Source organism: Bifidobacterium sp. UTCIF-1, assembly GCF_006408915.1.
GTDB classification, from domain to species: Bacteria; Actinomycetota; Actinomycetes; order Actinomycetales; family Bifidobacteriaceae; genus Bifidobacterium; species Bifidobacterium reuteri.
Genome location: NZ_JFAG01000005.1, coordinates 1 through 57,671 on the forward strand (window position 1 = coordinate 1; position 57,671 = coordinate 57,671).

At 55.5% G+C, this 57,671-nt stretch carries 49 protein-coding genes and 2 pseudogenes (1 of these 51 running past the window's edge); 38 read left to right on the plus strand and 13 right to left on the minus strand.

Features of this window, described 5'->3' with window-relative positions; translation table 11 throughout:
* Positions 1 to 218: pseudogene (locus BW09_RS10835) on the plus strand (hypothetical protein); the annotation flags it as partial.
* A 170-nt stretch (positions 219 to 388) separates the two neighbouring features.
* Here the strand turns inward: BW09_RS10835 and BW09_RS03270 are convergent.
* Positions 389 to 1,837, minus strand: a complete 1,449-nt coding sequence (locus tag BW09_RS03270; protein WP_140462580.1) for an ATP-binding protein — start codon at positions 1,835 to 1,837, stop codon at positions 389 to 391.
* 1,028 nt (positions 1,838 to 2,865) lie between these two features.
* On the opposite strand from BW09_RS03270, the gene BW09_RS03275 reads away from it, so the two are divergent.
* The 20 genes and pseudogenes from BW09_RS03275 (at position 2,866) to rfbA (ending at position 23,834) form a co-directional block, all read left to right on the plus strand.
* Positions 2,866 to 4,011 (plus strand): glycosyltransferase family 4 protein, encoded by a 1,146-nt coding sequence (locus BW09_RS03275; RefSeq protein ID WP_140462581.1) that lies wholly within the window; start codon positions 2,866 to 2,868, stop codon positions 4,009 to 4,011.
* Positions 4,008 to 5,306 (plus strand): glycosyltransferase, encoded by a 1,299-nt coding sequence (locus tag BW09_RS03280; RefSeq protein ID WP_140462582.1) that lies wholly within the window; start codon positions 4,008 to 4,010, stop codon positions 5,304 to 5,306. Before BW09_RS03275 ends, BW09_RS03280 begins: the two co-directional genes overlap by 4 nt.
* 28 nt (positions 5,307 to 5,334) lie before the next feature.
* Positions 5,335 to 6,390 carry an NAD-dependent epimerase/dehydratase family protein gene (locus BW09_RS03285; protein ID WP_219846515.1) on the plus strand — a complete coding sequence of 352 codons (1,056 nt, stop codon included), beginning with the start codon at positions 5,335 to 5,337 and terminating at the stop codon, positions 6,388 to 6,390.
* 92 nt (positions 6,391 to 6,482) lie between these two features.
* Complete coding sequence (locus BW09_RS03290) at positions 6,483 to 7,715, plus strand: nucleotide sugar dehydrogenase (RefSeq protein WP_140462643.1); 1,233 nt, start codon at positions 6,483 to 6,485, stop codon at positions 7,713 to 7,715.
* A gap of 52 nt (positions 7,716 to 7,767) precedes the next feature.
* Positions 7,768 to 8,832, plus strand: coding sequence for a glycosyltransferase (locus BW09_RS03295; RefSeq protein WP_140462584.1), 1,065 nt, complete (start codon positions 7,768 to 7,770; stop codon positions 8,830 to 8,832).
* A gap of 23 nt (positions 8,833 to 8,855) precedes the next feature.
* Positions 8,856 to 9,686 (plus strand): NAD(P)-dependent oxidoreductase, encoded by an 831-nt coding sequence (locus BW09_RS03300; RefSeq protein WP_140462585.1) that lies wholly within the window; start codon positions 8,856 to 8,858, stop codon positions 9,684 to 9,686.
* Positions 9,687 to 9,718: 32 nt separating this feature from the next.
* Complete coding sequence (locus BW09_RS03305; protein ID WP_258184968.1) at positions 9,719 to 10,243, plus strand: serine acetyltransferase; 525 nt, start codon at positions 9,719 to 9,721, stop codon at positions 10,241 to 10,243.
* Positions 10,244 to 10,477: 234 nt separating this feature from the next.
* Positions 10,478 to 11,815: a hypothetical protein gene (locus BW09_RS03310; protein ID WP_140462586.1), complete on the plus strand. Its 1,338-nt coding sequence runs from the start codon at positions 10,478 to 10,480 to the stop codon at positions 11,813 to 11,815.
* A 4-nt stretch (positions 11,816 to 11,819) separates the two neighbouring features.
* Positions 11,820 to 12,752 (plus strand): hypothetical protein, encoded by a 933-nt coding sequence (locus BW09_RS03315; RefSeq protein ID WP_140462587.1) that lies wholly within the window; start codon positions 11,820 to 11,822, stop codon positions 12,750 to 12,752.
* A gap of 15 nt (positions 12,753 to 12,767) precedes the next feature.
* Positions 12,768 to 14,213 (plus strand): oligosaccharide flippase family protein, encoded by a 1,446-nt coding sequence (locus tag BW09_RS03320; RefSeq protein WP_140464732.1) that lies wholly within the window; start codon positions 12,768 to 12,770, stop codon positions 14,211 to 14,213.
* A 19-nt stretch (positions 14,214 to 14,232) separates the two neighbouring features.
* Complete coding sequence (locus BW09_RS03325; protein WP_140462589.1) at positions 14,233 to 14,742, plus strand: acyltransferase; 510 nt, start codon at positions 14,233 to 14,235, stop codon at positions 14,740 to 14,742.
* Between the two features lie 90 nt (positions 14,743 to 14,832).
* A complete protein-coding gene (locus BW09_RS03330) occupies positions 14,833 to 15,990 on the plus strand; it encodes an NAD-dependent epimerase/dehydratase family protein (RefSeq protein WP_140462590.1) in 1,158 nt (385 codons plus the stop codon).
* Between the two features lie 281 nt (positions 15,991 to 16,271).
* Positions 16,272 to 17,303, plus strand: a complete 1,032-nt coding sequence (locus BW09_RS03335; protein WP_140462591.1) for a capsular polysaccharide synthesis protein — start codon at positions 16,272 to 16,274, stop codon at positions 17,301 to 17,303.
* A gap of 325 nt (positions 17,304 to 17,628) precedes the next feature.
* Complete coding sequence (locus tag BW09_RS03340) at positions 17,629 to 18,225, plus strand: DapH/DapD/GlmU-related protein (protein WP_181161737.1); 597 nt, start codon at positions 17,629 to 17,631, stop codon at positions 18,223 to 18,225.
* Between the two features lie 239 nt (positions 18,226 to 18,464).
* Complete coding sequence (locus tag BW09_RS03345) at positions 18,465 to 19,556, plus strand: AbiH family protein (protein ID WP_140462593.1); 1,092 nt, start codon at positions 18,465 to 18,467, stop codon at positions 19,554 to 19,556.
* A gap of 378 nt (positions 19,557 to 19,934) precedes the next feature.
* Positions 19,935 to 20,957 carry a dTDP-glucose 4,6-dehydratase gene (gene rfbB, locus BW09_RS03350; RefSeq protein ID WP_140462594.1) on the plus strand — a complete coding sequence of 341 codons (1,023 nt, stop codon included), beginning with the start codon at positions 19,935 to 19,937 and terminating at the stop codon, positions 20,955 to 20,957.
* Between the two features lie 94 nt (positions 20,958 to 21,051).
* Positions 21,052 to 21,210 (plus strand): hypothetical protein, encoded by a 159-nt coding sequence (locus BW09_RS10840; RefSeq protein ID WP_181161736.1) that lies wholly within the window; start codon positions 21,052 to 21,054, stop codon positions 21,208 to 21,210.
* A gap of 258 nt (positions 21,211 to 21,468) precedes the next feature.
* Positions 21,469 to 21,762: a GNAT family N-acetyltransferase gene (locus tag BW09_RS03355; RefSeq protein WP_375137549.1), complete on the plus strand. Its 294-nt coding sequence runs from the start codon at positions 21,469 to 21,471 to the stop codon at positions 21,760 to 21,762.
* A 29-nt stretch (positions 21,763 to 21,791) separates the two neighbouring features.
* Positions 21,792 to 22,877 (plus strand): annotated as a pseudogene (locus tag BW09_RS03360) (dTDP-4-dehydrorhamnose 3,5-epimerase family protein); the annotation flags it as partial.
* A 57-nt stretch (positions 22,878 to 22,934) separates the two neighbouring features.
* Positions 22,935 to 23,834 (plus strand): glucose-1-phosphate thymidylyltransferase RfbA, encoded by a 900-nt coding sequence (gene rfbA / locus BW09_RS03365; RefSeq protein ID WP_140462597.1) that lies wholly within the window; start codon positions 22,935 to 22,937, stop codon positions 23,832 to 23,834.
* A gap of 229 nt (positions 23,835 to 24,063) precedes the next feature.
* On the opposite strand, the gene BW09_RS03370 is transcribed toward rfbA, so the two are convergent.
* The 5 genes from BW09_RS03370 to BW09_RS03390 all read right to left on the minus strand — a co-directional run bounded on the left by BW09_RS03370 (position 24,064) and on the right by BW09_RS03390 (position 28,586).
* Positions 24,064 to 24,465 carry a nucleotidyltransferase substrate binding protein gene (locus BW09_RS03370; protein WP_140462598.1) on the minus strand — a complete coding sequence of 134 codons (402 nt, stop codon included), beginning with the start codon at positions 24,463 to 24,465 and terminating at the stop codon, positions 24,064 to 24,066.
* A complete protein-coding gene (locus BW09_RS03375; protein WP_140462645.1) occupies positions 24,452 to 24,739 on the minus strand; it encodes a nucleotidyltransferase family protein in 288 nt (95 codons plus the stop codon). The genes BW09_RS03370 and BW09_RS03375 overlap by 14 nt, the downstream gene beginning before the upstream one ends.
* Before the next feature lie 129 nt (positions 24,740 to 24,868).
* The gene (locus BW09_RS03380) at positions 24,869 to 26,290 is read right to left on the minus strand and encodes an ATP-binding protein (RefSeq protein ID WP_140462599.1); all 1,422 of its coding nucleotides are present in this window, start codon (positions 26,288 to 26,290) and stop codon (positions 24,869 to 24,871) included.
* A gap of 347 nt (positions 26,291 to 26,637) precedes the next feature.
* Positions 26,638 to 27,081, minus strand: a complete 444-nt coding sequence (locus BW09_RS03385; protein ID WP_044090494.1) for a hypothetical protein — start codon at positions 27,079 to 27,081, stop codon at positions 26,638 to 26,640.
* 242 nt (positions 27,082 to 27,323) lie between these two features.
* A complete protein-coding gene (locus BW09_RS03390) occupies positions 27,324 to 28,586 on the minus strand; it encodes a hypothetical protein (protein WP_140462600.1) in 1,263 nt (420 codons plus the stop codon).
* 430 nt (positions 28,587 to 29,016) lie between these two features.
* Here BW09_RS03390 and BW09_RS03395 point away from each other — a divergent pair, with 430 nt between their 5' ends.
* Entirely contained in the window at positions 29,017 to 30,555 is a 1,539-nt protein-coding gene (locus BW09_RS03395; RefSeq protein WP_308810351.1) for a polysaccharide biosynthesis tyrosine autokinase, read from the plus strand.
* Positions 30,556 to 30,801: 246 nt separating this feature from the next.
* Here BW09_RS03395 and BW09_RS03400 read toward each other — a convergent pair whose 3' ends face one another.
* The 4 genes from BW09_RS03400 to BW09_RS03415 form a co-directional block, all read right to left on the minus strand.
* A complete protein-coding gene (locus BW09_RS03400; RefSeq protein WP_140462601.1) occupies positions 30,802 to 31,341 on the minus strand; it encodes a low molecular weight phosphatase family protein in 540 nt (179 codons plus the stop codon).
* Positions 31,342 to 31,468: 127 nt separating this feature from the next.
* On the minus strand, positions 31,469 to 31,954 hold the full coding sequence (locus BW09_RS03405) for a hypothetical protein (protein ID WP_140462602.1): 486 nt from the start codon (positions 31,952 to 31,954) through the stop codon (positions 31,469 to 31,471).
* A 270-nt stretch (positions 31,955 to 32,224) separates the two neighbouring features.
* A complete protein-coding gene (locus BW09_RS03410) occupies positions 32,225 to 32,455 on the minus strand; it encodes a helix-turn-helix transcriptional regulator (protein WP_140462647.1) in 231 nt (76 codons plus the stop codon).
* Positions 32,445 to 32,873 carry a hypothetical protein gene (locus BW09_RS03415; RefSeq protein WP_140462603.1) on the minus strand — a complete coding sequence of 143 codons (429 nt, stop codon included), beginning with the start codon at positions 32,871 to 32,873 and terminating at the stop codon, positions 32,445 to 32,447. The genes BW09_RS03410 and BW09_RS03415 overlap by 11 nt, the downstream gene beginning before the upstream one ends.
* Before the next feature lie 434 nt (positions 32,874 to 33,307).
* On the opposite strand from BW09_RS03415, the gene BW09_RS03420 reads away from it, so the two are divergent.
* Positions 33,308 to 34,330: an LCP family protein gene (locus BW09_RS03420; RefSeq protein WP_258184972.1), complete on the plus strand. Its 1,023-nt coding sequence runs from the start codon at positions 33,308 to 33,310 to the stop codon at positions 34,328 to 34,330.
* Between the two features lie 239 nt (positions 34,331 to 34,569).
* On the opposite strand, the gene BW09_RS03425 is transcribed toward BW09_RS03420, so the two are convergent.
* Together BW09_RS03425 and trxA are read right to left on the minus strand one after the other, a co-directional pair.
* Complete coding sequence (locus BW09_RS03425) at positions 34,570 to 35,592, minus strand: G5 domain-containing protein (protein WP_140464734.1); 1,023 nt, start codon at positions 35,590 to 35,592, stop codon at positions 34,570 to 34,572.
* A 438-nt stretch (positions 35,593 to 36,030) separates the two neighbouring features.
* Positions 36,031 to 36,402 carry a thioredoxin gene (gene trxA / locus BW09_RS03430; protein WP_140462605.1) on the minus strand — a complete coding sequence of 124 codons (372 nt, stop codon included), beginning with the start codon at positions 36,400 to 36,402 and terminating at the stop codon, positions 36,031 to 36,033.
* Between the two features lie 142 nt (positions 36,403 to 36,544).
* Here trxA and BW09_RS03435 point away from each other — a divergent pair, with 142 nt between their 5' ends.
* The 11 genes from BW09_RS03435 to BW09_RS03485 all read left to right on the plus strand — a co-directional run bounded on the left by BW09_RS03435 (position 36,545) and on the right by BW09_RS03485 (position 51,885).
* Positions 36,545 to 37,177, plus strand: a complete 633-nt coding sequence (locus BW09_RS03435) for an NUDIX hydrolase family protein (RefSeq protein WP_044090504.1) — start codon at positions 36,545 to 36,547, stop codon at positions 37,175 to 37,177.
* 226 nt (positions 37,178 to 37,403) lie between these two features.
* Positions 37,404 to 38,252, plus strand: a complete 849-nt coding sequence (locus BW09_RS03440) for an alpha/beta fold hydrolase (protein ID WP_044090484.1) — start codon at positions 37,404 to 37,406, stop codon at positions 38,250 to 38,252.
* An 8-nt stretch (positions 38,253 to 38,260) separates the two neighbouring features.
* Entirely contained in the window at positions 38,261 to 39,514 is a 1,254-nt protein-coding gene (gene nudC, locus BW09_RS03445) for an NAD(+) diphosphatase (protein WP_044090482.1), read from the plus strand.
* Between the two features lie 147 nt (positions 39,515 to 39,661).
* Positions 39,662 to 40,081 (plus strand): glycine cleavage system protein GcvH, encoded by a 420-nt coding sequence (gene gcvH, locus BW09_RS03450; protein WP_140462606.1) that lies wholly within the window; start codon positions 39,662 to 39,664, stop codon positions 40,079 to 40,081.
* A gap of 267 nt (positions 40,082 to 40,348) precedes the next feature.
* Positions 40,349 to 41,530 carry an App1 family protein gene (locus BW09_RS03455; RefSeq protein WP_375137550.1) on the plus strand — a complete coding sequence of 394 codons (1,182 nt, stop codon included), beginning with the start codon at positions 40,349 to 40,351 and terminating at the stop codon, positions 41,528 to 41,530.
* Between the two features lie 91 nt (positions 41,531 to 41,621).
* Positions 41,622 to 44,216 (plus strand): S9 family peptidase, encoded by a 2,595-nt coding sequence (locus BW09_RS03460; RefSeq protein WP_140462608.1) that lies wholly within the window; start codon positions 41,622 to 41,624, stop codon positions 44,214 to 44,216.
* A gap of 125 nt (positions 44,217 to 44,341) precedes the next feature.
* Positions 44,342 to 45,373 (plus strand): 3-isopropylmalate dehydrogenase, encoded by a 1,032-nt coding sequence (locus BW09_RS03465; RefSeq protein WP_044090477.1) that lies wholly within the window; start codon positions 44,342 to 44,344, stop codon positions 45,371 to 45,373.
* A 187-nt stretch (positions 45,374 to 45,560) separates the two neighbouring features.
* Positions 45,561 to 46,856 (plus strand): biotin/lipoate A/B protein ligase family protein, encoded by a 1,296-nt coding sequence (locus tag BW09_RS03470; RefSeq protein ID WP_375137551.1) that lies wholly within the window; start codon positions 45,561 to 45,563, stop codon positions 46,854 to 46,856.
* Between the two features lie 69 nt (positions 46,857 to 46,925).
* Entirely contained in the window at positions 46,926 to 47,645 is a 720-nt protein-coding gene (locus BW09_RS03475; protein ID WP_044090476.1) for a Crp/Fnr family transcriptional regulator, read from the plus strand.
* A gap of 320 nt (positions 47,646 to 47,965) precedes the next feature.
* Complete coding sequence (locus BW09_RS03480) at positions 47,966 to 50,284, plus strand: transglycosylase domain-containing protein (RefSeq protein ID WP_140462609.1); 2,319 nt, start codon at positions 47,966 to 47,968, stop codon at positions 50,282 to 50,284.
* Positions 50,285 to 50,532: 248 nt separating this feature from the next.
* Positions 50,533 to 51,885, plus strand: a complete 1,353-nt coding sequence (locus tag BW09_RS03485; protein ID WP_181161734.1) for an NADH:flavin oxidoreductase/NADH oxidase — start codon at positions 50,533 to 50,535, stop codon at positions 51,883 to 51,885.
* 121 nt (positions 51,886 to 52,006) lie between these two features.
* On the opposite strand, the gene BW09_RS03490 is transcribed toward BW09_RS03485, so the two are convergent.
* Positions 52,007 to 53,158 carry a quinone-dependent dihydroorotate dehydrogenase gene (locus tag BW09_RS03490; RefSeq protein ID WP_140462610.1) on the minus strand — a complete coding sequence of 384 codons (1,152 nt, stop codon included), beginning with the start codon at positions 53,156 to 53,158 and terminating at the stop codon, positions 52,007 to 52,009.
* Positions 53,159 to 53,423: 265 nt separating this feature from the next.
* On the opposite strand from BW09_RS03490, the gene BW09_RS03495 reads away from it, so the two are divergent.
* The 4 genes from BW09_RS03495 to BW09_RS03510 form a co-directional block, all read left to right on the plus strand.
* A complete protein-coding gene (locus BW09_RS03495) occupies positions 53,424 to 54,227 on the plus strand; it encodes a DeoR/GlpR family DNA-binding transcription regulator (protein ID WP_044090093.1) in 804 nt (267 codons plus the stop codon).
* 2 nt (positions 54,228 to 54,229) lie between these two features.
* The gene (gene galT, locus BW09_RS03500) at positions 54,230 to 55,480 is read left to right on the plus strand and encodes a galactose-1-phosphate uridylyltransferase (RefSeq protein ID WP_140464736.1); all 1,251 of its coding nucleotides are present in this window, start codon (positions 54,230 to 54,232) and stop codon (positions 55,478 to 55,480) included.
* Positions 55,481 to 55,496: 16 nt separating this feature from the next.
* Positions 55,497 to 56,747, plus strand: coding sequence for a galactokinase (galK, locus tag BW09_RS03505; protein WP_007051326.1), 1,251 nt, complete (start codon positions 55,497 to 55,499; stop codon positions 56,745 to 56,747).
* A 274-nt stretch (positions 56,748 to 57,021) separates the two neighbouring features.
* On the plus strand, positions 57,022 to 57,671 hold the beginning of the coding sequence (locus BW09_RS03510; protein ID WP_007051325.1) for a DHA2 family efflux MFS transporter permease subunit. It continues 850 nt past the right edge of the window; only the first 650 of its 1,500 coding nucleotides appear in the window; its start codon is at positions 57,022 to 57,024; its stop codon lies beyond the right edge, outside the window.

The window sequence follows — 57,671 nt, forward strand, 5'->3', positions numbered from 1 at the left end:
ACGCTCCGGCGGGCGGTCGTCTGGTGGACTGGAAGTCCACGGATGGCAAGAGCTATGACGGTGTCACCATGCATAACACGTTGACTGTGGGCGTCAAGAAGTTCGTGTTGAACCCGGGCGAATCCTATGAGGCGACCATTCATGTGGAGCTCGCACCCGGCGTCAAGACGCCTCTTGACGTCTACCAGACGCCGCAAGTGGAAGGCCGCACCGACTGAGTCCTGTGACTCTAGATTGAGCCTCCAGATTCTCTTTTGATTTTAAAATCAAAAGAGAATCAAACGGCAGGCAAATGAGATTTCGTTGAAATTCCGCCGTTTCTGCGTGCCGAGCTCCACCAAGATGCCCATCGAGTCAAAAGAAAAGCAAATGGCGGGCAAATGAAATCTCATGCCCAATACGGCAGATAACGTATATATCGTTTTCCGGCATCGGGATCCGCGATTTTGAGGAGATTCTCATCCAAACAGGCCTTGATAAGCCTGGATATCTGTGATGTGCCGCTTTGGGGGAGCGCGAATCTTTCTCGGAGACTGGTGTTGGTCATAGGCAATCTTTGCGCGTATTGCACGCAGGCATGCCAATACGCGGCATCGAGACGTTGCTCGCGCGTCAGTTCGCGGTACGGTGTCGACCGCGTCAAGGTCACTCGCATGTTGTCTCCGGGTTCTTCTACTTCCGGGGCGGGGAGATGGTGCTGCTCGCAGTCGAGAACCACTTTGTCCCACCCGGAACCGGCCTCTTCACACAGATGCAGGCGGCGGCATATGGCCGCCATTTTCTCATTGCGTGAATGAGGGGGATCGTTCAACAGTCTCGCGACATCCACTAAAGAGCGTCCGGGATTAGTGAATTCGATGCGATTGTCAAAAATGCATACCATTGGGCCGGCTCCAGTGATGGAGAGATCCTGATGAATGAGCATATTGGCGGTCAGCTCGCGCAATGCGGTATGGGGGAATGCACGCAGGGTGATTCGGCGCGCCCCTTGGATGACTTCTTGTTCGGGAAGCAACGCTTCGATGTATTCAAGCATCAGATCCAATTTGGCGTATCCGAAATCAAATGTCTTGCTGCGCGATGGTGCGATGGGGGAAGAGCCTTCGTACCGGATGACTCGCAACGCTTTACGGGAGACGGTCGGAAAATCGTTGAGATTCCGGGCGAAAAGCAACGCGCCAAGATTGGTAATGGAGTATCGGCCTGAATCTTGGATGGAGATAAAATGTTCGCTCGCAAGCAGATGCAGAGTCTGCTCGGTGGGCGTGGTCTGTGGAATGCCGAACTCTTGTCGGTACCAGTCGGTGTCTAGTTTGCCGAGCACTTCATCGTCGGTGAGCCCGCTTAGCGCGTATTGAAGTTCAAATACTTCAGCACGCGTGCGACTCCACAGCTCCTCTTCCCGTTTCGAGCTATGCTTGAGCTCCTGCGTTGAGGAGCCGGTGCGAATATAGGACAACCCTTGCCAAAGCACAGGGCGGTATTGGGCCGGCCATATGCGTAAGAGGACGAGATGCTTGCCGAAGGCTTCGACGGATTCAAAACGAAACTCGGCATTGTCGGATAAGTGCTGCCGAAGCCATAGCTCCAGTTCCTGATTGCCTACTTTGGCGACTTTAGGATTGAATGCGGTGCCGATAAGCTCATGGGTGGTGTCATCAATGCCCCATATCTTGTATGCGAAGGTGTGTCCCAGCAAGGCTGCTGAATTGGCCAATGCGGAGATATCGCGGCCGATTCGATTCGGGTCGGTGTTCCCGTGCTTGAACTCGAGGCATTCGTTTTCGCTGTCCTGGTTGGCGAGTGCGGTAATGAGGGTGATGAGATCTTCCGGCATGCTCGCCTCCTGTGGCTATTGATGTTCGACATCCGAGAGTCCTAAATGGCTCCTAAGAAACAATAGCCTCTTTTGATTTTAAAATCAAAAGAGAATCAAATGGCAGGCAAATGAGATTTCGTTGGAATTCCGCCATTTCTGCATGCCGGGCTCCACCAAGATGCCCATCGAGTCAAAAGAGAATCAAATGGCAGGCAAATGAAATCTCATGCTCTGGTGCAGTAGTTTGGAGCTGTCGGAGCCGTGACATCGAGGTTCGTCGGTCTTGGCTCCCATTGTCGGGATGTTGCCGTGAAGTAAACAGCGGAGCTGTTTGTAGATCTCGGCTCCCCTTGTCAGGACAGCACCGTTAAGCAAACAGCGGCGCTGTTTGTAGATCTCGGCTCCCCTTGTCAGGGGAGCTGGCCCGCGAAGCGGGTCTGAGGGGTAGTCCGCATGATGATGATGCTCGTGCGACTATTCGTGCCGTAGAACAGCTCTGTGTGCTGCTCTAGCATGTTCACGTACTTCCTTTACCCGCTCCACTCATACCACTTCGGTTTAGAATCTTTTAGATTCTTTTAGAATCCACGCAGGTCATCGAGGATTGCGGGTACGGAAAGGTGGATTTTGCGATTCCGTATTTGCGTGAGTATCTCAGAGAGCATGCCGCTTATATCCGTATGACGCTTGGATTACCTGAGTGATAAGCGCGTCATACTGTCTCATGCTCCTTTGGGGCAGGTTCTGTCCAAAAGTTGAAGCCGTGATTTCCATGTGCTTCTACTCGACGTTCACTTGACGCGGATAAACTGGCGGTCATTGATGCCGTATGGCGCGTTTCCGCATACTGATTTCCGATAAGGAAGAATTGGTTGGTACAGAGTACCCCCGACGGTATAGTATGAACGGATAAAGGACAGGTTTTGTGCGCGTGTAATGCGTGGAAAACGTTGGTTTGAGTAAGGATGTTCCGTGGAAGAGAGACGTTTTGCCGATAACGGCGCTTATGTCAGTTTTGATTCCGCGGCGTTGTGCGGGGTGTCGGTTTGAGAATCGCATTCATTGGTCATAAGCGCATACCCTCACGTGAGGGTGGCGTAGAGGTCGTCGTGGAAGAGCTGGCCGTTCGCATGGCGGCGCTCGGCCACGAAGTGGTGGTATACAACCGCAGAGGCCATAACGTGGCTGGTGCGCAATTCGACAGCAGCTCGAATCATTCTGGCGAACCGTATGAATACAAGGGCGTACATGTAGTGCCGGTGACCACCATTGACGCAAAAGGTCTGGCGGCTCTTACCTCCTCGTTCTTCGCCACATTGAAGGCGATCAAAGCGCGCCCCGACGTGATTCACTATCATGCGGAAGGCCCGTGCGTGCCGCTCCGATTGGCTCATTGGGCGGGCATCCGCACCGTGGCCACGATCCACGGCTTGGATTGGCAGCGTGCGAAGTGGGGACGGTTCGCGTCTTGGTATCTGAAGTTCGGCGAGCGAACTGCGGCGAAGTGCGCGGATGAGGTGATTGTGCTCAGCCGCAATGTGCAGCAGTATTTCAAAGACACATATGGGCGTGATGTGCACTTCATCCCGAACGGAGTGGAACGCAGCACACCGATGCCGGCTGATGTGATCACGCATAAATATGGTCTCAACAAGGATGGTTATATCCTGTTCCTCGGCCGAATCGTGCCAGAAAAGGGTGTGCATTATCTTATCGAGGCGTTCAAGAAACTGGACACTGATAAGAAGCTGGTCATTGCCGGAGGTTCCTCAGACTCTGCTGAATATTACGAGTCAATCAAGTCCGCTGCTACCTCGGATTCGCGCATAGTGCTCACTGGCTTCATACAAGGCGCGGAGCTTGTAGAGCTGTACAGCAATGCCTATATATACGTGTTACCCAGCGATCTCGAAGGCATGCCAATGAGTCTGCTGGAGGCCATGAGCTATGGCAACTGCTGCCTGACCTCCGATATTCCCGAGTGCACGGAGGTTGTGAGAGGCCATGCAGTGACCTTCCATAAGGGGGGGGACGCGGATGATCTTCGGGCAACACTTGCCGCACTGATCAATGATCCCGCTCGTGTGGCAGCTCTGAAAGCGGGCGCCGCCGACTATGTGACCGCGAAGTACAGCTGGGACAAGGTCGTTGACGCAACGCTCACTTTGTACCGAGGGAGCGATGCGCGATGAAGATCCTGCTGATCAACAAGTATTTCTACCGCAAAGGTGGCGCAGAGACCTATTTCTTTGCGCTGGCCGAAGGGCTGAAGACGCTCGGCCACGAGGTCGCGTTCTTCTCCATGCAGCATCCGAACAATGAGCCGAGCTATTGGAGCAAGTACTTCGTCTCCGAAAAGGATTACGTCGGGAAAATTTCAGCGTTCCAGCAGGCGAAGGAAGCCGCCACACTGGTGTATTCGTTCGAGTCGAAGCACAAGTTCGAGGCGTTGCTGGAGGAATTTCAGCCGGATGTGATCCATATGAACAACGTGCATCGTCAACTCACGTTGTCGATTTTGGATGCGCCGTACCTCAAGAAGCATCATGTGCCGGTGGTGTATACCGCGCACGATTACATTCTGCTGTGCCCCGCCTACACGATGGTGGATGGTTCCGGCAATGTATGCGATCGTTGCTTGGATCGCAGGTTCTTCCATGCGGTGGAGCATACCTGTGTGAAAGGTTCCAAGGCGAAGAGCGGACTCGCCTTCCTTGAAGCCGAGTTCCTGAAATACCATCACAGCTACGACAAGATCGACCGGATCATCGCGCCAAGCGAGTTCATGAAGAACAAACTTGATGAAGGTGGCTATGCCGGGCGCACCATTGCGATGCAGAACTTCCTGACAGAAAGCCAGATGGCGATGGCACGCAAGGTCACGAACACCGCCAAGTTCGATACTGTGGAGCCGTACTTCCTGTTCTTCGGCCGGCTTTCCAAGGAAAAGGGCATTCTTACGTTGGTCCGCGCATTCCTGGATGCCGCGGGCAAATCTCTGCCGCAGGATTGGAAGTTACATATCGTGGGTGATGGTCCGGAGCGAGGAACCATCGAGAATCTCATCGCACAGGCGGGCCCGGAAGCTTCACAGCGGATTGCGCTGCTCGGCTATAAGACCGGCGAAGAACTCCAAAGGGAGGTGGGCAACGCCCGTTTCAGCGTGCTGTGCTCCGAATGGCGTGAAAACATGCCGTACTCCGGCTTGGAGTCCTTGGCTGCACAGACTCCGGTGATTGGCGCGAACATCGGCGGTATTCCAGAGCTCGTGGTGGAAGGCAAGACCGGCTTTTGCTTTAACAGCGGTGACATGCATAGTTTGGTCGGTGCATTATTACATGCAGCGGCGCTTGATGGAAGTTTGTATTTGAGCATGCAACGGGAATGCGGCATCTATGTTGCTCAAAGGACGCTGCAATCCACTTATATTCGTGCTCTTGAAGAATTGTATGCATGTTGTTTACAAGAAAATGGAACTAACACTTGAATCGAAATACCGAGGAAAAACAATGGATATGATTGATTTACGAAAAAACACAGTTCTAGTCACTGGAGCTGCTGGTTTTATAGGATCGAATTTGGCGAAGCGCCTACTCGAAGACATTTCTGGCATTCGGGTTATCGGTTTCGATAACGTCAATGACTATTACGATGTGAGGCTCAAGGAACACCGTCTCGAGCAGCTGTCGCATTATGAGAACTTCACGTTCATCAAGGGCGATTTGGCAGAGAAGGACGCGGTGTTCGGTCTCTTCGAGCAATACCATCCAAAGGTGGTCGTGAATCTGGCCGCTCAGGCCGGCGTGCGCTACTCCATCACGCATCCGGACGCGTATATCCAGTCCAACCTCATCGGCTTCTACAACATTCTGGAAGCCTGCCGCAACTATCCCGTGGCTCATCTCGTGTACGCCTCCAGCTCCTCCGTGTACGGTTCGAACAAGAAGGTGCCGTACTCCACGGATGACAAGGTCGATAATCCGGTGAGCTTGTATGCGGCCACGAAGAAGTCCGACGAGCTGCTGGCGCACGCCTATTCCAAGCTGTATGTCATTCCTTCCACGGGCTTGCGTTTCTTCACGGTGTACGGTCCTGCTGGTCGCCCGGACATGGCCTACTTCGGATTCACGAACAAGCTGCTTGCCGGTGATGTCATCAAGATTTTCAACTACGGCAATTGCCGTCGTGATTTCACCTATGTCGACGATATCGTCGAAGGCGTGATGCGCGTAATGCAAGGCGCCCCTGAAAAGAAGACCGGCGAGGACGGTCTGCCTGTCCCGCCATATGCCGTGTATAACATCGGCAACGGTCATCCGGAGAACCTGCTCGAATTCGTGACAATCCTTCAGGAGGAACTGGTTCGCGCCGGCGTGCTGCCCGAGGATTATGACTTTGAGTCGCATAAAGAGCTGGTCGCCATGCAGCCGGGCGATGTGCCCGTCACTTACGCGGACACGGAGGCGTTGGAATGTGATTACGGCTACAAGCCATCCACGCCTCTGCGTGAGGGGCTGCGCAGGTTCGCCGAATGGTACAAAGCCTTCTACATCGACAAGGCCGGGCGCTGATAACGGCACTGCCGCTTTGCTGGATTTGCGATAGATTGAATGTAACAGCCGAATAGGTAGGAAGAAGAAAGAACATGAAGGATTTTGATTCGTTGAAGATTGCCGTTGCCGGTACCGGCTATGTGGGCCTGAGTCTCTCCACGCTGTTGGCCCAACACCATCAGGTGACCGCGGTGGATATCGTTCCGGCAAAGGTCGACATGATCAATAACCGCAAGTCCCCGATCCAGGACGATTACATCGAGAAGTACTTCGCCGAGAAGAAGCTGAACCTCGTCGCCACGCTGGATGGCGAAAGCGCATACCGCGACGCCGATTTCGTAATCATCGCGACCCCTACCAACTATGACAGCACCAAGAACTTCTTCGATACCTCTGCCGTCGAGGCTGTTATCGATCTGGTGATGAAGGTCAACCCGGACGCCATCATGGTCATCAAGTCCACGATTCCGGTGGGCTACACGAAGTCCATCCGTGAAAAGACCGGATCCAAGAACATCATCTTCAGCCCCGAGTTCCTCCGTGAATCCAAGGCACTGTACGACAATCTGTACCCGAGCCGTATCGTGGTGGGCACCGATCCTGACGATGAGCATCTCGTGGAAGCCGCGAAGACGTTCGCCAAGCTGCTTCAGCAGGGTGCCATCGAAGAGAACATCCACACGCTGCTGATGGGCTTCACCGAGGCCGAGGCCGTGAAGCTGTTCGCCAACACCTACCTCGCGTTGCGCGTCTCCTACTTCAACGAGCTCGATACTTACGCGGAGTCCAAGGGACTCAACACCCGCGAGATCATCGACGGCGTATGTCTGGATCCGCGCATCGGCACCCACTACAACAACCCGAGCTTCGGCTACGGCGGTTACTGCCTGCCGAAGGACACCAAGCAGCTGCTCGCCAACTATCAGGATGTCCCGGAGAACCTCATCCAGGCCATCGTGGAATCCAATGCCACTCGCAAGGACTTCATCGCCGATCGCGTGCTCGAGCTCGCCGGTGCCTACGGCCCGAACAGCGAGTGGGATGCCAACAAGGAGCATGAGACTGTGGTTGGCGTATACCGTCTGACCATGAAGTCCAACTCCGACAACTTCCGTCAGAGCTCCATCCAAGGCGTGATGAAGCGTATCAAGGCCAAGGGCGCTACGGTTATCATCTACGAGCCGACCCTCGAGAACGGAACCACGTTCTTCGGTTCCGAGGTTGTCAACGACCTTGACGAGTTCAAGAAGCGCTCCCACTCCATCGTTGCCAATCGTTATGATTCCTGCCTCGATGACGTGAAGGACAAGGTCTACACCCGCGATCTGTTCCGCAGGGACTGAAATAAAGAGCCATCTCCTATTATTCCAGCAATGAGTGCAAGGACATGCCAATATGAGTGAAAGCATTTGCTTCGTTATGCCAAGCATGAACGGTGGTGGTGCGGAGCGTGTTGTTTCCCTACTCGCTAACGAGTTTGTGCATAATGGACATGACATCACACTGTTTCTGACTAACGGAACTCATGTAGCATATGATTTAGATGAACGTGTTCATATTGATACGTCTTGTGCACTTGGCAATCCCAATTTTTTTGGTCAAATTAAAGCCATCCGAACGAAAATGAAGGAAATGCCGAAGACGGTTTTTATTTCCTTCATGGATGATCAAAATTTGTCTACACTGCTTGCTGGTATTGGTATGCCAAATCGTGTAATCATTTCTCAACGTAATGATCCGCACCGTGCTTTTGGAAAACGTCGACTGATTTGTGCCATTCATCCATGGCTGTATACGCTTGCTGACTGTGTGGTGTTTCAAACGAAGGATGCACTCGAGTATTACCCTAAGTATGCAGCTAACAAGTATAGGATTATTCTAAATCCTCTTAGTGATGTTCTACCCTCACCTTATGAAGGCGAACGGAGCAAATGTGTAGTTACTGTTTGTCGTCTGAACGAGCAAAAAAATTTGCCGCTTGCCATTGATGCGTTTGCGGAATTTCTCGTGCGGTTCCCTGATTATACTTTCGAGATTTATGGCGAAGGTGCGTTGGAAAGTGATCTAAAGCAGTATGCGGTATCCCGAGGAGTCGGCAACAGTGTTCATTTCTGTGGTTTTCGGAAGGACGTGCATGCCTGTATTTCTGATGCCGCCATGTTTGTGATTTCTTCTGATTTTGAAGGACTTTCGAATTCTATGATTGAAGCTATTGCATTAGGAATTCCGACGATTGCTACGGACTGCCCAATTGGTGGCGCTCGTATGGTCATCGATAATGGTGTAAATGGATATCTGGTTCCGGTGCGAGATAAGAAACGCCTGGTTGCTGCTATGTGCAGTGTTGCTGGAGATCCGGGCATACAAGAACGCTTTAGCAAAGCTGGAGCACGGCTGCGCGAACGTTTATCACTCGATTCCATCTCGAAACAATGGCTTTTGGCCATCCAAGCGAAATAAGACATAAAACTAAGGAGAAAACGATGAAGATTCTGGTTACTGGCGCTAACGGGTATTTGGGATGTGGCGTGGTCGATGAATTGCTTAAGCGAGGGAACGATGTTATTGCTACTGATTTCGCTTGCGACCATGTGAATCCATCGGCTTGTTGCATGCCTGATGACATCTTCTCGATTGATGATCCGTACGCACACTTCGGCCAGCCTGACGTGGTGCTGCATCTTGCATGGCGAGACGGGTTTGTGCACAATTCGAATGCGCATTTCGAAGATCTTCCCAAACATGTGGCTTTTCTGAAAAAAATGTGTGAGTCTGGAACCAAGCAGGTGGCATGCATGGGATCGATGCATGAAATCGGTTTCCATGAAGGAAGTATCAATGCTCACACCCCATGTTGGCCAATGAGCATGTATGGCATCGCGAAGGATGCGCTTCGTAATGCATTGAAGACCATCGCGTCACAGAACAATGTAAAGTTCCAGTGGCTTCGCGGCTATTACATCGTTAGCAATACCCAATATGGTAGCTCCATTTTCTCGAAAATCGTTGCGGCGGAGATCGAAGGTAAGAAAGAGTTCCCGTTTACCACTGGTCAGAATCAGTATGATTTTCTTGATTATTCTGATTTCTGTCATCAGGTCGCTGCGGCCGTTAATCAAGATGAGGTACTTGGAATCATCAACATTTGTTCAGGTAAACCCGAAAAACTTGCTGATAGGGTAGAGCGCTTCATAAGCGAGAACGGATTCTTCATCAAGCTGAAGTATGGTGCTTTTCCCGATCGACCGTATGACTCCAAAGCAGTATGGGGCGACGCCTCGAAGATCACCAGAATTCTTGATGCTGAATGTTGATTACCTATTTCTACAGAAAATGAGGGATTGAAATGGGTGTTTTGCTAGAACAAGATAAGCGACGATATGCCGTTGAGAAAATGCCGAGATTCCAGAGGCTGTTTCGCCGTTGTCAGGAATGCCATTTCAAACCCTTGCAACTGGTGTATCGGTTGCTGTTCCGTTGGTATCGACAAAAAAACTACATAGAGTTGAGCTACAAAACAGCAATTGGTGGTGGGCTGTATATTGGGCACCCGTATTGTATTACCATTAATCCTGCAGCTGTTATTGGACGGAATGTCAACATTCATCGTGGGGTCGTCATTGGACAGGAAAATCGGGGTAGAAGAAAAGGCGCTCCGACGCTTGGTAATGATGTATGGGTTGGTATCAACGCATCAATAGTGGGAAAAATTGTTATAGGTGATGATGTGCTGATCGCCCCCGGCTCTTATGTGAATTGTGATGTTCCGAGTCATTCTGTGGTATTTGGCAATCCTTGTATTGTCAAATACAGGGAAAATGCCACAGCAGGATACCTTAACAGCAAAGTTGATTTATGCAACAACGACTGAAAATGACGTGACACGAGGGGCAGAGGCGGATACAGGGTTGAGGATCATGATTACAACACATTACCGTCAACACATAAAACGAGAACTTACAGTATGCTCCGCAGATAACTAAAATGGCAAAATGGCTGACTTCTTTCAAAATGCTGATTACTGAAGCCAGAACTCAGATTATGTGTCTGAATACGTACACAGACACATCGTGTGTACAAATTGTCTAGATCTTTAGGAGTGGTAATGATTCGGTTAGAGAAGAATAAGATAATCCAATATATTTGGTTATATTTGATGTTGCTGATTCCCGGTAGCAGCGCGATGTCACGTTATCTGAATACCACTCTAGTATATGGTGCTGTTGTAGGCATATATGTATTTCTTATGCTATTGAGTGCAAAATACCGAAATGTTTATGTACTGTTGTTTTGTATTCTTCTTGTGTTAGCAACCCTTATCATCCGTGCAAAAACAGGAGGAGTAGGACCTCTGACACTTTTGTCTAATACAGCGATGTTGGTTGTCGTGTATATCGCAATATGCATAGATAAGTGTATGTTCCTTACGCGCTTTGTGCGAATTGTTTGTTTTTTTGGCGTTGTCAGCATGCTGTTTTGGTCTGTTTTTTGCATTAATCCTTCTTTAGTAAATGTGTGGCCAGCGACATCATACTGGACCCAGAATCTGGGAACCGGTGAATGGGCTACGGTTTTGCATGGAAAGGGGCTGTGGCTATATTCGTATCTAGAGATACATGCGACACGAAACTGCGGTTTCTACACTGAACCAGGTGTGTATCAGATAATTTTGAATGCGGCTTTGTTTGTCCTATTGTTTTGGAAAGATAAACTTCACTTTGACAGTGAAAAGCAATATCGTACGGCGATTGTCATAGTGTTATTGACATTGGTTACATGCCAGTCAACAACCGGTTATCTTTCTATGATGGTCATATTGCTGGTGTATTTCTTTAAACGTGACAGCGTTCTGGGGGCAAGTAAGATAAAGCAGAGGTTGGTGATGTTGGTCGCCATTCTTGCAATTGTGCTGTTTTCTGATTATATGTTGCGTGGAGAGTCGAGCTTGCTCTACGTTCAGGTGTTGCACAAGCTGTTTGGCGGCAATATCGGTGGCGGTATTGATCTTGCAGATAGCACTGGGCAGTATCGCTTGATTACGGTGATTGCCAGTTTGAAGGCTCTTTCCATGGATCCGTTTGGCATCGGTTTTGATGAATTTTATGTAATTCGAGATTCGCTTGACCCAGCGGCTGTTGCAGCGAGTATAGCGACTTATGCAGCTGTGTATGGTGTGCTTTTCTGGTTAGCAATGATGATAATGATTTTCTACCCGATGATTCAACGTGAACCAAGGAAAATACTCGTTGCAGTATTTGCATTCATGTTTATTAACTCGACAATTAGTGAAACATATCTTTTTTATCCAGGTCTTATGCTCTTCCCTATTTACCTCAGTGTGTATGCCTCGAATGAGAAATCGAAACTAATCGCTCATACCACGCAGACACGCAGATTACGTAATATTATAGTTCCGATACGTTCTTCTGCCATAGAGAGGTAATGCAATGGAAAGAACACTGATACTGGTTCCCAATCGCAGTTTCTATTTTTTTAATCAATTAGAGCTCCCTAATGTTGTGATTTCTCCCGTGTTCCGTTTGGTTCATGGTGCATCGCAAATTGCATGGAAATCATTCAGAAAGCTGAAGCTTAGTGCCAGCTCATTATTCTACGAGGACTGGTATAAAGATTTACGATCGTTTTCAAAGATCATAGTTTTTGATATGGCGGCATGGCTTGACAACGCTTTAATGCGTAATATCAGCAAGCATAAGAATTCTTCGGCGCGATGCTATTTGTATTCATGGAACATTGTTCGCAATGAGCATGTCGTTTTGGATCATTTCGCATCATGTGAGAAGTATGGTTTTTCGTATTATTCGTATGACTATAGCAACTGTAAGCAATATGGGTTCCATTTCAATACAATTATGTATGATGAGAATCTTCATCTATTATCTCATCCTCTGACGTCAGATATCTTATTTTTGGGCTTCCTCAAAGACCGTAAAGAGAATATGCTTGCTTTGTACAATCTAATTTCCGGTGCAGGAATGACTCCAGAGTTTGTTGTCGTTGAAAATAGTGCTCAACATGATAATTTGCCGTTCACTGTAAAGCACTCTTATGTGAATTATATGGATTATCTGGATATGGTTTCACGTAGCAAGGCGATTCTAGATATAACTCAACAAGGGCAGAATGGTTTCTCCATGCGAGTTATGGAAGCCATTTTTTTAAATAAAAAGTTGGTGTCGACCAATACGGCATTGTTGTCAGCTGATTTCTATGATCCTAATAACATATTAGTTATTGATTTACAGAACCCAGATAAGGAATTGTTGACCATGTTCTTGCAATCAGATTTTCATCTATATGATGAACAGATAAAACGTTATTATTCCGTCAGCTCATGGATTGATCGTTTCCAACAGTGATGGTAAAAAACTAAAATGGCGAAACATGGTAAACGACATATTTGGAATATACATCCCTCTGCAGGAGCGAAATCGGCTGTTGCATATACGTTCGCTTCCTTGTTCTCTAAGGGGTTGGCGTTTGTTACAGTACCTATCTTTACTCGTATCATGTCGACCTCAGAGATGGGTACTGTCAATCTATATAACTCGTGGCAAGCGATACTTACTGTTATAGCGACCCTTTCGTTAACCTATGGTGGATATATGGTTGCGCTCAAGGAGTACGAACACGAACGCGACCGGTATGAATCATCGGTATTGACACTAACGACGTTTTCCTCTCTTGTTTTTTTTGCAGTGTATTCTGTAGCTCCGGATTTTTGGAGCCGTATCCTTGGCCTCGATAAGTCGCTTATCTTACTGATGCTGGTAGGTTTCCTCTTGTTGCCTGCTACAGAATTCTGGCTAGCAAGACAACGTTATGAGTATAAGTATAAAGCCGCTACTTTGGTAACTATTGGATCGGCGATACTGGCATCTGCTCTTTCTGTACTTGCCGTCCTGTATATGCGTGAGAGCGGGAGGACTGCTGAGGGGCGATTGTTTGCTAACTATGCTGTGTTGTATGTTGTTGCTCTTGTGCTATGGATATACATCATGGTGCGTGGCCGCAAGTTTATTGTTATGCGGTATTGGAAGTTTTCTCTTGCTCTGAGTGTGCCCTTGATTGCAAACCAGTTTGCCACGCAGATTTTGAATAATTCTGGTCGTGTGATGATTGGATGGTTTGTCGATAATTCCGCTGTTGGTATTTATGGCACACTATCCTCGGTAAGTACGGTTTCCGCAATTGTGTGGTCGGCTATTAACTCTTCATTCATTCCATTTCTATACCGAAATATAGATGATTCTGAAGGTAAGAAGAGAGTTAGGAGCCTCTCTTCATTTTTGTTGCTTTCTTACGCTGCAATGTGTGTGTTGATAACTTTTTTGGCTCCTGAGGTGGTTAAGATTATTGCTACAGATGAATATATGGCTGCAATTTATATTATGCCGCCAATTTCAGCAGCGATTTTCCAGAATGCAATTTCAAATATGTATTCCAATGTTCTACTGTATCATAAGAAATCATCATATATTATGATAGCTTCAATTTGTGGTGCAGTACTCAATATTGTCCTTAATGCCATTCTTATTCCTCTGTTTGGTTATCAAGCTGCTGCTTATTCCATGTTGATTGCATTTGTTTTCCTGTCATATGTTCAGATGCGAATATCAAGGAAATTGCATTTCACCATCACGAAAACCCGAGAGACTGTTTATGACGATAAGATTATTATCGCTATACAGTGGTTAATGATTGTTCTTTCGGCGATTGCAATTCCACTTTATCGTTTCACTGTTGCTAGATACGTTGCGGCATTTGTTCTTATGGTCGCATCCTTGTTCTTCTATATGAGAATCAGAAAATCCATCTAAATATATAAAAGGATATGTTATGTTTGAGAAATTAATGACTCATTTCCGCAGTGCAGAGAAGAATGCGGAACATTATCGGAAAATGGGATTGAAACTGGGGAAGGGGGGCGAGATTTTGAATGGATGGGATTTCGGTAGTGAACCGTATCTGATTGAAATCGGTGATAATGTCAGAATCACATCCGGTGTAAAGTTCGTAACTCATGATGGAGGCGTATGGGTGCTTCGCCACATGTATCCTGAGCTATCCGACGTTGATCTATTTGGGAAAATCCATATCGGCAACAATGTTCACATAGGCTTCAACGCCATTATTATGCCGGGAGTGTCTATTGGCGATAATTGCTTAATTGGATGTGGAGCTATTGTCACACATGATATTCCTGCAAATTCCATTGCAGTTGGTGTCCCGGCTCGAGTAATCGAGAGTATCGATGATTACAAGGCAAAGCATATGGATGATTTTATGCACACAAAAAAGATGAGTGCTGATAAGAAAAAGACATTCGTTCTTCATCATCTGGAATAACAACTATTATAAATGTATTAATCTGATGGAAAATACAGCGATTAGTCTCTCCTCCAGTGTCTCAAGTCAATTTATAAGTTGAGGTTTGATATGGATCACAATATTCTTATTACTGGTGGTGCAGGATTCATCGGCTCCGCCATCGTCAATCGCCTTCACAGCAAAGGCGATTGGGATGTGACGGTGCTGGACTCCCTGTCTGAGCAGATTCACGGCAGGGAGCCCGAATCCTCGTATCTGTATCGTTCCATCCAAGGCAAGTGCCGTTTCATTCGTGGCGATGTGCGCGATTTGAATGCCATGCTGGATGCGATAGACGGTGTCGAGTATGTCATTCACTTGGCAGCTGAAACTGGTACCGGACAGTCCATGTACGAAATAAACCGGTATAACGAGGTCAATATCATGGGCACCTCGAACCTGTTGCAGGCCATCTCTACGAAAGGCAAGGCCAGCACTGTAAGCAAAATAGTGCTGTCTTCCTCTCGCTCGGTCTACGGAGAAGGCAAATACAGCTGCCCTAACTGCGGATTCGTGAACCCATCCTCCCGTACAGGGGAGCGAATGCTCGCCGGTGACTTCAACCTGTACTGCGATTCCTGCGGTGCCAAACTCACTTTGGTGGCCACTACCGAAGATACTCCGGCCAAGCCGCGTTCCCTCTACGCGTTTACGAAGTTGGCGCAGGAACAGATGCTCGCCACAATGTGTCCGGCACTCGGCATTGATTACACAGTGTTCCGCTTCCAGAACGTGTACGGCGTCGGTCAATCCCTTGACAATCCTTATACGGGCATTCTCTCGGTGTTCTCTACAAGGATGCTGCGCAACCAGCCCATCAACATCTTTGAAGACGGGCTGGAGAGCCGTGATTTCGTCAACGTGAAGGACGTCGCCGCGGGCGTGGCCGCCTCGCTCACCCATCCGGAGAGCAACGGGGAAACCATCAATCTCGGCAGTGGCGTGAACACTTCGGTGATTGACATCGCGAACATCCTGAAAGACGCCTATGCAAGCTCCAGTGAAATCAACATCACCGGTGATTTCCGCATCGGCGATATCGCACACAACAAGGCGGACATCACCAAGGCCCGCACCCTGCTCGGATTCGAGCCGTCCATCAGCCTGCATGACGGGCTGAATGCGTTCTGCAAGTGGGTAGGCACGGAGACGGTGGGCGATAACGGCTACGAGCATTCCCTCGAAGAAATGGAACATGCTGGCATGTTCGTCCGCAAACAGCATTGAGCGCGTTTATGACCGGCCGTCTTTTTCGGCAGGCAATTCCGACTCGCATGTCAGCTGGTACGTTTTTCATCCATGTGTTTTTGGAAATCGTCATTGGTATTCTTGGGCGTGAAGGTTCCTTTGTGGAATGGCAATGGTTTATAAGCCTCGTCATTGTGCCTAGAAGTCCACGATTACCTTTATCGCTTCCATTAAGAACAGCAAATAAACTCCATCACCGAATCACCTAGTACGATTCGCTGAATAGGCGGTATTCTGTACACAGAAGAGGAGAGCACAACATGGTCGCAGGTCATTCAAACATCAAACGAATAATGCATCGCATCAGTGAGGAATGCCGATCTACGGCGGAGATCGCAAGGCTGACGTCATGGCCGGAGGCGTTGGAGACCTTCATAGCCAAAGTGGATATTCAGGTGATGAACCGCAACGGGTTCAAGGAGCCTCCGGAGGTGCGCAAGCGTCTGGTTTGCAAGCACGAGATCCTCATGAAGTACTTCGAGAAGCGCTATGGCCGCTTCGCCGACGAATATGACTTCCATGCGCCTATGCCGCAGAGTGACCCCGCTCTTGAAGACAAGATTTGGATGTGCTGGTGGCAGGGTCTCGATCAGGCTCCCGAGATTGTTAAACGGTGCGTGGAATCCATCAAAAGTAATGCTGGCGATCGTGAAGTCATTATCATCACTGATGAGAACTACGAAGGCTATGTGCACATCCCCCAGTGGGTGAAGGAGAAGCAAAAGGCCGGCATCATCACTAGGACGAATCTTTCCGACCTGTTGCGGTTGTCCCTGCTTGCGGAGCACGGTGGTCTGTGGTTGGATTCCACGTTCTTCTGCACCGGCCCGCTCGAACAGATGACGTTCGCTGAGCCTGTGTGGTCGATTAAGCGCCCAGATTATCTGCATTGTTCCATCGCACAAGGGTATTTCGCAGGGTATTCGTTGCAATGCGATGTGGATCATCGTTGGATGTTCCGGGCCATCCGCGACTTTTTCCTCGAGTATTGGAAGACGAATGATTTCATGGTGGACTATCTGATGGTCGACTACATGATCGTCATGGCGCAACGTCATTGCGTCGAGATCGCTGACATGTTTCTGGCTATCAAGCCGAATAATCCGCGATGTGATGACTTGTACAAAATATTGGGTAACGCGTACGAAGACAATCAGTGGAAGGCGTTAACGTCGCAGACATCCCTGTTCAAGCTAACCTGGAAACAGAGTTTCCCGCTCACGGTGAAGGGTCGTCAGACGTTCTACGGGAAACTACTCGATGGATCATTGCCATTACAGCGCAGGGGATAACCACATGAGAATGAGAGCTATTTTTTTGAAGTGCAATTCACAACATTTTCTGTAATCGTCCTGTGTATGCAGTAATACACCATTATTTATGGATGAGATGATCCATAAACATTCCACATCAGGATATCTTCTGGCTGCCCGTGGAATCCTATTGTGACATGTTGGTACTTTCGGTGGTGTATGGATGTATTTGTTTCAGTGTTTCAGTAATGATAATGATCATGGTGTGCAGTCGCAAGTGGACTAATGTTTGGTGTTGGATAATAAGCGATCTTGCTTATATGCGACAAAATACAAAAAATATAGTATAACAAAAGGAATGGTTATGTCTTTTTTGAGGCTAACGAAGAATGCCCTGCGCGTATGGAAAATGCGCTCTGACTTTATCAAAAGGACAGGTATTCAGGTAGGTAAGAATCTTGACCTGCGTCTTCCCCAGTATGTTCATTGTGCAAATACGGCTGTTTTAGGTGATAATTGTCGGCTGTACTGCTGGGATTCATCGCATGGAAAGAAATTCGATCACGAGCCTGAAATTCGCATTTGTGAACGAGTGCGTGTGACGAGAAATCTAACCCTACAGTGTGCATCCCGCATCATTATTGAAGATGATGCATTGCTTGCTTCCGATTGTGTCATGATTGATTACGATCATGGCAAGTCTCCTCTCACTGATTCATATGTTATGAATCAACTTGAATTGACTGATGGAATCCGTATTGGACGTGGTGCTTGGATTGGGAATAACGTAATCATAGTAGGGGGGGTTGAAATCGGAGAAAAAGCTATAATCGGTGCCGGTTCAGTGGTAACTAAGTCGATTCCACCATATTCTATTGCAGTGGGGAATCCTGCGCGTGTGATCAAAAGATATGATTTTGATTCGGGTGTGTGGGTCAGTCGGAAGCTATTGGATTCGTAGACAGGAGTAACATACAGTCTCATATATGGCATTGCTGGTAATCGTATGAGGTAGTCTGATTGTTTAGCCCTTGTTGTGAGATGGGATGAACAATCATCCCATCTCACTCAGCGATTCAGTCATGATAACGTATTGTTTCGGAGTAGGCATAATACAGGGTTAATTGTTATATCGAGTAGTTTAATAGATAACATTGATTGGTTTGACTTAAATATTATGTTATTTTTTAGAAAAAGAACATGTTTGATAAGCAAAAACAATTGATAATAATAGGTAATGGATTTGACCTGCAATGCGGTCTTAAATCGAAGTTTGTTGATTATTTAGATTTCAGAACAAAAGAGAGAGGAGATTATCCGTGGGTTAGGTATTCGCAGAATCATAGTAAACTGTCAATCGATGCTAATAGAGCGCAAAATGCGGTGAATAATTCAGCAATAGTACCTTTCTTGTGGGACATAGTATTCTCAATAGAGTTGGAAAATAATAATTGGGTGGACGTCGAATATACGATTCAGCGCTGGGTCACCGATGACAAGCAAATCGGAATCTTGATTCAAATAGCCAAATTGACATTTGGAAAAATGATGCCTTTAGTGAAGCCAAATATTGAAGAACGATATTATATACAAATGTACCGTAATATCTCAATCTCAGAGTTCCGTGGTTTTCTTTTTGAACACTTAAGGCGATTGGAGGCGGATTTCAAGGATTATCTTAAAGGAATTGCTGAAGGACTTGCATATAAGGATAATGCGTCAAATTTATACGATATGCTCGCTCGTCAGCGGCCATGGTGTTCGGTTGACTATCCTGTTGAAACAGATGTATTGTCATTTAATTACACGAGACCTCTGCATTTTGAGCAAAATGGCTCAAAATATCCACTCAATAGTCTGGTAAATATACATGGCAAACTTGAAGATGATAACATAATCTTTGGCTTTGACATCGCTGATATTTCTTCATCTGATTATAGTATATGCCAATTTACAAAGACCATGAGGCTTCTTACCAGATATTTCGATGGTTCAAATTTTTCTTCTATTTTTCATAATAATTATGATTATATAAAAGTATATGGTCATTCCTTGAGTGATCCAGATTATTCATATTTTGAGAATATATTTGACCATAATCATTTGATTGATTCCAATGTGATATTAGTTTTTTACTATCCCTCTGATAAAAATAAATTAAAACGTAACTTAGTGTCTGATATCTATAAATTGTTCAGACACTACGAAAGCAGAAAAGGACTTGGTTTTTCATTGTTGCATAAATTGGTAATGGAAAATCGTCTTTACTTAACCGCTTTGGATATATATTGATTGTGATCAATGAGTTTTATTAATCCAAGCATATCCTTTTTATTAAGCAATGATGTTTGGCTATTGAGCCTATGCGGCCATAATAATATATAATTAGATGGATGATGATTGATTATGTTTTATAAGTCTATTTATTAGTGTTTTTTCATTTTCTTTCATACTGTATTAAGTTTTATTCGACATTGATTGTTTCCAGTTCTGCAATCCGACCGATACGGTTCTCTTTAACACGTTGATTATATGCAGACAAAGTCTATTGGCGGTAAATAGTTTGTCAGTTTACTCATTAATACTATTATTGGTTGCATGTTGTAATATGACTTTGTTTGCTTTCGTTATATGTCGATGCTATCGAGACGTTTTGGTAGTGTAGCTTGTATGGTTGATGAAGTTTTTGTTCCGAAGAATATTATTGTGACTGGTGGTTGTGGGTTCATCGGTTCGAATTTCGTGCATTACGTGTACGAGAATCATCCGGACGTGCATGTGACCGTGTTGGATGCGTTGACGTATGCGGGCAATCTGGAGAACATCAGGGGGATCCTGGGCGACCGGGTGGAGTTCGTGCATGGGAACATCTGCGACGCGGAGCTGTTGGATAGGCTGGTTCCGGGTCATGACGCGATCGTGCATTACGCGGCGGAGTCGCATAACGACAATTCGATCGCGAACCCGGAGCCGTTTTTGAAGACGAACGTGGAGGGCACGTTCCGTCTGCTGGAGGCGTGCCGCAAGTACGGTGTGCGCTACCATCACGTCTCCACCGACGAGGTGTACGGGGACCTGGCCTTGGATGATCCGGCGAAGTTCACGGAGGAGACCCCGTACCATCCGTCCAGCCCGTATTCGTCGACGAAGGCGTCGTCGGACCTCTTGGTGCGCGCCTGGCATCGCACGTTCGGCATCCGCGCGACGATCTCGAACTGCAGCAACAATTACGGCCCGTTCCAGCATGTGGAGAAGTTCATCCCGCGTCAGATCACGAACATCCTGGAGGGGCTGAAGCCGAAACTGTACGGCAACGGCCTGAACGTGCGTGACTGGATCCATACGGACGACCATTCCACGGGTGTGTGGACGATCCTGACCAAGGGGCGCATCGGCGAGACGTATCTGATCGGCGCGAACGGGGAGAGGAACAACCTGACCGTATTGCGTGACATCCTGACCGTGATGGGCAGGGATCCGGATGATTTCGACTGGGTGAGGGACCGTCCGGGCCATGACCGCCGGTACGCGATCGACTCGACCAAGCTGCGGACCGAATTGGGCTGGAGGCCGAAGCATACGGACTTCCAGAAGGGCCTGGAGCGGACCATCCAATGGTATACGGACAACCGCGCCTGGTGGGAGCCCGCCAAGGCGGCCACCGAAGCCAAATACAAGCAACGAGGACAGTGAGACAGGGGTGATGCGGGCGGCGGGAATACACTGCCTCCCGTGTTTGTCGTTAGCCGGGTGGAGAGATACACTGTGAAGGACGAAAGGAGGACGGATGGCATCGTTGACTGATTTGTATGCGGTCGAGGAGAATTCGCCTGAGGGTGATTATCTTCGCATGTGCGATGCGCCTCTTCCTCAGGATGTGATGGACTACCTGCGGACGGTGGAAACGGAATCACTGGAGGATTCCGTCCGTTTGTTGTATGCCTGATTCGGAGGCATTCCCCATGCTGGACGGAAACCCGCTCGTAGACTTCCGCTTTGTGCGTAAGGGCGATGAGCGTGGTTTCCCGTCGTTCACCTGCACGGTGCCGGTTCCGTCGAACCGTGAGATCGATGGCAGATGGGTCAAGGGCGAGTCTTTGCACCCGTATCCTTGGGAATTGTTGGTGCAGCGGCTGATTCGTCATAGCGCCTTGTATCTGAGTTCGGACAACTGGATACGGTTGGCGTCACCGGTGCGGGTCTCATCGCCACGTATTGCGCAGTCGCGCGGAAATCGGTTGATGTGTTCGAGGTCGCCATCATTGCGGTCTCTTCGTCATATCAAGGTAGGGGTCTGGGGCGTGATGCGTTGGCGGATGCGATACGATGCGCGCGTGCTCAATCGGCGAGGGATGGCGTGCAGGCGAAATCCGTGGCCTATGTCGATACTCGCAATGAGCGGAGTGCCCGTCTGTTCCATGATTTTGGTTTTGAACCGGTGAAAAGGCTCGATCCGGACCGACGCGGCAATGTGTTCGCGGTTTGGGTGTTGAAATGATGTTTTGGTAAGGAAAGGAATTGGTGATTATGTCGTTTGAGTTTGAGAAGGATCTCCGGGTCACGGAGACGAATATCCCTGGCCTGCTGGTGTTTGATCTGCCTGTGCATGGTGATAATCGTGGCTGGTTCAAGGAGAACTGGCAGCGTGCGAAGATGCTGAAGCTGGGTCTGCCGGATTTCGGTCCGGTGCAGAACAACATCTCGTTCAATGCGACGAAGGGCGTGACGCGTGGCATCCATGCGGAGCCGTGGGACAAGTACATCAGCATCGCGGCGGGTGAGATCTTCGGCGCGTGGGTGGACCTCAGGCCGGGGGAGAGCTTCGGCCAGGTGTATACGACGCGCTTGGACCCGTCGAAGGCGATCTATGTGCCGCGTGGCGTGGGCAACAGCTTCCAGGCGCTTGAGGACGGCACCGTGTACACGTATCTGGTGAACGCGCATTGGAGCCTGGAGCAGAAGAGGACGTACACGTTCGTGAACCTCGCCGACCCGGAACTGGACATCCAGTGGCCCATCCCGTTGGAGGAGTCGGAGCGCAGCGAGGCTGACCTGCATCATCCGATGCTCAGGGACGCGAAGCCCATGAGTCCGAAGCGGACCTTGGTGACGGGTTGCAACGGGCAGTTGGGTCATGCGATCCGCGCGTACGCGGAGGCGCATAATCTGGAGGGCTTCGAGTATACGGACATCGACGAGTTCGACTTCTCCGACCCGAAGGCGTACGACAGGTACGATTGGAGTCTGTACGGCACCATCATCAATGTCGCAGAACAGGCTTCTGATGATTGCAAAGATGCCGGCGATGTCGCTCGCGCCTGGAGAACCAACGCTCAAGGGACTGCGCTTCTTGCTCGTGCAGCAGGAGAACATCACATCACACTGGTGCAGGTAAGTTCGGAAAGCGTATACGGGCAGAACACGGATGATGACGTGATCGCTCCTGTGGACCTCTACGCGCAGACCAAAGCAGCGGGCGATATTGCCGTCGCTAACATCCCTGAACACTATATCCTGCGTTGTAGTGCATCCGCACAGGCGGATACTCAGCGTCTTGCATGTGAGATATTCCGTTTGCTGGACACCCATGCGGCATATGGAGTATATGATCTGAAGTAGTAGCGCTGTTTTGTTCACTGATACGTATCGAAAGAAGAAGTAAGGGGCATCATGAAAGGCATCATTCTCGCAGGCGGCTCCGGTACCCGTCTCTATCCGCTGACTACGGTCACGTCGAAGCAGCTGCTGCCCGTGTACGACAAGCCGATGATTTACTACCCGCTGAGCGTGCTCATGCTGGCGGGCATCCGTGACATCCTCATCATTTCCACGCCGAAGGACCTGCCGAACTTCGAGCGTCTGCTCGGCGACGGCTCCCACTACGGCGTGCACTTCAGCTACAAGGTGCAGCCGAGCCCCGACGGACTTGCCCAGGCGTTCATCCTCGGCGAGGAGTTCATCGCTGGAGAACCCTGCGCCCTGGTGCTTGGCGACAACATCTTCTACGGCAACGGCCTCGGCAATACGCTGCGCGCAGCCGTGAAGAAGGCCGAGAACGGTGAAGGCGCAAGCGTCTTCGGCTATTACGTCGATGATCCCGAGCGCTACGGCGTGGTCGAGTTCGACGAGAACAAGAAGGCCGTGAGCATCGAGGAGAAGCCGAAGGAACCGAAGTCGCATTACGCTGTGACCGGTTTGTACTTCTATGACGAGCGCGTCACCGAGTTCGCCAAGCAGGTCAAGCCCTCCGCGCGCGGCGAGCTGGAGATCACCGACCTCAACAAGATGTACCTTGAAGACGGCACCCTCAACGTGCGCACGCTGGGCCGTGGTTACGCTTGGCTGGACACGGGCACCATGGACTCCTTGTACGAGGCCGGCGAGTTCGTCCGCACCGTGCAGCGCGCGCAGGGCCTGCCCATCGCCATCGTGGAGGAGATCGCCTACGAGAATGGCTGGATCAGCAAGGACGAGCTCCTCGAATCCGCCCAGCGCTATGGCAAGAGCCCTTACGGCAAGCACCTCAAGGATGTGGCCGACGGCAAGGTCGTGCTCATCCCCAACGACTGATTGATTCCGCGCTTCAGCCCTGCTGTTCTTCAGGCGGGTATATCTTGGGTGGCGTACAGCAGCCTAAGATATACCCGCCTTCGTTATGCGCGTCGGCGGCGAATTCATGGATTTGCGCTTCAAGATTGTCACCGTGCTCTAGATTCCGGCGAGCGCGAGACTTGCCGCTATAACACAGCTCGCACTACGCGATATTTGGTATTCGGCACGTTCGTTGCCGTCTGATGCTTTATTCTGTGAGCATCGTGCCATATCGTTCGGTTAGTCCGTTGTCCACGCGTTCGAATTCGGGAATGTAGCTGTCGATGATGGTGTGCACGAGTCGTTGAGCTCGATCCTCATCATAGATGTGTGCGGAATCGTTGCGATCCCGTAGCATGCGAAGCCAGAGGGACTCGTCCATGAAATCATAGTATTGGTACGCTGTCTTGATGACGTCCCGAGGGGATCCTGATGCGGATACCGGGTCGCCTTCGTATGCAAGCAATGCCTTGAGCAGCTTCCAGCCGAGTTCAAACTGAAGTTCGAATTTGTCGATGATTCCGCTTTGAATGAAGTCGTTGCTCAGGTCCTGTAAAGGTGCCGGTTTCAGGGAATCCAATGCTGAGGCATAGTTCTCATATTTTTTCATACAGCACCTTCCCCGTGCGGGCTATTTCTGTTTTCAAAGCTTCGGAGATCGGTCCGTCGAGGTTGATGACATCGATCTTGAGCAGTGTCCATAATTCGTTGTTCAGTCTGTCGTCCAGTGCGTCGAAGTCCGGGCAGCCTGCGATGGCGAGGTCGATGTCGCTTTTGGGGCGATTGGTGCCTTTGGCTCTCGAGCCGAACAGTATGACCTTGTGTGCTCCTGCGTCGGCGGCGAATTCACGGATTTGCGCGTAGACGTCTTCGATGGGAACCATCATCCACCTCCGATCCGTCATAAGCGCTTGCTCGCCGTCTCTCAATAATCATGATACGAGGTCTGCGCGTCAAGATCGTCACCGAGCTCTAGACTCCGACGAGCGCGAGACTTGCCGCTATAACACAGCTCACACTACGCGATATTTACGGTTGCGGCTGTTCAACGGTGCCGTGGCTTGTATCTTTCCAGCGCGCAGAAGATCATTCAGAGCTCTTCGTGCGGTTTCGATAGACACATTGGCCTCTTCGGCAAGTTCGCGGGCGCTTTTCTCGCTGCCGTCATCGAGCAGTGCAAGGAACTCCTCCATTCTCTTGGTTGGTTCCACGCGTTGCTGCTTGACGACAGTATCGTCTTCTCTGACTGGACGAGCAACGATATCGGCAACATCGGGTCGATGAAGCACCACGGTGAATTGGTCGGCAGATGCCTTGAACTCCGGTTCGCGAAGTCCGCGGTCGCGCATCAGACGAACCATCATGGCGATTCCGGAGCCCTGACCCTCGACCGTCGACCCGATGCTGTTGGACACGGGGGCCTCTTCCATGAGTTGCATCAGAATAACGTTCCTGCACCTCGATGAACCGTCGGCAATATTTTCGAGTGTCTTGCCGCCCCACAAACCGCCAGGATTGGTAATTACCACACGATCACGGAAGATATCCACCGACACTGATTGCCCGGTGAAATATGGATGGTATTCCCGGTGAATCACTGCATTGGCTATGGCTTCTCTGATTGCCGCTTCCGGTATTTCGCATTCATCGACGCGTCCCACACCTCGAACGTGCGAAACAGTTCTGAGGTTTTTCACTACGGCATGTAGAGCATCGTCGATGGCACCAGGAAGAGATCCATCACAAAGAACACGATCCAAGAAACGAGGCATACCCGGTTCAGACTTCTCCGTTCCTGGATGTGCGGCAACATCGATGAGTAATTTGGGTTCAAACTGCTGTGGGTACTTGCCCACTACCAGCAGGCCGGCGAGCTTTACGGCTCCTTGTTTGTCTACCACATTAAGTCGTTCGAGCTGTTCTTCCCGCGTGGAAGCGCCCAATAACGCTTTCGACTGACGTTTACGTTCTATGAGCGCGCTCACCAGTTGAGGATCAAGGTCGTTGATATCGCTTTCTGGAACGATTGTGTTATCTGCCTTGCTGGGGACTAAAGCATTGCGGTATTCATATATTTCCATGGTGGACAGGCGCACGTCTTTATCGTCAATACGCTTATAGCTACCGGATTCAATGCCCTTAGCCTTGATGTAGCAAGGCTTTTCCCCGATTTCATTCTCTTTGATAATGATGACCAGAATCTGCTTGCCGTCGACGTCGGCTCTATTCATCACATAGCGAGGAGGATTCCCCAATCTTGCACCGCTGACTCCGCCATCTCCGATGCCTTCAATGAACTGATCGCGCACCTTATCAATATCGAAATGCTTGGCAGGCGAGAACCCGTTGCGTTCATCCAGCCCAAGTAGAAGGACGCCGCCAGACGTGTTGGTGAACGCGCTCACCGACTCCCACACATCGGTGCTCAATCGCATATCACATGCTTTTGCTTCATAATATGCGTCGTCTGTGCCTTCCTGTCGCAATCGGCGTATTACGCTTACGATATCTAGGGTTTCGCTATCGGAGCTTTTCAACGCTGATCACCCATCTCAGTCATTATCTCAGTCATTATCTCAGTCATTATCTCAGTCATTATCTCAGCCACATGACTGAGATAAGAGATAAGCACAGTCTCTTCGCAATATAGAAAGCGCTGAAAGTGTATCAATGATACCGTTCTGTTGAGTCTGTTGCGATGTTAGTGAATAAGGCGATGTGGGGACTGCATCCTGATGATGCAGTCCCCACATCGCCTGAAATGCAGTAGCCCTCGAGAAATTCAGGCTTCTGGGGTGGCCTTCTTGCGGCCGCGGCGCTTCATGGTGCCGGAGGTGGCGGTGGTGGCGTCGAAGATCACGGTCTTGCTCTCCGGGTAGGCGGCACCGTTCACGGAAGCGTAGGCCACTTCGTCCTCCGGGGCTTCGGGCAGTGTGAAGAACGCCTTGACGGCGTCCACCAACGTGGCCTCCTTGAGGCTCACGGACAGGGTCTGCTTGCCTTCGGGCTTGCTGAACTTCACCGCGTTGTCCGCCTTGGCGGTGGCGGGGGTCACGGCGATTTGCTTGGTCTTCTCGTTGATGAGCACCTTGGCGTATGCCGGGTACCCCAGCACTTCGGCGGTGGCCTTGTTGAAACGGATGGCGCCGTCGGTCACGGTCAGCACGGTCTTGCCGGCCGGCTTGACCAGCTGGACCTCTTCAAAGCCCTGAAGCAAGGAAGCCATAATTGTTCTCCTTCGCAGTTATGTGTCATAAGCAATGCGCTAGTATCCTGCGCCAGAAGTTCGTCGGCGCAATAACTACCCCTCAGTCCCGCTTTGCGGGCCAGCTCCCCTGACAAGGGGAGCCAGGAATAACATCAAACGAATCTCTGGCGCGAAACACTAATAATTTCGTATGTAATTGTAATCAAATAAAAACTGAAATAGCAAATGGGCTTCAATGAATACAAGGCGTCATTCAGATATTATTCTATTGAATCATCCACATGAATGAATTCATCCAGCCTTGTCAATGCCCATATCATCAAGGGAATGGCTGCGAAGGCGTATCCCTCGAATTGCACATACAGATACATCACCAATAGCAGCCAGACAATCGTCAGTTTATTCCATCGGTGATATCGATGTATGAAGGCAAAGGCAATCGTGAAGAATAACGCGAACCCAATCAATCCGAATTCCGTCAGGAAATTCGTATATGCGCTCATCGTCCACACGGTGTCCGCATTGATCGACCGATACCACGACAATGCTCCTGTGGGGTCGGTGTGCATGAACCGCAATATCGCCGCCGACCAATCGGCTCCATTATGCGTGGCCTCGGCGATATTTCCGGCTCCGTAGCCGGTCAGCAATGTCCACGGATGTCTGATCAAGCCACACAGCGGTGCCAATGATTGCCAGATGCGAGCGAAGAACGAGCCATCGCCCTCCATGCCGTTATGCACGATGGAATCAAGTCTCGAATTGGCCATAACACACACCACAGCCAGGGCCAAAGTGCCAATCAGCTGCAATATGCCCTTGTGCCGGTCATTGCGATTGTGCCAATGTATTTCAACCACAATCACAGCAATAAGTGCCACCAGCGAATCCAATACGATACGGGTGCCCGAACCCATCAGCACGCTGCCCACGGCAAATACGATGATCAGATGCCGCAATCGCGAGGCGAAAATGCGGTCGCGGACGCGCATAAACCAGAACAGCGGCAGCAGAATACCGAACAGGTGCATGCCGATATAACTCGGCTCGGCGAACAGGAATTGCGGCCGCGCACCGCTCATGCCCCATGCAGATCCCGCAATGATATACGAGCGGTACATCAGATGACTGAAGTACCCCTGCACACTGCCCAAGCGCAATGTAATCGATAGCCATTGCACAATTCCGATGGCAAAAGCGAACCAATATATGGCGATAATGGCGCGCACCGACTCCTGCCAGCTGAGCCGCTTATGCACATAGGCGATATCCAGCGCGCATAACGTGGCCGGCACGGCAATCACTCCGGTGAGCGACATCACCACCGCATTATTATGCAGCCCGAATACCGCCCAACCCGGCATCGACAGCACCACGAGCACCACAGGCAGCATCACGAACGGTGCATAACGATGCATTGTTTGGCGCAGCAGTCGATGATTCGTCAAGCAATACAGCACCAGCAGCCACGGGCTCAACGGCGTCCAGAACGGTTGGAAGAAGCCCAGCACGGTGCCGTCCACCGGCAGTGTGAGCAGAGCGGCGAAGAACAGGTAATCGGAGCGGTCATGCGGGGTGAAGCACCGGGGCAATGGCATCGGGGGAGTGAGCGTGCGCAGTGATGTAAACGGTGTCGTCGGTGCAGGATCCTCGATACGCTGGTTGCGGGATGCGAGGCTGCCGTGCGCTGGTACAGTGGCGCTGTCTGCAGTCCGCACCTGAGATGGTCCGGCCGATGTCGGCATGCCGGAATCGCTCATGTCCCCCTCCTTGATTGCCTCGAGTACTCTAGCAACCCAATGTGCGGGAACGGTGGCGATATGGTGACGGGAGTCTTACAGCTACGTTTCCTGAAGGGCAAGGGTACATGAGGGCTGATAGGATACATGCTGATTGCACCTATCGGGCTATCCGGGCATTTCAAGCAGTCTGGATGTGGAGAGGGAGAAGCGGTTGGTTTCCGCAAATAACGAACAGCAGCAGAATCAGAATGCTGCAGACACTGCCGTAGCACAGGCCGAAAGCGGCATCACCATCATGGACCTGATTCGGATTATCCGCAAGCATGTCATTTCGGTCATCGTGACGTTCGTGGTCGTGTTCGCCGCTGTGTGCGCGTACACATTGCTCACGCCGCCGAAATATACGGCTACCTCGCAGATGTTTGCCACGTTCAACACGGCAACCGTTGATGCCACGCAAAATAACAACTACAACAACATCAGCAGCGCCGGCACCTACATCGCCAACCAGATTAAGTCCTACCCGACGCTGGCCACCACCGAATCCGTGCTGCAGCCGGTCATCGACCAGCTTGGCCTGGATACGTCGGTCAGCGCTCTTGCCAATGAACTGACGGTCACCAACCCTACGGATACCGCGTTCGTGAACATTCAGGTCGAAGACAAGGATCCGAAGCAGTCGGCCGCCATCGCCAATGCCGTGGCCAAGTCCATGAAGACCGTGGTGGAGGACTCCCTGTATTCGTCCGACAGCAAGTCGCCGGTCACGCTTTCCGTGGTGCAGCAGGCGCAGGAGCCTGCCGGCCCCAGCAGCCCGAAGATTCCGATGAACATGGCCATTGGCGTTCTCGGTGGTCTGATTCTCGGCATCATCGTGGCGCTGGTCAAGGACCTCTTCTCCACGCGCATCGAGGAGGCCTTTGAACTGCAGGAATACATCGACGCCCCGATCATGGGCCGTATCCCTGAAGACGATCTGCTCAAGGGCGATGTTCCGGTCATCATCTCGAAGCCCAGCAGCCCGATTGCCGAGGAATACCGTCGTATCCGCACGAACCTCTCGTTCACCGCTCCGGTCGAGGGCATGAACGCCCGTCTTATCGTCCTCTCGTCCACCAGCCCGAGCGAAGGCAAGACCACCAGCTCGGTGAACCTCGCCGTCGCGCTGGCTGAAAACGGTGCCAAGGTGCTGCTGATCGACGCCGACCTTCGTCACCCGTCCGTGGCCGATCGACTGGGGCTGGAAGGCAACGCCGGCCTCACCCACGTGCTGTCCGGCCAGGCGGCCGTCAAGGACGTGGTGCAGCGGTACTGGAAGCCGAACCTGCACATCATGCCCGCCGGCCCGAAGCCGCCGAACGCATCCGCCCTGCTCAACTCCGCGATCATGAAGGAGCTCATCAAGCAGGCGCTCACCCAATACGATTACGTGCTGGTCGACACCTCGCCGCTGGTGGTGGCCAACGACGCCTTCGTCTTCGGTGCCATGGGCAACGGCATCGTTATCGTCTCCGGCCGCGACGTGACCGACAAGCGCGATCTGCGTGAGATCGCCGCACAGCTCGACAACCTGAACCTCTCGGTCAGCGGTTTCATCTTCAACTATGCGAAGGATTCCAAGAAGGTCGCATATAAGGGCAACTACTACTATTACGATGATGACGCCAGCACCGACGGCAAGAAGGGCAAGGCTGCCGGCAAGCGCCCGAAGCAGCGCAGCACTGCGCGGCGCGCAGCCGTCAAGCGCTGATAGGTCGTTAGTTGTAATAAAAGGCTCTCACTGAGCACTTGCTCAGTGAGAGCCTTTTATTTGGCTCCCCTTGTCAGGGGAGCTGGCCCCCTCTGACGAGGGGGCTGTCAGCGGAGCTGACTGGGGGAGAGAGACAGAAGCTGATCCTCAATTATTGGCGAGACGGACCACTAATAATTGCGAATACTACCCCTCAGTCCCGCTTCGCGGGCGGCTCCCCTGACAAGGGGAGGGGAGCCGACAGAGCTACTTGGTGGCGTCCGTGATGATGCGGAGTGCTTGGCAGATCTGCTCGTACGCCTTCTGGAAGGCTGCGAATTCACGACGATGGGGGTCGGGAATGACCATGGGAGCGGGCAGCATAGGCCGAATCATCGATGCGTTGTCAATTACGGATTCGAGCTTCTCTTGCCGCGTAGCGCCCTCGATATAGCCTTCCTTGGCGCAGTAGACGCACATGTTCGCGAAGTCCGGCAGCAGGAACGTCTTTCGGCTCGCCAACGGTGCGATGGTGGCGATATCCTGGCGCTGCTCGATTTCAAAGCAGAGAATCAGGTCGGCGGACGTGGCCAGTTGCGGCGTGACACGCTTCGAGCGGAAGTTCGTGGTATCAATACCCAGTTCGGAGAGGATCTTGGCGCTGGAAGGGTCGATGGGATGATCGAACAATCCACGGGTTCCCGCGCTATCCGCAGTAATGGATGGATCGTTGAAATAGCGGGGGAGCAGGTACTCGCCCATGGGGGAGCGGCAGACATTGCCGGTGCATACAAAGAGAACGTTCATGGTTCGCCTCGATTTGGTATTCGATTATGGTTGGATTTGGCTTGTGTTCAAGGAGGAATACGGCATAGAAAAGACCCTGAGGTTTCCTCAGGGTCTTGAGTAGCTTAATCAGCTATTGGAGCTGAATTCAGCGACGAGCGCTGGTCTTGCGGACAGCGAACAGAGCCACGCCGGCAGCAGCCAGCAGCACAACGGCCACGGCGTACGGAGCGACGGAAGCACCAGTGTCAGCGACGGTCGGAGCAGCACCGTTGCCAGTGGCCGGAGCGGTCACGGTGTAGGAAGTCAGCACAGTCTTGTTGGCGTCCAGCAGCTTGACATCAGTCTTGGCGCCGGCCTTGAGGGTGACCTTGACGGTCAGAGTGCCGTCAGCCTTAGCGGTGAACGGGCCCCACTCCTTAAGCGCGACCTGCTCAACGTTGGAGACAACCTGATCATCAGCCTGCACGTAGTACTGAGCGCCGGCCTTCAGACCGGTGAAGGTCACAGTGGCCACGGAGCCAGTCACGGAACCGGTGGCGCCGTAATCCTCAGCCATAGCGGTGTTGGCAGCGAAACCAAAGCCCAACACAGCGGCGACAGTGGCCAGCAGAGCCATAATCTTCTTCATCATGTTCATTTCCTCCTTAACAGGGCTACCAGCCCGTAAGCGTCTTGCATGGAATCCGACACATCCTGATTTCCTTGCACGCTTCACACATTACTCACCTCGGTGACGCCTGTGAAGGGTGCTCATTGCGCGCAATGCTCCGGATGTGACATCGGAATCACGCCGTGTGATGCCTTTGTCACACCGCAGCGCACCATCGCGGATCGTGGGTGGGTTCAAAACCGTTGAAATTGCAGTGATTTCGGGCCGTTTGAGGTCTAATTTGCCGGGAATTTACCTAGCTGCACCGCGTTCGGGCGTGTCGTCGGCCTCATCATCGAAGCTGAACAGGTCTTCCACGGTGGTGTCGAACACCTTCGCCAAATCCATGGCAAGCCGCAGCGACGGGCAATACTGGCCCTGCTCCAGACGCCCTATGGTCTCGCGGCGCACGTTGATGAGGTCAGCCAGATCGGACTGCTTCATGCCGCGTGCCAGACGATGCATTTTGAGACTAGTCTTCATCATCGTCCCCATTCGATCCGTCATGCTCAAGCCACAGATACCGCACGTCGGATATCGCTAAAGCACACATGGCCAGCGTTGGCAGCATCATCGGGTTGATGATGTGCAGCAAGCCCGAAGCGGTCACCAGATTCCAGACGGTGTAGATGAACCCCAGAGCTACCAATGCCGCGATGAGCATGAACAGTGCGAACTGCATTGCGGCACCCTGATGTTGGTCGGACAGTTCATCGCGACGCGGGGATTTCCGGTTCAGCACGGTCACCACCCAGATTTCGCCCCCGGCCCAGATCGCCGCCACCACGGCTGTGACGATGACGCCGATGAGATTGTGGCCGATCACCACCATCAGCGCACACGACAGCATGCCGATGATTTCGACCGCCGCGCGAATCGCGATATACCGGTTAAAAGTCATGATCCGCCTCCGTGATGCTGCGCATGGGCGCGCCGGTGCTCGTCCGCCGTTGCATAAGTCGCGCTGTTTGCTGCTCTGGATCGTTCTCTGCCGTAGATCGTTATCTACTCAATACGTAATGTATCACCCGAGGCCTTGCGCCAGCGCATATTGTCTCTCGCGCATATTGCACCTCTGCACGTCTCTCGCGCATCCCCTGGTTCGCCGCGCTATGTGCCTCTATTGTGAGGACATGATGGAATTGCGAACATGGGGTTGGTCGCGAGAAGGTATCGTTGTAATGATTGCTATGAGCAACCAAGGTTGAATGAATCAGTATACGAAGGCAGATGGTTATGTCCCCGGTACGGTCCAATGCGCCTGCACATGCGCGTGATACGCAGACACGGGCGCAGGCGTCGCGTAAGCATCCTGTGCGTAATGCGATCATCTCCGTGGCGGTTGTGCTCACCGTACTGATCGGTGCCGTCGCATTGGCAGGGGCGCTGTATATCCGCAATCTTGACAACCGCCTGAGCATAGGTAAGGATGTCCGGCAGTCGCTGCAGAAGCCCGATGATGCTGACACTGGATCGGAAGCGACGTCAGAGAAACCATTCTATATGATGCTGGTGGGCTCCGATGCCCGCTCCGGCAACGAGAATGGACGGTCGGACAGTCTGATGCTTGCTCGTGTTGATCCAGGAAGCCACCGGTTGGATATCGTTTCCATTCCTCGTGACATGCAGGTCAATATCGAGGGTGTGGATGGCGTGCAGAAAATCAATGCAGCCTACTCATATGGTGGGGCAGCACTGGCAATCTCTACTGTGTCTGAGTTTGCTGGCGTGCCGATCTCACATTATGTCGAAGTGAATTTCGCCAATATGACCGGTTTGGTGGATCATCTCGGAGGCATCACCGTGAATGTTCCTGAATCGTTCTCAGGCGGCAACAGCGGCTTGTCCCTGAAGGCGGGGGAGCAGACGCTCAATGGAGAGCAGATGCTCGGATTCACCCGAGAACGGTATCAAGTGCAGGGTGGCGATTTCTCTCGTACTCAGGCCCAGCAGCTAGTGCTGCTGGCCATCATGCAGAAGATCATGGCACAGCCTAAGACGGCGCTTCCGGGGCTGATTCAAGAGCTGGCCGGTGCTGTTTCCACGGATATGAACGTGTCGTCGATTCTGCAGTTGGCGCTGAAATTTTATGGACAGCAGCCTCAGGTGCAGTCGGCGATCTGCCCCTCCTATGCGTTTGATCAGGATGGCGTAAGTTACGTCGGTGTGGAATACGACGAGTGGCGTGACATGATGCAGCGCGTGGATGCCGGCATGGGGCCGCAGGGTGTTGGTGATATCCCTGCCGTGCAGTCGTCCAACGCCGAGCTTGGCGCGGCAGCGAATGCCGCCTCTCCGCACGACTATGCCGCGCTCAAAAACCAATCCCTGAACTCGGACGACATCGTCGTCCAGTGACGGTGGTGTCAGTGACGGTGCGTCGGGTTCAGTGATAGTGGCTGCGAGACTATCTGCCCGTATCACTGTGTTCGTTGCAGCCACTGTGTTAGCGTGTCACAGCGTCATCGCATCGCATTGCCTTGCGTCGCATCGATCTGTTCTGCTGCTGTTCTGTTGCAAAAAAGCTCGTTAAGCAATGCTCAGCGAGCTTTTTTGCAACAGAAGCGATGCGATGACGCGGCGATCAGTAGCGTCTATCAGTAGCTCTTGTACTGCAGCCAGTGGTTGTAGGCGGCGGTCACGGAGCCGTAGCGGTCGTTGCAGTAGCCGAGGAACCACTTGAACTGGGTCTGGTAGTTGGTGGCCCAGTCGGCACCGGCGGAAGCCATCTTGCTGCCAGGCAGCGCCTGCGGCAGGCCGTATGCGCCGGACGGGTTTGCGGCGGTCGGATTCCAGCCGGACTCGTGATTGATGATGTAGTTGGCGGCGGTGAAGTCGTCCTCGGAGTAGCCGTTGGAGATCATGTAGTCATGCGCCCAGGTCTGCATCTCGCCCACCGGCACAGTGGTGCCGAGGCTTGCAGAGGAACCGGAGGTTGACGAGGACGAAGAGGAGGACGACGTGGAGCCTGTGCCCACGAGCACCACCTTGTCCACCGGGGCCTTCTTGACCCACGACGTGAACACGTTGGAGGAGATAACCTTGTCGCCGCTGCGCGTGACCAGCGACGTGGTCTCCATCACGCCGTTCTGGCCCTCGGTCTCCACCTTCTCGGTGCCCTTGGGCAGGCTGTCGGTCTCTTTGCGGACCTCGTTGAACGGGATGTCCGTGTCGGTGGTCTCCACGTCAGCGCCCGCGCGCTCGATGGTGATGACCGTGGACTCGGTTACCTTGCTCTTGAGCGAGGGACTGACCGTATCGTCCGGGTCGAGCGTGATGTTGCCCGCATCCAACACGTCCTTGACGGTCTTCATCGCGTCCTTCTCGCCGAGCACCACGCGCGAGTCGCCGTTGATCTTCACGGTGACGAACGTGGTGTTCTTGTCCGTGGCGTTCAGCGCACCACGGGTGGCGGAACGGGAGGCCGCGGAATCGGTGGCGGAGAATGCGGTGACCTGATTGACGGGCTTGGCGTCATCCGACTGGTAGAAGCTGCGGGATACGAATCCGGCTCCGGTGATCAGTCCTCCGGCGGCCACCACTGCGGCGATCTTGGCCCACTGACGCTTGCTGATGCTCAGGGACTTCAAAGGGGAGGTCTTCCTGCCGTGTCTCGTCATTACGCTCCTTGACTTGGATTTGCAGCCCGAACGTCTCGCCGAACGTGCGGCTGATGTCGGTCATCGGTTTCGATTATGCATATTCACTTATGCATGATATGAACTACTTGCATCGTGCAGGTTTCATACGCCGAGCTGCACACTTACACCCATCATAGGTGCACCGCTGGAAGAACACCACTCGAAGAGGTCTCTCCCCCAGTCAGCTTCGCTGACAGCCCCCTCGTCAGAGGGGGCCGGTGCCGTGAGGGGCTCCCCTTGTCAGGACAGCACCGTGAAGCAAACAGCAGAGCTGTTTGTAGGTGCTGTGCGAGCCGACAGGCGAGCCAGTTGAATGCCGCGCGTAGCGCGTCCGAATTTGCAGGACGAGCTGGCCCGCGAAGCGGGACTGAGGGGTAGTCCCATCGTCAGAGGGGGCCAGAGGGGGCCAGTGCGGAGTCAGTCCTGCTGCTGGGCTGCGGCCTGGGCCTTGGCTGCGGCCAGGTCGAGCGCCTTGGCCTGATCAATGAGGTTGTCCAGATCGCCTGCCTGCAGTGCGCCGGCCTGCTGGAAGATGACCTCGCCCTGCTTGGCGATCATCAGCGTGGGCACGGCCTGAATGCCGGCCGCCTGCGCCAGATCCTGGTTCGCGTCGATGTCCACCTTCACGAAGGCGATGTCCTTGTTCTCGGGCTTGTCGGACGCGGCCTCGAAGATCGGGCCGAATGCGCGGCACGGGCCGCACCACGTGGCCCAGAAGTCCACGAACACGATCTCGTTGTCGGTGATGGTCTGCTCAAAATCAGCTGAAGTGATGGCCTTGGTTGCCATGGTGGTCTCCTTCTGTTGCTTGTGCTCAAGCTTGGCAGTACCACCCAACAATTCAGCCTGCGTTGCGCTGCCGGCCGAACGTTTGCCCAGATTTTGCTGGGAGAGGAGCCCATTCGCACAGTCGCGCGCGATAATGGGAAGCATGCCAGTCTTGAATGATGAGGTGCCCTCCGAGGGCGACTTCGACGCCAATCGCAATCGTGGTGAATTCGACAACATCACCCCCGAGGATTTCATCCACGGAGGCGGCTCCGGCCACGGCAACCCGCCGGGATGGCTGGGGCCTGCGGACATCAACCGCGCGCGTCACCAGATGCCCATCGCCTATGTGGAGATCGTGCCGGTGCGCACGGATGACATGGGCCGCATATCGCAGGTAGGGTCGCTGCTGCGCGTCTCGGACGACGGTTCTATCGAGCGCACGCTGATCACCGGGCGCGTGCTGTTCCACGAGTCGCTGCGCGAAGCCATCGCACGCAACGTGGCCAAGGACCTGGGCGACATCGCGCTGCCGATGCTTCCCGCATCCCTCCAGCCGTTCACGGTCGCCGAATTCTTCCCGACCCCGGGCCTGGGCGACTACTACGACCCGCGTCAGCACGCCATCGCATTGTGCTATGTAGTGGCGATTGCCGGAGATTGCAAGCCGCAGGACGAGACGCTCGACGTGGAATGGGTCGATCCCAAGAGCGACCTGATGGACAAGTTCATCGACCAGATGGTCAACGGGCACGGCCGCATCGTGCGTCAAGCCCTAGCCTGGGCCGGAGTGTGAAGGAGCAGTTTGTAGGCAACGTGCTGGCCGGCTTATTCAGGTTGGCTCGGGTTTGGTCTCTCCCCCAGTCAGCTTCGCTGACAGCCCCCTCGTCAGAGGGGGCCGATATTCGGAAGCCTGGTCGGCTCCCCTTGTCAGGGGAGCTGTCGGCGTAGCCGACTGAGGGGTAGTCATCAGAGGAGCCCGATATGGATCGTTTGTATATAACGAATGAAAGTGTGTAGTTATGGCAATTGAATTGGTGAATCATGTGTATCGCGAGGGTGAGGGTGTGCCGGTGGTGCTGATGAACGCCTATCCGGTGGATCACCGCATGTGGGACGTATGCGCCAAGGCGCTCGCCGACTTCGCCGATCTGGACGACGTCCCCCCGTTCCCCATCTGGGCGCCGGACATGGCCGGCTCCGGGCAGTCCCCGGTGCCGAGCGCGGAGGACTCCGGCCCGAGGCTCGCCAACGGCGCCTACACCGAGGCTCTGGACCGTCTCGCGGACGCCTACGTGGACCTGGTGAAGTCCGCAGGATACACGCAGGCCATCTGGGTGGGCCTGTCCATGGGCGGCTATGTGGCGATGGACATCCAACGCCGTCATCCCGAGACCGTGGCCGGCCTCGCCCTGTGCGACACGATGGCCGCATCCGACGGTGTGGGCGGCGAACCGCGCCTCGCCATGGCGGACGCCGCCGAACAGACCAACTCCGTGGAACCGGTGATGCATTTCGCCAAGCCGTCCGACGGCGACTCCACCGTCAAGAAATCCCCTGAGTTCATCGCCACCATGACCCAGTGGATCAGCGAACAGGACCCTGCGGGCCTCGCATGGCGTCAGCGCATGACCTACGGTCGCCCCGACATGGGCAAGGTACCCGAAACCATCACCGCGCCGACCGCCGTCGTCTCCGGCGAACTCGACCCCACCAGTAACCCCGGCGTCATGCGTCCGCTGGCCGACCGCATCACCGGCGCCACATTCACCGCCATTCCCGATTGCGGCCACTTCAGCGCCGTCGAGCATCCCGACACCGTGGCCCGTGCGCTGCTCGCTCTCGTGCGCCGGGTGCAGGATCAGGACTGAGGTAGAGCATGACCGCTGATATCCATTTCTCACCATTGGCACTGACCCGCGCGCTGCCGTTCCTGCCGCTCGCGCAAGGCGACATCGACTACCAAGTCGATCGACGGGGCGAACCGGGACTCATCGGGCATCTGCTGGAGGACCCCGCCACCAAAGTCATCCTCACGCGCAACGGACTGGTCGCCGTGCCCCGCGGACAAGGCGAGTTGGTGGATTATGAGAACGTCAAACTGCGGCTCGCCACCTTGCCGGGCGCGTACGTCGCCGCGGAACTCAAACGGTATCCGCAGGCCGTGGCCATGTTCCTCGGCTCCTATGGCGGTGTGCGCGGCGAATGCGTCGTCGCCATCGACATCTCCCGGGTGCCTGAACCGGGTGCCGTCAATCGTGCAGCCGGGGCGCCAGACGCCGTTGGTGCCGCCGCCGGTGCCAGCAGCAGCGCCGTCGGCAATCCGGCGGGCGCGTCGACCCCTGGAATCGTCGGCGTATTGGGAACCGAGGATTCCGGTACCGTCGATGGCAACCTCAGCGTCTCGGATTCCGCCGGACAGGGCGCGGATGATGCGTTCGACGAATCGGTCGGCATCGCCGGTGAGCAGCCTCGCCAGCCCAAACCGACCCTGCTGCAGCAAGCCGTCGACCGGTTCGACTGGGCGGATCTGCGCGGCTTCGCACCCCACGCCAATGCGCGCGAGGCCGGGCAGGCCACCAGCGCCGTCACCCTGAGCATCTGGCACAGTCGGCAGCGGTATTGCCCGACCTGTGGCGCGCCGGTCGAAACCGCGCTCGCCGGCTGGGCGCAGCGGTGCAGCAATGCGGCGGACGGCAACCGGATCCTGTTCCCGCGTATCGAGCCCGCCGTGATCACCGCGATTGTGGACGGCCATGACCGGTTGCTGCTGCAACACAATGCGGCATGGAAGGACGAACGGCTCTACTCCGTCTCCGCCGGATTCGTGGAGGCGGGGGAGAACCTCGAGCACGCGGCGCGGCGCGAGGCCAAGGAGGAGACCGGCATCACCTTGGGCGAGGTGCGCTACCTCGGTTCGCAGCCGTGGCCGTTCCCCGCGTCGCTCATGATGGCGTTCAAGGCGCACGCCGTCACCACGGACGTGCATGTGGACGGTTCGGAAACCGTGACCGCCCGTTGGGTCACGCGCGACGAATACACCGCCGAGCTGATCTCCGGACGCATGGCCGCCCCCGGACGTGCCACCATCGCGCGCTACATGATCGAGGAGTGGCTCGGGCGGGAGCTGTAGGCGTGTCATGTTTTGTGGCGGTTCCTACGTCAGCAGATGCTTTTCTGGCTCCCCTTGTCAGGGGAGCTGGCCCGCGAAGCGGGTCTGAGGGGTAGTCAACCTGAGGAGTGGCTCGGGCGGGAGCTGTAGGCTGCTAGGCTGGGCACTATGAGCGAAACAAGCGAAACAGAAGACAACGAACAGCCGCTGAACCTCGACATTCCCGAGCATCTCGAATACTCCGACGAACACGTCTGGGTGGATCGCTCGGATGAGGACCTTGCCATCCTCGGCATCACCGAATACGCGGCTGACCAGCTCGGCGAGCTCGTGTTCGTGGATCTGCCCGAGCCCGGCTCCCGCGTGGAGGCAGGCGACGAAATCGTGGAGCTGGAGTCCTCCAAGGCCGTGCAGCCCATGATCAGCCCGGTGGCCGGCACAGTGAAATACGTGAACCGCGACGTGTCCGATGATCCCTCCGTGATCAACGGCGACCCGTACGGCGAGGGCTGGATTCTCAAGGTCGAGCTCGATGACGACGAGCCGGAGCTGTTGAGCGCCGAGGAGTACGCCAAGATCATCCGCTGAGCGGGTTGTGAAACAATCCGTGAAACATGTTGCGAAAACAACGCGGGGTCGGTCCGCGCATGGATCTCATGGATCCGTGCGGTAGCCCAATCGGTGGGGTCGGCATTCGTCGGTCGGTTCATCCGCTGGACTGATGCCGACTCATAGCATGCATGGCCTATAGTGGGGTGCATGAGAAGCCCACGCGAGGATTTTGAAGCCGCTGGCAGGCGTCTGGAGTCATTGCATCTGCCGCATCACTCCAGTGCGCCTGCGCCGGCGGACGACATGCCTACCGTGCCGATTCCTGCGCGCGCGGCGACCACCACATTCGATGCGCCATCGAAGCGGGAGCGCTTTGAAGTCAAGCCGCCGTTGACCCGGTTCATCCGTCGGGCAATCACTCGTACGTTCGGCATGTGGTCGCATCTGTCAGCTGAAGTGGTGCGCGGATGGGGCTGGTTCCCGCGCGTGGAACCGTATGTGGGCTATGGAACCGGCGACTATTCGCGCCTGATCTGCCGTACCGTATATGGTCCCGCCCACGGCCAGTCCGGCGAGCTGACGCGCGGCATCCGAGGTATGCTGGCCGTGCCGGCCGGCCGCACGCATGTGCAGGCCAGCATTGATGGCACGCCGCTCAACACCGTGCAGGTCGGCGTCTCCGAAGTCTATGACAAAGTGGATCGCACCCGCGACATGAGCGGAGAATACGCGATCTCCGATTCGGCAGGATACTTGGATCTGGTGGCAGAACACCGCCTGAGCGCGGGCATCCATCGCGTTTCGTACAGTGTGCCCGGCCGCAAGCCGGTCAGCGCGAATCTGTACACCATCCCGGCCAGCGCCAAAGTGGGCATCATCTCGGACGTGGACGACACGATCATGATTACCCAGGCCCCGGTACTGTGGAAGGCCGCCTACAACCTGCTGTTCCTCGATCCCAAGAAAAAAGCCTCCGTGCCGGGCATGAGCGTGCTGTTCACCCGCATCTCCGACCTGTTCCCGGACGCCCCGTTCTTCTACCTGTCCACGTCGCCGTGGAATGTGGAGAGCGCGATTCGCAACTTCATCATCGACCACGGATTCCCGGAGGGGCCGCTGCTGCTTCGCGACCTCGATCCGAGGCCCAAGACCTTCGTTCCCACGGGTCCGCAGCACAAACTGGAATTCGCCGAACAGCTGATGGCGGATTTCCCGGACATGAAGTTCATTCTGGTGGGCGATGATGGTCAGAAGGACCCCACCACGTACGCCACTATCGTCAAACGGTATCCCGGGCGCGTGCTGGCCATCGCCATCCGTCAGCTCAGTCCGAAGGAGGCGCCCGGCCTGGCGTCCGTCGCGGGATTGACGTCGACCCAGCCGATGCCGGTCACCGAAGTGCCGGTGTTCACTGGCACCACCGGAGCGAACCTGCTCAAAACCATGCTGCCGTATCTCAAGGAGCACGCGAAGAACGCGGATTAGCGGCTTGTAACGCAGATTGGTCCGTATTCTGCGTGGTATGGGTCGTTGACGGTGCCGGTTCGTCCCTTACCGGCGCGTACAATCGCGTGATATGACTGAAATGACCGAATCAGGCGCAGCGATGACGCCGACGCCGCCAGTGGCCAAACGTGAACCCAAGCGCCGTGAATTCCACGGCGACGTGTTCAACGATGATTACGAATGGATGCGCGACAAGGAATCCGCCGATGTGCGGGATTATGTGGCCGCGCAGAACAAATACTGCGAGGCGCGCATGGCCCATCTGGCAGGGCTGCGGCGCACATTGTTCGAGGAGCTCAAGGCGCATGTGGAGGAGACGGACATGTCCGTTCCCACGCGCATCAACGACTACTGGTACTTCACGCGCACCCAGCAAGGCAAACAGTACGGTGTGCAGTGCCGCATGCCGGTGCGCGGCGCCGACGATTGGGACCCGCCGGAGGTCGATCCGCAAGGCGCTCCCGGTTCGATGCCGGGCGAGCAGGTGGTGTTCGACGCCAACGTGGAGTCCGAGGGGCATGACTTCTTCCGGCTCGGCGGCATGGATCTGAGCCATGACGGACGATGGATGCTCTACGGTGTGGATCTGCGCGGCGACGAACGCTACGATTTCCGCATCCGCGACCTCGATGCCACGCTCGCGCAGGGTGGTGAGCCGGTGGAACTGCCGGAAGTGTTTCCCGGCATCGGCGGGGCCTGCTTCACTCCGGACGGGCAGTGGGTGTTCTGGACCGAGCTCGACGACTCCTGGCGGCCGTGCGCAATCTGGCGGCATCATGTGGGCACGTCGGTCGAATCGGACGTCTGCGTGTACCGCGAAGCGGACGAGAAGTTCTGGGTCGGGGCGGGCATCAGCTTCGACGAGCGCAGCATCGTGATCGGCACCGGCTCGAAAACCAGCACCGAAGTATGGATGCTGCCGGTGGATACGCCGGATGGCGAGTTCCAGCCGTTCATCCCCCGCAAGGAAGACGTGGAATACGATGTCAGCTTCGCATGCTTCGAGGGCGCCGGCGAAGGCGGCGAGGATGTGCCTCTGGCGGTGGTGTACCACAACGCCGATAATCCGAATTTCGAAATCGACGTCATCGACATGCGCAATCATCGGCCCCCATACCGTCTGGGTGAAGGCGTATGCGTGGCTGTCGGCTCGCCGTATGGCTGTGAGCATGGCGAACCTGACCGACCGATTACCGAGGCCTATTTCAATCCGGCGAATCCCGCGATTCTGCAGGGTGCGCACGGTCTGGGCATTGAAGGCATCGGCTTGCATAGGTATTTTGTCACGCTGAGCTACCGTTCCGACGGCCAGCCGCATGTGGCGTACATGACCAAGCAGGCCGCCGCTGAGGATTTCCTGGCCGGACGCCCGTGGCGGTTCACGGAACTGCTGCCGCCGTCATTGGAGAACGATTGGGATCTGGTGGCCGCCGATCAGTCCGACCAGACGGGTGACCATGGTGAACGGCTGTGGCAGGATCTGCAGGACGACGATGTGCCCGGCGACGCGGATGGTGCCGTGCAGTCCATCGATGGCACAGAACCCACCGCCGTGCCAACGGATCACACCGCATCATTCGATGGGGCCAGCGACGACCACCTTCCCGGCGAGACCCGGCGCCTGTACACCATCGGCACCGGCGGCAATCCCTCCTATGACGCGCCTCGCATGCGGTACTCGTTCGCCAGCTACACCCGTCCGGGCGAACTGCATGAGATTGACCCTGCCACCGGGCAGGACACGTTGCTCAAACGCGCCACCGTGCTGGGTGATTTCGACCCGCGTGACTATATGGAGCGTCGCGTATGGATCACCGCGCGAGACGGGGAGTGCATTCCAGTGTCGTTGGTGTGGCGGCGCGACTTCCCTGCGCAGGATTCCCCGATGTTCATCACCGGCTATGGTGCGTACGAGATTTCCTCAGACCCGGGATTCTCCGTGGCTCGTCTGAGCATGCTCGACCGCGGTGTGCTGTATGCCGTGCCGCACATCCGCGGCGGCGGTGAGATGGGTCGCGCCTGGTACGAGCAAGGCCGTCGCCTGCATAAGAAGCACTCGTTCGAGGATTTCGTCGATGCCACGCGCGTTCTGCAGGAGGCCCGTCTGGCCGATCCGCGTCGCACAGTGGCCAACGGCGGTTCCGCCGGTGGCCTGCTGATGGGTGCGGTGGCCAATATGGCACCGGAATGCTATGCGGGTATTGAGGCGGATGTGCCGTTCGTGGACGCGCTCACGTCGATTCTCGACCCCGACCTGCCGCTGACCGTCACCGAATGGGATGAATGGGGCGATCCGCTGCATGACCCGGCCGTGTATGCGTATATGAAAACGTACACGCCCTATGAGAACGTGCCTGTGCCGGTGGTTGGGGCTGCTGGTGCTGAGGCTGCTGGTGCTGAGGATGGCGTCAGAGGTTCCGCTCAGTCCGGTGCGCCCGCTTCCCGGTTCCCCCGCATCTTCATCACCACGTCGATGAACGATACGCGCGTGCTGTATGTCGAACCGCTCAAATGGCTGGCGCGGCTGCAGTCGGCCGGTGTGGATGCGGTGGCCAAAATAGAGGTCGAGGCCGGACACGGCGGCATTTCCGGGCGATACAAGCAGTGGGAGGAAGTCTCCTATGAGAATGCTTGGTGCTTGGGCGTGATGGGTATCGCTCACTAAGCCGCCAACGTTGTGGGCTGCGGCCGCGGACTGCGGCTGTGAACTACGGCCGTGGACTGTGGCCATGTCCACCAGCTGAGCCGGTTCGGGTCATCAGATGACCACGCGACTAGGCTCCTTGAACTATGGCAAAGACATACAAAATCGCCGTCATTCCTGGAGACGGCATCGGCAAGGAAGTCACCCCGTGGGCGCAGAAGGCCTTGGAAAAAGCCGCTGAAGGTGTCGCGGACTTCGAATACGAGCAGTTCGATCTCGGTGCCGAACGGTATCTGCGCGATGGCTCGATTCTTCCGGAGGAGGAAGAGGAGCGCATCAAGGCCAACGACGCCATTCTGCTCGGTGCGGTCGGCGACCCGCGCATCAAGGCTGGCATTCTGGAGCGCGGCCTGCTCCTGAAGCTCCGTTTCGACCTCGACCAGTACGTGAACCTGCGTCCTTCCAAGCTGTACAAGGGCGTCACCTCGCCGCTGGCCAACCCTGGTGACATCGACTTCGTGGTCGTGCGCGAGGGCACCGAAGGCCTGTACTGCGGTGCAGGCGGCGCGGTCCGTCGCGGCACCCCGAACGAGGTGGCCACCGAGGTGTCCATCAATACCGCCTATGGCGTGGAGCGCGTGGTGCGTTATGCGTTCAAGCTCGCCATGAAGCGCCGCAAGCATGTGACGTTGGTGCATAAGAAGAACGTGCTCGTCAATGCAGGCGATATGTGGCAGCGCATCGTGGACAGGGTCGCCGAGGAATACCCCGAGGTCACCCACGACTACCTGCATATCGACGCCACAACCATCTTCCTGGTGTCGAACCCGTCCCGCTTCGACGTGATTCTGACCGATAACCTCTTCGGCGACATCATCACCGACGAAGCCGGTGCCGTGGTGGGCGGCGTGGGATACTCCGCTTCCGGCTGCATCAATGCGTCCGACGAGTATCCGTCCATGTTCGAGCCGATTCACGGTTCCGCTCCGGACATCGCCGGCCAGAACAAGGCCAACCCGACCGCCGCAATCCTGTCGGCGGCCATGCTGCTCGAGCATCTCGGCTTCGACGACGCGGCCAAGAAGATTCATGCGGCTGTGGAGGCGGACATCGAGGAGCTCGGTTCCACCGTGCGCACCACCGACCAGGTCGGCAAGGACATTCTGGCCCGCATCTGACACGCGTCCGCTTATTGCTCATCCGCCCATCCCCAGTCCCGGGGATGGGCGGATTTGTTTGTTTGCTATGGTGGGCATCGTGGGCGAAACGATAATGGGCCGAGGTGAAGCGAAAACGCCGGGCGGCAAGTTGGTGGCTGTCAATGTGACCTTGCAGATGAATGGCAGTGCACAATCGGATGGTGATATGCAGCCAAACGGTACTACTCATCCGAACAGTGCCCTGCCGCCAAATAGTGCTGTGCAATCGAATAGTGCTGCGCGGCCAAACGGTGCCGTGCGGTCGTGCAAACTGGATGGCGATTTCTTTGTGGAGGCGTCGGACGACTTGGCGTCGGCAGGGTTCCTGCAGGCCATCGAACAGGCGCTCGTCGCTGGAGCGTCAGTGCAATCGGTGATTGACTCTCATCCTGACTGCAATCTGATCGGCACGGATGCCAAAGCCATCGAAACCGCTTTCACCCGGGCTTTGGAGCAGATCATGCGCCACTCGGTGGCGTCAACAGCATCGCTTACCTCGGTAATGCCGCAGGCTCCTATTCGCAAAGACCCTATATATAAGGACTCTATATATAAGGACTCCGCTCAGCACTCTGCGGTACCTAGCGTTTCCGCAATGGCAGCCGGCGTTCTGCCCGACAATCAAGCGAACTACGCATCCCGCTGGGCGCAGTTGTTGCCGCAGCTCACCGTCATCCATGATCAGCCGCGACTTCCCGCTGAGCAGATGCGAATCGATGAGACCTGGGCGCGCGAGGTCGCATCCGGCCTGCGGCCTCCGACCCTGCGCATCTGGGAATGGGCGGCTCCTGCGGTGGTGATTGGGCGATTCCAGTCGGCGCCCGATGAAGTGAACCTTGACATCGCCAAGCAGCGCGGATTCAGCGTGGTGCGCAGATGCACCGGCGGTGGCGCGATGTTCATCGAACCTGGCAACACCATCACCTACTCCCTGTACGCGCCGCTTGACTTCGTGCAAGGCGTCAGCATCGAGGAATCCTATCGACTGTGCGACTGGTGGCTGGTCGAAGCGTTGCGGGAGCTGAAACTCGACGTGCGATTCTCGGGGCTGAACGACATCGCCTCACAATACGGCAAAATCGGGGGAGCGGCGCAACGCAGGTTCCCTGTTGTGCGGGGCGATGGGGCGCGGCAGTCCTCTGAAGGAACAGGTGCGGACGGGCGGGCCGAGAGCCAGACGGTCGGCGCGGTTACCGGAGCCGTGCTGCATCATGTCACATTGGCTTATGACATCGATGCCGTGGCTATGGGCGAGGTGCTCAACACCAGTCGGGAGAAGATGTCGGACAAGGCGGTGAAATCCGTTGTGAAACGGGTCGATCCGCTCAGAAGCCAGACCGGGCTGCGCCGGGAGCAGGTCATCGACCATCTGCTCGCGTGGCTCATCGAGCGGGGCGGTGAGCCCGGTGGCCGGCCAGATCGGCCGGGGCAGCCGCGTCAGTCGCTGGTGAACAAATCCTGACGGTTCGTGTGAGGCGCGTTACAATAGTGCGAGTGGCCGAAGGTGGCGTAAGGCAATAAGGACGGTGCGATGGGCGTAGAGACTCCGAACATGTTCTCCGACGAGGAGAACATTCTGCTGCAGACGGCACTGTTCAAGCAGGTTTCCCCCGCTGAGGCCGAGGAGCTCATCCCGCATCTGCAACGTGCGGTCTTTGACAAGGGCGATTACATCTTCTCCGAAGGCGATACGGACCATCGCATGTATCTGCTCGAGCGCGGCCGTGTCAAGCTGATCCGCACATCCACCGACGACCGCGTGCAGCTGCTGTCCATCCATGCCCCCGGCGAGGTGCTGGGAGAGATTCCCGTATTCGACCCGAACGGCGGCCCGCGTACAGCGTCGGCCGTGGCGATGAGCCATGGCACGCGGGTGGTTTCGCTTGAACATGATGCCTTGTTCGCTTGGCTGGATGAGCATCCGCGCGTGGCCATCGACATGCTTCAGGTCATGGCCAATCGCCAGCGGGCCAACAACGAGCGCATCTCCGATCTGGTCTTCATGGACGTGCCCGCCAGACTCGCCAAAACCCTGCTGAATCTGGGCTCCCGCTTCGGTGAGCCTGTGGAACAGGGGCTGAAAGTGCCGCATGACCTGACGCAGGAGGAGCTCGCGCAGCTGGTGGGGTCCAGTCGCGAGACCGTGAACAAGGCGCTTATGGACTTTTCGAACCGCGGCTGGATCGCGCGCGATGGCCGCTCCATCATCATCTTCCAGCCGGGTATGCTGATTCGCCGCTCACGACGCTGATTGTGCTGACGAAATGACTGCCCCCCAGTCCCGCTTTGCGGGCCAGCTCTGACAAGGGGGCCGAAAAATATAATTACGAATTAATGATGCGGGATACTAGCTGTGCACGTTGCATAGATATGCGCAGGCTCCCCTTGTCAGGGGAGCTGTCGGCGAAGCCGACTGAGGGGTAGTCTGCAAGCAAATGTCAATTTTGTTGACGAAATGATTGGCCCGGCGTATTCGGCTGATGTCCAGCAAACGTTACGCTAGTGCGGTTCTTGTGATGATTGACTGGATACGCGGGCGGGCCATTGGATTGGTACGCCGGGCCATTTAGAATGGGGCCCATGCCCAAAAAGAAGTCCCTGACAGTTCGTCGTGTGTTTGTCCTCCTGCTCGCGTACATCATGCTTGCCGTGTCCGGCGGCGTGGTGGCCAGCGTGCTGTTCGTGCCGGGTGTGTTCGGCGCGAACAAGGCCGCCAAGGCGGTCATCCCCTCGTTGAAGGTGGAGAACGTGGACTTCGACGTGACTAACCTGCCGCAGAAGTCGACCATGTATGCGAACGATGGCACGACCGTGATCGCCACGTTCTACAACCAGAACCGTATCGTGGTGCCCCTGAAGAACATCTCCAAAGCCATGCAGCAGGCTGTGGTGGCGCGCGAGGACCGCCGCTTCTGGTCGCATGCCGGCGTGGATGTGCAGGGCGTGATGCGAGCCTTTGTGCAGACCTACATGCTGAAGAAATCCCAGCAGGGTGGCTCCTCACTGACCCAGCAGTATGTCAAGAACGTGCTGCTCATGCAGGCCATCGAGGATGATGACTCCATCGCCCAGTACCATGCCACCGAGGACACCATTGCCCGAAAGATCCGCGAGATGCTCATCTCCGTGCAGATGGAGAAGAAGTACTCCAAGGCGGAGATCCTGCAGGGATACCTCAATATCGCCCAGTTCGGCAGCAACCTGTACGGTGTGGAGACTGCGGCCCAGCGTTACTTCAGCACGTCCGCTTCCGAACTGACCCCGATTCAGGCGGCGACCATCGCCTCGATCACCAAGAACCCGAACCAATACGATCCGTTGATTGAAAGCAACCAGGCGGAAAGTGAGAAGCAGCGCAACATCGTACTCGACCTGATGGCTCAGGAAGGCTACATCACGCAGGAAGAGGCCAAGAAAGACAAGGCCATTCCGCTGAAGGATACGCTGAAAGTACAGAATGTGAATGTCGGTTGCCAGGATACCGGCGACTACGCGTTCTTCTGCGATTACGTGGTGCATCGCATCCAGAACTCCGAGGAATTCGGCAAGACCCAGGAAGAGCGATACAAGTTGCTGCAGGAAGGTGGCCTGAAGATCGTCACCACGCTCGACGTGGACGCCAACTCCATGCTGATGGACACTGCGCGCAACACGATTCCACCGAACGATTCCAGCGGCATGGAAATCGCGATGGCCGCTGTCAAGCCGGGTACCGGCGAAGTGCTCGGCTTTGGTCTGAACCGGTATTATGACGCCACGCCTGAGGCAGCCAACGATCCGACGAAGACCAGCCAGAACTACGTTGTCGATCTTGCGGACGGCGGCGGCTCCGGTTGGACCATCGGCTCCTCGTGGAAGCCCATCAATCTGGTGGCGTGGATGGAGGCCGGACACTCCATCAACGACAACCTGCAGACGGCCACCGTGTATCCGACGACCGACTTCGCCTGCGACCGGTACACTGGCGGCGCCGATTCTTGGAAGGTGCAGAATGCATTCGGCACCACGGTGAATCCTGAAAGCCCGTTCCTTGGTCTGGTGCGTTCGCATAACACCACCCAAGCTTCGATGGGCTCCATCATGAAGCTGTGCAAGGTGGCGGACACCGCCACCGAGCTTGGCTACCATGACGCCAAAACCGGCGAGACCATCGACAAGACCGCATCCTTCACGCCGTCCATGATGATCGGTTCGGTCAACGTCTCCCCGCTGACCATGGCCTCCATCTTCGCCGTGTATGCAGCGAACGGCGTGCAGTGCAACCCTATCGCCATCTCCAAGGTGACCAATGGCGACGGCCAGGAGCTCAAGGTGCCGTCCGCCAATTGCCATCAGGCGGTAGACAAGGACATCATCCAGACGCTGGCCTACACGCTGAACCAAGGTGTGACCAGATCCGACGGTCAAGGCCGCAACTTCCAGCTCAACAACGGGCGCAAGTCGTTCGGTAAGACCGGTACCTCCGAGGATTTGGCGGTTTCCAGTGGTTCGTTCATTCCGAACCAGATTGCTACGTTCGCCGTGGTCGGCGACGCCCAGAACCCGTACGCACACCGTATCGCCAACATGAGCATCAACGGCGTGTACAACAGCTACTGGGATGGTTCCACCATCGCCGCCCCTGCACTGCGCAACTTCCTGAACGCCTATGCGGACAAGAAGCAGTTGCCGATCGACAACGACTATGGGCAGCCGGTGGCCAAGTACACGGCCAGCGGCACCACGTTGGGCATCGGTGGACGTGCATACACGCAGCGTTCAAACAATTCGAATAACTCCAACAATTCAAGCAATTCGAATAATTCGAACAACTCGAATTCCGATTCCAATACCTCGAACAACACGAACAGCGGCTCCACGTCAAGCGAAAGCTCCTCGGACGACCAGTGACGGAATCATTGGCGTGTGCCTTGTCCGGCTCCCTGCAAGGGGAGCCGGACGTATAGGGGACTGCGCAGCAGCCAATTCGTCTGCGAACTTCTGGTGCAGACCACTAGCGGCCCGATCGAATTGTAAAGGCCAATTACATAGTTTGCGGGCGTTGCCTCATTGAGGTGACGCCCGTTTTACAATAAATGCGATACAACATACTTTGGCCGGCGGTATCCGCAATCTCAGCCGGTTAATGGAGGGGATTCATGGGCGGCGATACGTTGACGCACAACAATTTCGATTTCAGGGGATTCGATGTCCCGGAGCTCAAAGCGGTGACGTTGGCGGCATCTGATTCGGATGGTATGGGTGCGGATACGCTGAACGGCGATGCGGGCAAGACGAAGGGTAAAGGCTCCGGCAAGAAGTCCAATGGCAAGTCCAATGGCAAGGCCGGCGGCGCAGCTGCCAGGAGCGGCAAAACAGAGAAGAAAGGCAAGAACGTGGCTAAGGAATCCGATAAGGGCAAGAAGAACAAGGTCGGACTGTTCACCCCGATGGGGCTGCGCGATGTGACCGTGCGCAACCGCATCTGGCTGCCGCCAATGTGCACGTATTCCGCGTTTGCCCGCGACGGCAAGCCCACGCCGTTCCACTACCAGCATTACGTGTCCCGCGCGTTCGGCGGTTTCGGCATGATCATCGCCGAAGCGACCGCCGTGGCTCCGGAAGGCCGCATTTCGCCGTGCGATCTGGGTCTGTGGGAGGACGCGCAGATCGACGCATGGCGCTGGATTGTGGACGGCATCCGTAACGCTGGCGCCGTTGCCGCCGTGCAGCTCAATCATGCCGGGCGCAAGGCGTCCACCGGCTGCTTCCCGGTCGGATATGAGGGGCAGAGCGTGCCCGAGGAAGCGGGCGGCTGGCCTACCGTGGCTCCTTCGCCGATTGAGTTCGGCAATCTGAACAAGCCTCGCGAACTGTCCGTCGATGAGATCCACGGCATTGTGGGAGCATTCGCGGCGGCTGCAGGCCGCGCTGTGGCGGCAGGGTTCCAGGCCATTGAGATTCACGCGGCCCATGGGTACTTGATCTCCGAGTTCCTTGACCCGCTGTGCAACGAGCGTACGGACGAATACGGCGGTGGGCTGGAAGGCCGTGCCCGCTTCCTGCTGGAGGTCGTGGATGCGGTGCGTGCCACCGTGCCGGAGAGCATGCCGGTACTGGTGCGCGTCTCCGCCACCGATTGGGCCGCTGGCGGATGGGATCTTGACCAGACCATCGTGGTCTCCAAGATGCTCAAGGAGCATGGCGTCGACCTCGTGGATGTGTCCACCGGTGGCATCATCCCCGGCGTATCCATTCCGGTGAAGGACAATTATCAGGTGCCGTTCTCCGAGCAGGTGCGAGCAAAGGCCGGGGTGCCCACCACTGCCGTGGGCCTCATCACCAAGCCGAAGCAGGCGAACAAGATCCTGACCCGTGGCCAGGCGGACGCCGTGGAGATCGGTCGCGCTGCCTTGCGTGACCCATATTGGCCGTTGCGCGCCGCCAACAAGCTCGGCGTTCCTGTTACCGAGGCTCCCTACCAGCCGCAGTACATCCGCGGCGCGTTCTGATAGGTACTAGTGGCTACTAGTGGCTACTAGTAGCCACTAATGTCTTGCGTCAGTAGCTCGTTGATTGTGTTTTGGCTCCCCCTGTCAGGGGAGCCTGCAAGTACAGGAGCACCGGTGCCAGTTACCGTACGTCCACGCCGACGGCGTCGGACACGTGCTCGAAGCCGTCGCGGCGCAGCAGTTCGGCCAAGCCGCGCTTGAGCACGGTGATCTGCTGCGGTCCGCGATACATCAGCGAACTGATGAACATGACCAGGCTTGCACCGGAGCGGATCCGCTCGTATGCCTGCTCCGGAGTGAAGATGCCTCCGATGCCGGCGAGGACGAAGCGGTCGCCGTATTCCTGATATACCTTGCGCACCAGCGCGTTGCTGGCTGTGGTGCACGGGCCGCCGGAAAGGCCTCCCTCCCAGTCGCGCGGAATCTCGAGACCGGTCCGGTCCTTCTGCAGATTGGCTAGGGACAGGCCCTGCACATTATGCTCGGCGAGCACATCCAGCAGTTCCTTGTATTCCGCCCATGGCTTGTTGAGCGGCATCTTGACCAGGGTGGGCTGCGGTCGCTCAATCTTGTCCAAAGCGGTGAACAGTCGGTCGAGCGATTCGGGGGAGGCCGTGAACGGTTCTCCCACGTGGGTGTTCGGGCAGGAGACGTTCACCTCGACCATGGCGGTGCGTCCGGCGGCGCGGCGCATCGAGATGCAATAATCCTCGATGCCCTCGTCCAGATCCCCGCACAGATCGTCGTTGGTGCGTGCGATGGACACGGAGATCTGCATCTGCCGCGCCTGCGTCCACGCCTGTTCCGCGCGGGCGATCACCTTGTCGGAACCGATGTTGGCGAGACCCACGTGCACCATCATCGAATCGTATTCGGGCAGGCGGTGGAACCAGGGCTTCGGATTGCCTGGGCAGGGGCGGGACGTGGTGGAACCGACGGTTTCAAAGCCGAAACCGGCGTTGTCCAGCACCACGGGCATGTCGCAGTTCTTGTCGAGGCCGGCCGACAGGCCGAACGGGTTGGAGAAGTCGATGCCCATCACATTCGTCTCCAGAATGGGGTCGGTGTAGTCGAGCATCGTGCGCTCGGCGAACAGCAGCGGCGGAAGATGCCTGACCACATGACAGAATTCGATCATCTGGTCGTGCGCCTCGTCGGGCCTATGGTTGAACACGAAGTTCGGTTTGATGATGTGCTTGTATCCGAAAGTGAACAGGTCGGTGGTGGCCTTGTTCACGGCGTCATGCCAGAAGCTGTCGATAACGTAAGTCATAACGCCCATTCTCTCACTTGGAGCGCTCCGAAGCCAGCAGGGTGTGCACAGTTGATCGTGCATGATAGGCGGGGTCTTGCCGCTGGCTCGGGTACGGAGTTTTCGGTTGGTTTCGCTGCATATGTGTCGTCGAATGTGCGATTTTGCGCGATTCGGCGGCGTTGAAGAGCCGCCAGGCCTTAAATGGAACGATGCGAACGCAAACTTTGGCGGAAAACGCTCAACACGGTTTTGTTTGTGAGCTTTTGTGTGCGATAATGTTCGTATGATTTCGTCACAACGTCAGCACCTCATCTTGAGCAGGCTGCGCACACGCGGTGCTGTGCGCATCACCGCACTATCCAAGGAGCTGGGAGTTTCGGCGATGACCATCCGCCGCGATATCGCGGAGTTGGCCGATAAGGGTCTGCTCAATCGTGTCCACGGCGGTGCCGTGACCACCAGTACCCTGTTGAGCGAGCCCCTGTTCTCCGTGAAGTCCCAAATGGACATCGGACTCAAGGACGCCATCGCCCAAGAGGCTGTGAAATACGTGGCACCCGGAGACGTGATCGCCATCGGCGGCGGCACCACGGCCTACGTATTCGCCCAGCATCTGCTTGAATCGCAGCAATCCAGCGGCATCACCATCCTCACCAATTCGATTCCAGTGGCGGAGCTCGTCCAGGCGCTTGAATCCAAGGATGTGGAGGTTATCGTCACCGGTGGTGTGATCACGCGTTCGAACTCCCTCGTGGGGCCGATCGCCGACAAGGTCGTCGCATCCCTGCGCGTCAACACCGTATTCCTCGGCACGCACTCCGTGTCGATACCCCGTGGCTTCCTCATGCCGAACTCGCTGGAGGCCGCAACCGATATGGCGATGATGGACATCGCCGATCGCACCATAGTTTTGACCGATCACACCAAGTGGAGCTGCACGTCGTTGTCGTTGTTCGCGCGCTTCGATCAGGTCGACACGGTCATCACCGACGACGGGCTCGACCCCGATTCCGCCGCCAAAACTAAAGATTTGGTTAAGGAACTCGTTCTGGCTCACCAGACCGAGCCAACTGAGGAAAGTGAGTGATCATGGCAGATTTTGCCAACTACGAACCGGGTGAATACGCGAAGGAGCACATCCGCATCACACCGACCAAGCTGGCCGATGGACGCGACTTCTTCTACCTCGACGATGATCCGGAGTACGTCTCCGGCAAGAAGACCCGCGAGCTGAACGATCCGCGTCCGCTGGACTACCGCTTCGCCCCGCACCTGGACGCCGACGGCAACGAAGTGCCGTACGCCGCCCCTCAGATGCGCCGCGACCCGCTGACCGGCGACTGGATCCCGATGGCCACCGCCCGCATGAACCGCCCGATCACCGCCGGCCCCGGCGCCACAGCCAAGGGCAACCCGCTGGCCGCCCGCAAGCCCGGCGACCCGTATCAGGACGGCGAGGTTCCGGACACCGACTACAACGTCGTGGTGTTCGAAAACCGCTTCCCCTCCATGGTGCGCGTGCCCGGAGAGGACGACTCCGTGAAGTTCGTGGACGGCAACCCGCTGTGGGAGCAGAAGCCCGCCGCCGGCCGCTGCGAAGTCATCTGCTTCGACCCGAACGAAACCGGTCTGCCGGCCGACCTTCCGGTCTCCCGTCTGCGCACGGTGGTGGAGGCTTGGGCCTTCCGCACCGCCGAAATCTCCAAGATGGACGGCATCGAGCAGATCTTCCCGTTCGAGAACCACGGTGCCGAAATCGGTGTCTCCCTGGCCCACCCGCACGGTCAGGTCTACTGCTACCCGTTCATCGCTCCGAAGATGGAGAAGGAACTGCAGCACACCGAGGCCTACCACGAGAAGACCGGCGGCAACCTGCTCAAGGACCTGATGAATGCCGAGATTGAGGCCGGCGAGCGCATCGTGATGCGCAACCACAGCTGGGTGGCCTACGTGCCGGCCGCCGCCCGCTGGCCCCTCGAGGTGCACGTGGCCCCGGTGCGCGACGTGCTCACCCTCGACCAGCTCAACGACGAAGAACGCTGGGACCTCGCCTCCATGTACTCGCACCTCCTGAAGCGCGGCAACGCCTTCTTCGACAAGGGCGACGGCAAGGGCATGGACCTGCCATACATCGCCGCCTGGCACCAGGCCCCGATCCACGACGCCCGCCGCGAGAACTACCGCCTGAACCTGCAGTTCTTCTCCTTCCGCCGCGCCGCCAACAAGATCAAGTACCTCGCCGGCTCCGAATCCGGCATGGCCGCCTGGATCTCCGACACCACGCCGGAACTCATCGCCAAGCGCTTCCACGAGCTCGGCTCCATCGACATCGCCGACTGATAGAAAGAAAACATCAATGACTGCTGTTGAATTCATTGAGCCGCTGACCCATGAGGAAGGCGTCTCGCAAGCTACCAAGCTGTTCGTCGACACCTACGGCGCTGCGCCCGAGGGCGTGTGGGCTGCTCCGGGCCGTGTGAACCTGATCGGTGAGCACACCGATTACAACGCCGGCCTGTGCCTGCCGATCGCTCTGCCGCACCGCACCTTCATCGCCCTGAAGCCGCGCGAAGACACCAAGGTTCGCGTCGTCTCCGGCGTGGCTCCCGACAAGGTCGCCGAAGCTGATCTCGATGGCCTCAAGGCCCGTGGCGTGGACGGCTGGTCCGCCTACCCGACCGGTGTGGCCTGGGCGCTGCGTCAGGCTGGTTTCGACAAGGTCAAGGGCTTTGATGCCGCCTTCGTCTCCTGCGTGCCGCTGGGCTCCGGCCTGAGCTCCTCCGCCGCCATGACCTGCTCCACCGCTCTGGCTCTGGACGACGTGTACGGCCTCGGCTACGGCGATTCCGACGCCGGCCGTGTGACCCTCATCAACGCCGCCATCAAGTCCGAGAACGAGATGGCCGGTGCCTCCACCGGCGGTCTTGACCAGAACGCTTCCATGCGTTGCACCGCCGGCCATGCGCTGCTGCTTGACTGCCGCCCGGAGTTGACCCCGCTGGAGAACGTCTCCCAGCAGGAGTTCGACCTCGACAAGTACAACCTCGAGCTGCTTGTGGTCGATACCCAGGCTCCGCACCAGCTCAACGATGGCCAGTACGCTCAGCGTCGCGCCACCTGCGAGGAAGCCGCCAAGATTCTCGGTGTGGCCAACCTGCGCGTTACCGCCGACGGCATCTCCAAGGCCGATGACCAGTTCCAGGCCCTCAAGGAAACGCTTGACGCCCTGCCTGACGAGACCATGAAGAAGCGCGTGCGCCACGTCGTCACCGAAATCGAGCGCGTGCGTTCCTTCGTGCGTGCCTTCGCTCAGGGCGACATCAAGGCTGCGGGCCGTCTGTTCAACGCTTCCCACGATTCGCTGGCCGCCGACTACGAGGTCACCGTCCCCGAGCTGGACATCGCCGTGGACGTGGCCCGCAAGAACGGCGCCTACGGTGCGCGTATGACCGGCGGCGGCTTCGGTGGCTCCATCATCGCGTTGGTGGACAAGGGTCGTTCTCAGGAAGTCGCTCAGAAGATCGCCGACGAATTCGAAAAGCAAGGCTTCCACGCTCCTCGCGCTCTCGCGGCTTATGCCGCTCCGAGCGCTTCGCGCGAGGCCTGAGCCCGCATCTGAGCTCCCTCTGACGAGGGAGCTTCGTTTTATCCCGCGACACGCTGGGCGGACTTACGAAGAATCTTGAATCGTATTACGGTGACGGATTGTTTTGAAAATCGCATGGCATCTGCCGAAATCACATGGCAGACACCATGCGTTTTTTATTGCCGTCGTTGGCCCGGACGTTAGGGGCGTAACGACATTTTCGCGCGACGGCAATCTGAGAGGTAATCCAAGAGAGGTTCCGTTGTCCGCTATCCAGACAACTTCCGATAACATCATGCCCGCCGGCGAATCCGGCACCGCTTATTCCCATAGCCCCCACAACGCTTCCGAAACCAGGCATTTCGACCATCCGCATAAGGTGATGCTCGGCCTGTACATCGGCGCATTCCTAGGCATGCTGTCCGAGACATCCATGAACATCGCCCTGCCCGATCTGATGGACGAGTTCTCCGTATCCTCCGGCACCGCACAGTGGATGGTCGTTGGTTATATGCTGGCCATTGGCGTGGTGCTGCCGTGCGTGGGTTTCATGCTCAAATGGATCAAAGCCAAAACGCTCGTGCTGTTCGCGCTGACCTGCTTCCTCGTCGGTGCCTTGGTATGCACCGTGGCCACCGGTTTCCCCGTGCTGCTCGCCGGCCGAATCGTGCAGGGCATCAGCACCGGCATCGTGCTGCCCACCATGTACGCGGCCATCATGCGCGTCTTCCCGCCCCACAAAATCGGTGCCGCCAACGGCGTGGCCGGCCTGGTGATCATGTTCGCGCCGGTCATCGGCCCCACCCTGGCCGGCGCGCTGATCGGTGCCCTGAGCTGGCGCGCGATCTTCGCGCTGTTCGCCGTCGTCGCCGTAATCGCACTGGCCTGCACGGCCGCATTCTTCGTCACCCCAATCGAACGCACGCGCCCGGCCGTGGACATGCT

Excerpts from the sequence above, each read along its gene's own strand:
- BW09_RS03270 (WP_140462580.1), bottom strand. The coding sequence starts at position 1,837 with ATGCCGGAAGATCTCATCACCCTCATTACCGCACTCGCCAACCAGGAC.
- BW09_RS03280 (WP_140462582.1), top strand. The coding sequence starts at position 4,008 with ATGAAGATCCTGCTGATCAACAAGTATTTCTACCGCAAAGGTGGCGCA.
- BW09_RS03285 (WP_219846515.1), top strand. The coding sequence starts at position 5,335 with ATGATTGATTTACGAAAAAACACAGTTCTAGTCACTGGAGCTGCTGGT.
- BW09_RS03295 (WP_140462584.1), top strand. The coding sequence starts at position 7,768 with ATGAGTGAAAGCATTTGCTTCGTTATGCCAAGCATGAACGGTGGTGGT.
- BW09_RS03300 (WP_140462585.1), top strand. The coding sequence starts at position 8,856 with ATGAAGATTCTGGTTACTGGCGCTAACGGGTATTTGGGATGTGGCGTG.
- BW09_RS03305 (WP_258184968.1), top strand. The coding sequence starts at position 9,719 with ATGGGTGTTTTGCTAGAACAAGATAAGCGACGATATGCCGTTGAGAAA.
- BW09_RS03310 (WP_140462586.1), top strand. The coding sequence starts at position 10,478 with ATGATTCGGTTAGAGAAGAATAAGATAATCCAATATATTTGGTTATAT.
- BW09_RS03315 (WP_140462587.1), top strand. The coding sequence starts at position 11,820 with ATGGAAAGAACACTGATACTGGTTCCCAATCGCAGTTTCTATTTTTTT.
- BW09_RS03320 (WP_140464732.1), top strand. The coding sequence starts at position 12,768 with ATGGCGAAACATGGTAAACGACATATTTGGAATATACATCCCTCTGCA.
- BW09_RS03325 (WP_140462589.1), top strand. The coding sequence starts at position 14,233 with ATGTTTGAGAAATTAATGACTCATTTCCGCAGTGCAGAGAAGAATGCG.
- BW09_RS03330 (WP_140462590.1), top strand. The coding sequence starts at position 14,833 with ATGGATCACAATATTCTTATTACTGGTGGTGCAGGATTCATCGGCTCC.
- BW09_RS03335 (WP_140462591.1), top strand. The coding sequence starts at position 16,272 with ATGGTCGCAGGTCATTCAAACATCAAACGAATAATGCATCGCATCAGT.
- BW09_RS03340 (WP_181161737.1), top strand. The coding sequence starts at position 17,629 with ATGTCTTTTTTGAGGCTAACGAAGAATGCCCTGCGCGTATGGAAAATG.
- BW09_RS03345 (WP_140462593.1), top strand. The coding sequence starts at position 18,465 with ATGTTTGATAAGCAAAAACAATTGATAATAATAGGTAATGGATTTGAC.
- rfbB (WP_140462594.1), top strand. The coding sequence starts at position 19,935 with ATGGTTGATGAAGTTTTTGTTCCGAAGAATATTATTGTGACTGGTGGT.
- BW09_RS10840 (WP_181161736.1), top strand. The coding sequence starts at position 21,052 with ATGGCATCGTTGACTGATTTGTATGCGGTCGAGGAGAATTCGCCTGAG.
- rfbA (WP_140462597.1), top strand. The coding sequence starts at position 22,935 with ATGAAAGGCATCATTCTCGCAGGCGGCTCCGGTACCCGTCTCTATCCG.
- BW09_RS03370 (WP_140462598.1), bottom strand. The coding sequence starts at position 24,465 with ATGAAAAAATATGAGAACTATGCCTCAGCATTGGATTCCCTGAAACCG.
- BW09_RS03375 (WP_140462645.1), bottom strand. The coding sequence starts at position 24,739 with ATGGTTCCCATCGAAGACGTCTACGCGCAAATCCGTGAATTCGCCGCC.
- BW09_RS03380 (WP_140462599.1), bottom strand. The coding sequence starts at position 26,290 with ATGCGATTGAGCACCGATGTGTGGGAGTCGGTGAGCGCGTTCACCAAC.
- BW09_RS03385 (WP_044090494.1), bottom strand. The coding sequence starts at position 27,081 with ATGGCTTCCTTGCTTCAGGGCTTTGAAGAGGTCCAGCTGGTCAAGCCG.
- BW09_RS03400 (WP_140462601.1), bottom strand. The coding sequence starts at position 31,341 with ATGAACGTTCTCTTTGTATGCACCGGCAATGTCTGCCGCTCCCCCATG.
- BW09_RS03405 (WP_140462602.1), bottom strand. The coding sequence starts at position 31,954 with ATGATGAAGAAGATTATGGCTCTGCTGGCCACTGTCGCCGCTGTGTTG.
- BW09_RS03410 (WP_140462647.1), bottom strand. The coding sequence starts at position 32,455 with ATGAAGACTAGTCTCAAAATGCATCGTCTGGCACGCGGCATGAAGCAG.
- BW09_RS03415 (WP_140462603.1), bottom strand. The coding sequence starts at position 32,873 with ATGACTTTTAACCGGTATATCGCGATTCGCGCGGCGGTCGAAATCATC.
- BW09_RS03425 (WP_140464734.1), bottom strand. The coding sequence starts at position 35,592 with ATGACGAGACACGGCAGGAAGACCTCCCCTTTGAAGTCCCTGAGCATC.
- trxA (WP_140462605.1), bottom strand. The coding sequence starts at position 36,402 with ATGGCAACCAAGGCCATCACTTCAGCTGATTTTGAGCAGACCATCACC.
- BW09_RS03435 (WP_044090504.1), top strand. The coding sequence starts at position 36,545 with ATGCCAGTCTTGAATGATGAGGTGCCCTCCGAGGGCGACTTCGACGCC.
- BW09_RS03440 (WP_044090484.1), top strand. The coding sequence starts at position 37,404 with ATGGCAATTGAATTGGTGAATCATGTGTATCGCGAGGGTGAGGGTGTG.
- nudC (WP_044090482.1), top strand. The coding sequence starts at position 38,261 with ATGACCGCTGATATCCATTTCTCACCATTGGCACTGACCCGCGCGCTG.
- gcvH (WP_140462606.1), top strand. The coding sequence starts at position 39,662 with ATGAGCGAAACAAGCGAAACAGAAGACAACGAACAGCCGCTGAACCTC.
- BW09_RS03455 (WP_375137550.1), top strand. The coding sequence starts at position 40,349 with ATGCCTACCGTGCCGATTCCTGCGCGCGCGGCGACCACCACATTCGAT.
- BW09_RS03460 (WP_140462608.1), top strand. The coding sequence starts at position 41,622 with ATGACTGAAATGACCGAATCAGGCGCAGCGATGACGCCGACGCCGCCA.
- BW09_RS03465 (WP_044090477.1), top strand. The coding sequence starts at position 44,342 with ATGGCAAAGACATACAAAATCGCCGTCATTCCTGGAGACGGCATCGGC.
- BW09_RS03470 (WP_375137551.1), top strand. The coding sequence starts at position 45,561 with ATGCAGCCAAACGGTACTACTCATCCGAACAGTGCCCTGCCGCCAAAT.
- BW09_RS03475 (WP_044090476.1), top strand. The coding sequence starts at position 46,926 with ATGGGCGTAGAGACTCCGAACATGTTCTCCGACGAGGAGAACATTCTG.
- BW09_RS03480 (WP_140462609.1), top strand. The coding sequence starts at position 47,966 with ATGGGGCCCATGCCCAAAAAGAAGTCCCTGACAGTTCGTCGTGTGTTT.
- BW09_RS03485 (WP_181161734.1), top strand. The coding sequence starts at position 50,533 with ATGGGCGGCGATACGTTGACGCACAACAATTTCGATTTCAGGGGATTC.
- BW09_RS03490 (WP_140462610.1), bottom strand. The coding sequence starts at position 53,158 with ATGACTTACGTTATCGACAGCTTCTGGCATGACGCCGTGAACAAGGCC.
- BW09_RS03495 (WP_044090093.1), top strand. The coding sequence starts at position 53,424 with ATGATTTCGTCACAACGTCAGCACCTCATCTTGAGCAGGCTGCGCACA.
- galT (WP_140464736.1), top strand. The coding sequence starts at position 54,230 with ATGGCAGATTTTGCCAACTACGAACCGGGTGAATACGCGAAGGAGCAC.
- galK (WP_007051326.1), top strand. The coding sequence starts at position 55,497 with ATGACTGCTGTTGAATTCATTGAGCCGCTGACCCATGAGGAAGGCGTC.